Origin of the sequence: Acinetobacter sp. A1, from assembly GCF_012371315.1 — a bacterium.
Taxonomy (GTDB): Bacteria; Pseudomonadota; Gammaproteobacteria; order Pseudomonadales; family Moraxellaceae; genus Acinetobacter.
In genome coordinates, this window is record NZ_JAAZQY010000022.1 from 1 (window position 1) to 44,161 (window position 44,161).

37 protein-coding genes, 4 tRNA genes and 2 pseudogenes are annotated in these 44,161 nt (G+C 40.9%); 22 read left to right on the top strand and 21 right to left on the bottom strand.

Going from position 1 to position 44,161, the window contains the following annotated elements; all coding sequences use genetic code 11:
• Positions 1 to 105 precede the first annotated feature (105 nt).
• From greA to carA, 3 genes are all read right to left on the bottom strand, one after another.
• Entirely contained in the window at positions 106 to 582 is a 477-nt protein-coding gene (gene greA / locus HHA41_RS08890; protein ID WP_168461402.1) for a transcription elongation factor GreA, read from the bottom strand.
• 83 nt (positions 583 to 665) lie between these two features.
• The gene (carB, locus tag HHA41_RS08895; RefSeq protein WP_168418848.1) at positions 666 to 3,896 is read right to left on the bottom strand and encodes a carbamoyl-phosphate synthase large subunit; all 3,231 of its coding nucleotides are present in this window, start codon (positions 3,894 to 3,896) and stop codon (positions 666 to 668) included.
• Positions 3,897 to 3,911: 15 nt separating this feature from the next.
• A complete protein-coding gene (carA, locus tag HHA41_RS08900; RefSeq protein WP_168461404.1) occupies positions 3,912 to 5,051 on the bottom strand; it encodes a glutamine-hydrolyzing carbamoyl-phosphate synthase small subunit in 1,140 nt (379 codons plus the stop codon).
• 323 nt (positions 5,052 to 5,374) lie between these two features.
• On the opposite strand from carA, the gene HHA41_RS08905 reads away from it, so the two are divergent.
• Positions 5,375 to 5,854 carry a hypothetical protein gene (locus HHA41_RS08905; protein ID WP_168418846.1) on the top strand — a complete coding sequence of 160 codons (480 nt, stop codon included), beginning with the start codon at positions 5,375 to 5,377 and terminating at the stop codon, positions 5,852 to 5,854.
• 123 nt (positions 5,855 to 5,977) lie between these two features.
• On the opposite strand, the gene HHA41_RS08910 is transcribed toward HHA41_RS08905, so the two are convergent.
• Together HHA41_RS08910 and yhbY are read right to left on the bottom strand one after the other, a co-directional pair.
• On the bottom strand, positions 5,978 to 6,517 hold the full coding sequence (locus HHA41_RS08910; RefSeq protein ID WP_070153929.1) for a DOMON-like domain-containing protein: 540 nt from the start codon (positions 6,515 to 6,517) through the stop codon (positions 5,978 to 5,980).
• Between the two features lie 9 nt (positions 6,518 to 6,526).
• A complete protein-coding gene (gene yhbY, locus HHA41_RS08915; RefSeq protein WP_168418845.1) occupies positions 6,527 to 6,850 on the bottom strand; it encodes a ribosome assembly RNA-binding protein YhbY in 324 nt (107 codons plus the stop codon).
• Between the two features lie 297 nt (positions 6,851 to 7,147).
• Here yhbY and rlmE point away from each other — a divergent pair, with 297 nt between their 5' ends.
• From rlmE to HHA41_RS08935, 4 genes are all read left to right on the top strand, one after another.
• Positions 7,148 to 7,798: a 23S rRNA (uridine(2552)-2'-O)-methyltransferase RlmE gene (rlmE, locus tag HHA41_RS08920; protein ID WP_168418844.1), complete on the top strand. Its 651-nt coding sequence runs from the start codon at positions 7,148 to 7,150 to the stop codon at positions 7,796 to 7,798.
• Positions 7,799 to 7,934: 136 nt separating this feature from the next.
• Complete coding sequence (ftsH, locus tag HHA41_RS08925) at positions 7,935 to 9,824, top strand: ATP-dependent zinc metalloprotease FtsH (RefSeq protein ID WP_168461406.1); 1,890 nt, start codon at positions 7,935 to 7,937, stop codon at positions 9,822 to 9,824.
• A gap of 173 nt (positions 9,825 to 9,997) precedes the next feature.
• Entirely contained in the window at positions 9,998 to 10,849 is an 852-nt protein-coding gene (gene folP, locus HHA41_RS08930) for a dihydropteroate synthase (protein WP_216075691.1), read from the top strand.
• A 115-nt stretch (positions 10,850 to 10,964) separates the two neighbouring features.
• Entirely contained in the window at positions 10,965 to 11,279 is a 315-nt protein-coding gene (locus tag HHA41_RS08935; RefSeq protein WP_168461407.1) for a DUF5713 family protein, read from the top strand.
• 40 nt (positions 11,280 to 11,319) lie between these two features.
• On the opposite strand, the gene HHA41_RS08940 is transcribed toward HHA41_RS08935, so the two are convergent.
• Positions 11,320 to 11,688 carry a hypothetical protein gene (locus HHA41_RS08940; RefSeq protein WP_228284177.1) on the bottom strand — a complete coding sequence of 123 codons (369 nt, stop codon included), beginning with the start codon at positions 11,686 to 11,688 and terminating at the stop codon, positions 11,320 to 11,322.
• Positions 11,689 to 11,850: 162 nt separating this feature from the next.
• Positions 11,851 to 11,936 (bottom strand) — tRNA-Leu (locus HHA41_RS08945).
• A 210-nt stretch (positions 11,937 to 12,146) separates the two neighbouring features.
• On the opposite strand from HHA41_RS08945, the gene HHA41_RS08950 reads away from it, so the two are divergent.
• On the top strand, positions 12,147 to 13,931 hold the full coding sequence (locus HHA41_RS08950) for an alkaline phosphatase D family protein (RefSeq protein ID WP_168461410.1): 1,785 nt from the start codon (positions 12,147 to 12,149) through the stop codon (positions 13,929 to 13,931).
• A 75-nt stretch (positions 13,932 to 14,006) separates the two neighbouring features.
• Here HHA41_RS08950 and HHA41_RS08955 read toward each other — a convergent pair whose 3' ends face one another.
• From HHA41_RS08955 to HHA41_RS08965, 3 genes are all read right to left on the bottom strand, one after another.
• On the bottom strand, positions 14,007 to 14,738 hold the full coding sequence (locus HHA41_RS08955; protein WP_168461411.1) for a hypothetical protein: 732 nt from the start codon (positions 14,736 to 14,738) through the stop codon (positions 14,007 to 14,009).
• A gap of 112 nt (positions 14,739 to 14,850) precedes the next feature.
• Positions 14,851 to 14,936: transfer RNA gene (locus tag HHA41_RS08960), tRNA-Leu, on the bottom strand.
• A 15-nt stretch (positions 14,937 to 14,951) separates the two neighbouring features.
• Positions 14,952 to 15,025: transfer RNA gene (locus tag HHA41_RS08965), tRNA-Cys, on the bottom strand.
• A 153-nt stretch (positions 15,026 to 15,178) separates the two neighbouring features.
• On the opposite strand from HHA41_RS08965, the gene folD reads away from it, so the two are divergent.
• Positions 15,179 to 16,027 (top strand): bifunctional methylenetetrahydrofolate dehydrogenase/methenyltetrahydrofolate cyclohydrolase FolD, encoded by an 849-nt coding sequence (gene folD / locus HHA41_RS08970; protein ID WP_104488415.1) that lies wholly within the window; start codon positions 15,179 to 15,181, stop codon positions 16,025 to 16,027.
• A 65-nt stretch (positions 16,028 to 16,092) separates the two neighbouring features.
• Positions 16,093 to 16,761 carry a 50S ribosomal protein L11 methyltransferase gene (locus tag HHA41_RS08975; RefSeq protein ID WP_168418838.1) on the top strand — a complete coding sequence of 223 codons (669 nt, stop codon included), beginning with the start codon at positions 16,093 to 16,095 and terminating at the stop codon, positions 16,759 to 16,761.
• 41 nt (positions 16,762 to 16,802) lie between these two features.
• On the opposite strand, the gene HHA41_RS08980 is transcribed toward HHA41_RS08975, so the two are convergent.
• Both HHA41_RS08980 and HHA41_RS08985 read right to left on the bottom strand, forming a co-directional pair.
• On the bottom strand, positions 16,803 to 17,237 hold the full coding sequence (locus HHA41_RS08980; protein WP_168461429.1) for a hypothetical protein: 435 nt from the start codon (positions 17,235 to 17,237) through the stop codon (positions 16,803 to 16,805).
• Positions 17,238 to 17,420: 183 nt separating this feature from the next.
• Complete coding sequence (locus HHA41_RS08985; RefSeq protein ID WP_168418836.1) at positions 17,421 to 19,250, bottom strand: phosphoenolpyruvate carboxykinase (GTP); 1,830 nt, start codon at positions 19,248 to 19,250, stop codon at positions 17,421 to 17,423.
• Between the two features lie 420 nt (positions 19,251 to 19,670).
• Here HHA41_RS08985 and HHA41_RS08990 point away from each other — a divergent pair, with 420 nt between their 5' ends.
• The 5 genes from HHA41_RS08990 (at position 19,671) to HHA41_RS09010 (ending at position 24,938) form a co-directional block, all read left to right on the top strand.
• Positions 19,671 to 20,603 (top strand): diacylglycerol kinase family protein, encoded by a 933-nt coding sequence (locus HHA41_RS08990; RefSeq protein WP_252726727.1) that lies wholly within the window; start codon positions 19,671 to 19,673, stop codon positions 20,601 to 20,603.
• The gene (locus HHA41_RS08995) at positions 20,584 to 21,357 is read left to right on the top strand and encodes a metallophosphoesterase (protein WP_168461414.1); all 774 of its coding nucleotides are present in this window, start codon (positions 20,584 to 20,586) and stop codon (positions 21,355 to 21,357) included. The genes HHA41_RS08990 and HHA41_RS08995 overlap by 20 nt, the downstream gene beginning before the upstream one ends.
• A 185-nt stretch (positions 21,358 to 21,542) precedes the next feature.
• Entirely contained in the window at positions 21,543 to 21,833 is a 291-nt protein-coding gene (locus HHA41_RS09000; protein WP_004972131.1) for a co-chaperone GroES, read from the top strand.
• Positions 21,834 to 21,893: 60 nt separating this feature from the next.
• Complete coding sequence (gene groL, locus HHA41_RS09005) at positions 21,894 to 23,528, top strand: chaperonin GroEL (protein WP_168418833.1); 1,635 nt, start codon at positions 21,894 to 21,896, stop codon at positions 23,526 to 23,528.
• A gap of 258 nt (positions 23,529 to 23,786) precedes the next feature.
• The gene (locus HHA41_RS09010) at positions 23,787 to 24,938 is read left to right on the top strand and encodes a LuxR C-terminal-related transcriptional regulator (protein WP_168461415.1); all 1,152 of its coding nucleotides are present in this window, start codon (positions 23,787 to 23,789) and stop codon (positions 24,936 to 24,938) included.
• Positions 24,939 to 24,973: 35 nt separating this feature from the next.
• Here HHA41_RS09010 and HHA41_RS09015 read toward each other — a convergent pair whose 3' ends face one another.
• Complete coding sequence (locus tag HHA41_RS09015; protein ID WP_168461430.1) at positions 24,974 to 26,164, bottom strand: hypothetical protein; 1,191 nt, start codon at positions 26,162 to 26,164, stop codon at positions 24,974 to 24,976.
• Positions 26,165 to 26,445: 281 nt separating this feature from the next.
• On the opposite strand from HHA41_RS09015, the gene HHA41_RS09020 reads away from it, so the two are divergent.
• The 3 genes from HHA41_RS09020 (at position 26,446) to HHA41_RS09030 (ending at position 31,821) form a co-directional block, all read left to right on the top strand.
• Positions 26,446 to 29,544, top strand: a complete 3,099-nt coding sequence (locus tag HHA41_RS09020) for a multidrug efflux RND transporter permease subunit (protein WP_168461416.1) — start codon at positions 26,446 to 26,448, stop codon at positions 29,542 to 29,544.
• A 189-nt stretch (positions 29,545 to 29,733) separates the two neighbouring features.
• Complete coding sequence (gene mgtE / locus HHA41_RS09025; protein ID WP_168461418.1) at positions 29,734 to 31,068, top strand: magnesium transporter; 1,335 nt, start codon at positions 29,734 to 29,736, stop codon at positions 31,066 to 31,068.
• Between the two features lie 144 nt (positions 31,069 to 31,212).
• Positions 31,213 to 31,821 carry a DUF4112 domain-containing protein gene (locus HHA41_RS09030; protein ID WP_168461419.1) on the top strand — a complete coding sequence of 203 codons (609 nt, stop codon included), beginning with the start codon at positions 31,213 to 31,215 and terminating at the stop codon, positions 31,819 to 31,821.
• 89 nt (positions 31,822 to 31,910) lie between these two features.
• On the opposite strand, the gene htpX is transcribed toward HHA41_RS09030, so the two are convergent.
• Entirely contained in the window at positions 31,911 to 32,816 is a 906-nt protein-coding gene (gene htpX, locus HHA41_RS09035) for a protease HtpX (RefSeq protein WP_168418829.1), read from the bottom strand.
• Between the two features lie 122 nt (positions 32,817 to 32,938).
• Entirely contained in the window at positions 32,939 to 33,763 is an 825-nt protein-coding gene (locus HHA41_RS09040) for a lytic transglycosylase domain-containing protein (RefSeq protein WP_171525291.1), read from the bottom strand.
• Positions 33,764 to 34,317: 554 nt separating this feature from the next.
• On the opposite strand from HHA41_RS09040, the gene ttcA reads away from it, so the two are divergent.
• Positions 34,318 to 35,238: a tRNA 2-thiocytidine(32) synthetase TtcA gene (gene ttcA, locus HHA41_RS09045; RefSeq protein ID WP_168418828.1), complete on the top strand. Its 921-nt coding sequence runs from the start codon at positions 34,318 to 34,320 to the stop codon at positions 35,236 to 35,238.
• Positions 35,239 to 35,474: 236 nt separating this feature from the next.
• The gene (locus HHA41_RS09050) at positions 35,475 to 35,858 is read left to right on the top strand and encodes an SCP2 sterol-binding domain-containing protein (RefSeq protein WP_004972111.1); all 384 of its coding nucleotides are present in this window, start codon (positions 35,475 to 35,477) and stop codon (positions 35,856 to 35,858) included.
• Positions 35,859 to 35,992: 134 nt separating this feature from the next.
• On the opposite strand, the gene HHA41_RS09055 is transcribed toward HHA41_RS09050, so the two are convergent.
• Positions 35,993 to 37,108: a transglycosylase SLT domain-containing protein gene (locus HHA41_RS09055; protein WP_168418827.1), complete on the bottom strand. Its 1,116-nt coding sequence runs from the start codon at positions 37,106 to 37,108 to the stop codon at positions 35,993 to 35,995.
• A gap of 364 nt (positions 37,109 to 37,472) precedes the next feature.
• On the opposite strand from HHA41_RS09055, the gene greB reads away from it, so the two are divergent.
• Positions 37,473 to 37,970, top strand: coding sequence for a transcription elongation factor GreB (greB, locus tag HHA41_RS09060; protein ID WP_168461420.1), 498 nt, complete (start codon positions 37,473 to 37,475; stop codon positions 37,968 to 37,970).
• Between the two features lie 86 nt (positions 37,971 to 38,056).
• A tRNA-Ser gene (locus tag HHA41_RS09065) sits at positions 38,057 to 38,146 on the top strand.
• 154 nt (positions 38,147 to 38,300) lie between these two features.
• On the opposite strand, the gene HHA41_RS09070 is transcribed toward HHA41_RS09065, so the two are convergent.
• The 5 genes and pseudogenes from HHA41_RS09070 to HHA41_RS09090 form a co-directional block, all read right to left on the bottom strand.
• On the bottom strand, positions 38,301 to 39,251 hold the full coding sequence (locus tag HHA41_RS09070; RefSeq protein WP_168461422.1) for a M15 family metallopeptidase: 951 nt from the start codon (positions 39,249 to 39,251) through the stop codon (positions 38,301 to 38,303).
• 3 nt (positions 39,252 to 39,254) lie between these two features.
• Entirely contained in the window at positions 39,255 to 39,866 is a 612-nt protein-coding gene (locus tag HHA41_RS09075; RefSeq protein ID WP_168461423.1) for a hypothetical protein, read from the bottom strand.
• A gap of 10 nt (positions 39,867 to 39,876) precedes the next feature.
• A complete protein-coding gene (icmH, locus tag HHA41_RS09080) occupies positions 39,877 to 40,683 on the bottom strand; it encodes a type IVB secretion system protein IcmH/DotU (protein WP_168461424.1) in 807 nt (268 codons plus the stop codon).
• Between the two features lie 10 nt (positions 40,684 to 40,693).
• On the bottom strand, positions 40,694 to 42,058 hold the full coding sequence (gene tssK, locus HHA41_RS09085; RefSeq protein ID WP_168461425.1) for a type VI secretion system baseplate subunit TssK: 1,365 nt from the start codon (positions 42,056 to 42,058) through the stop codon (positions 40,694 to 40,696).
• Positions 42,059 to 42,074: 16 nt separating this feature from the next.
• A pseudogene (locus tag HHA41_RS09090) lies at positions 42,075 to 42,317 on the bottom strand (type VI secretion system protein TssA); the annotation flags it as partial.
• Between the two features lie 31 nt (positions 42,318 to 42,348).
• Between HHA41_RS09090 and HHA41_RS09095 the strand changes: the two are divergent.
• Both HHA41_RS09095 and HHA41_RS09100 read left to right on the top strand, forming a co-directional pair.
• Positions 42,349 to 43,044 (top strand): annotated as a pseudogene (locus HHA41_RS09095) (type VI secretion system-associated protein TagF); the annotation flags it as partial.
• Positions 43,041 to 43,808 (top strand): OmpA family protein, encoded by a 768-nt coding sequence (locus HHA41_RS09100; protein WP_168461427.1) that lies wholly within the window; start codon positions 43,041 to 43,043, stop codon positions 43,806 to 43,808. The pseudogene HHA41_RS09095 and the gene HHA41_RS09100, both read left to right, overlap by 4 nt.
• The last annotated feature ends 353 nt before the right edge of the window (positions 43,809 to 44,161 follow it).

A 44,161-nucleotide genomic window follows, 5' to 3' on the forward strand; every position in this document is an offset into this window, starting at 1 on the left:
GTTACACGCTTGGCAACAAGACATTAACAGAGTGCGAATTAGTCCTTGAGTATGTTTGACTACATTTTAAGGAACAGGGGCATCGTGTGCAGTCATCTTTAATACTTAAAGATATTCTACATTCACAATTTCGTATTCCACTTCGCCTTGCGGGGTCACAATTCTGGCTTCATCGCCTTCATTTTTACCCAATAAGCCACGTGCGATTGGCGAGTTTACTGAAATTTTGTTGATTTTAAAGTCAGCTTCGTCATCACCTACAATTTTGTAAGTTTTTTGCTCTTCGGTGTCTAGGTTTTCAATGGTCACGGTTACACCAAAAACCACACGTCCGTTTTGTTCAAGCTCTTTTACATCAATCACTTGGCAAGCGCCCAATTTACCTTCGATGTCTTGAATACGGCCTTCGCAGAAACCTTGCTGTTCACGTGCAGCATGATATTCGGCATTTTCTTTTAAATCGCCATGTTCACGTGCTTCTGCAATCGCAGCAGTAATACGTGGACGTTCAACCGACTTAAGCTGTTGTAATTCTTGCTCTAAAGCGTGTTTGCCTTCAGGCGTCATAGGATAACGTTGCATGTTGTCCCTCTTTAAAAATATTGAAGTCTATAAATGAAAAAAAGCCCGCCACCCGAAAGGTGACGGGACTTTTCATAAATGTATTAACCTACAGTAAGGTCTTGCAGGCGATATACATCCATTGGTAATTTGATTGCTAAAGCTTGGCAAACGGCATCTGCACCATTCAAAGTTGTGGTGTAATACACTTTACCTTGTAATGCAGAACGACGGATTGAGAACGAATCCTGCTGTGCTTGCTTGCCTTCAGATGTATTGATGATGAGGTGAATCTCACCATTTTTCAAGCGGTCTACAATGTGTGGGCGACCTTCAGTCACTTTGTTCACACGTTCACACTCAATACCTGCATCAGTGATTACTTTGTGTGTACCACCTGTTGCAACAAGTTTGAAGCCAAAATCAGCCAGTTGTTTTGCAATACGTGCCACATGCGGTTTATCTGACTCACGTACAGACAAGAATGCATGTTTTACTTCGCCTTCAGTTGGGATACCTGGTAAGCGATCATTCGAGCCTAACACAGCTTTATAGAATGCTTCACCAAAAGTTTTACCCACACCCATCACTTCACCTGTAGATTTCATCTCAGGCCCAAGCACTGGGTCTACACCAGGGAACTTGTTGAATGGGAACACGGCTTCTTTTACAGAGAAGTGTTGCGGAATGATTTCTTTAGTAAAGCCTTGAGCTTCTAAAGACTGACCCGCCATACAACGTGCTGCAACTTTAGCCAATGATTCGCCAATACACTTAGAAACGAATGGCACAGTACGTGATGCACGTGGGTTCACTTCTAAGATATAAACGTCATTGCCTTTAACGGCAAACTGTACGTTCATCAAGCCAATAACGCCCAATTCTTTTGCCATTGCAACAGTTTGACGACGCATTTCGTCCTGTACTTCATCTGACAATGAATAAGGTGGAATTGAACATGCAGAGTCACCAGAGTGAATACCTGCTTGTTCGATGTGCTGCATAATACCGCCAATCACCACATCTTTACCGTCAGATACGCAGTCTACGTCAACTTCAATCGCATCATCCAAGAAGCGGTCTAACAATACAGGCGCATCGTTAGAGGCTTGAACTGCATCACGCAAGTAGCGTTTAAGTTCTTCTTCGTTATACACGATTTCCATTGCACGGCCACCCAATACATAAGATGGACGAACAACTAACGGATAACCTACTTTAGCTGCTTCTGCGATACCTTCTTCAGCAGATTTTACAATGCTGTTGTTCGGCTGACGCAATTGCAGACGTTGAATCATTTGTTGGAAACGTTCACGGTCTTCTGCACGGTCAATTGCATCTGGTGATGTACCAATAATTGGTGCACCTGCTTCTTCTAAAGCGCGCGCCAATTTCAGTGGAGTTTGACCACCGTACTGCACAATAATGCCTTTTGGCTTTTCTGTACGTACGATTTCAAGTACATCTTCCAAAGTAATTGGTTCAAAGTACAAACGGTCTGAAGTGTCGTAATCGGTAGATACGGTTTCAGGGTTACAGTTCACCATAATGGTTTCGTAACCATCTTCACGCATAGCAAGGGCTGCGTGTACACAGCAGTAATCGAATTCGATACCTTGACCAATACGGTTTGGACCGCCACCAATGACCATGATTTTGTCTTTGGTAGATGGATTTGATTCACACTCTTCATCGTAAGTTGAATACATGTAAGCAGTGTCAGATTCAAACTCTGCAGCACAGGTATCTACACGTTTGTAAACTGGATATACACCCATGTTCCAACGTTGTTTACGGAATTGCTTTTGTGAAATGCCCATCAAGTTGGCAATACGTAAGTCAGATAAACCTTTGCGTTTAAATGAACGTACATTTTCAGCAGTTAAGTCACCAAAACCTAAAGATTTGATTTGTTCTTCAGTTTTAACAATGTCTTCAATCTGAACGAGGAACCATTTGTCAATTTTGGTCGCTTGGAATACGTCTTCTACAGAGAAGCCATGACGGAAAGCGTCTGCCACGTACCAAATACGCTCTGGGCCAGGAACTTTGAGTTCAACCAAAATTTTGTCACGTGCGCCTTCAGCACCCACTTCAATTTGTTCGTCAAAACCGCAAGAACCAGTTTCCAAACCACGAAGCGCTTTGTTGATCGACTCTTGGAAGTTACGGCCAATTGCCATCACTTCACCTACAGATTTCATCTGTGTGGTTAAAGTCGCATCTGCTTGTGGGAATTTTTCAAAGTTGAAACGTGGAACTTTAGTTACAACGTAGTCAATTGATGGTTCAAATGACGCAGGGGTTGTACCGCCTGTGATGTCATTTTTAAGTTCATCTAGGGTGTAACCAATAGCAAGTTTTGCAGCAACTTTTGCAATTGGGAAACCTGTTGCTTTAGATGCAAGCGCAGATGAACGTGATACACGTGGGTTCATCTCAATTACAACCATACGGCCAGTATTTGGGCAAATACCGAACTGTACGTTAGAACCACCTGTTTCTACACCAATTTCACGAAGTACCGCTAAAGATGCATTACGCATCAATTGGTATTCTTTGTCGGTCAATGTCTGTGCAGGTGCAACGGTAATTGAGTCACCTGTGTGTACGCCCATTGGGTCAAAGTTTTCAATTGAACATACGATAATACAGTTGTCGTTTTTGTCACGAACAACTTCCATTTCGTATTCTTTCCAGCCAATCAATGATTCATCAATCAATAATTGTTTGGTTGGGGAAAGATCGAAACCTCGTTCACAGATTTCTAGGAATTCTTCTTTGTTGTATGCAATACCGCCACCAGAACCACCCATGGTGAATGATGGACGAATAATTACAGGGAAGCCGAAGCGAGATTGAATTTCCAGCGCTTCTTCCATAGATTCAGCAATTGCCGCTTTTGGACATTCAAGACCAATTTTGCGCATGGCTTGGTCAAATAATTTGCGGTCTTCAGCTTTTTCAATAGCGTCTTTGGTCGCACCAATCAATTCAACATTGTATTTTTCTAAAATACCGTTGGCATCTAGTGCAAGCGCACAGTTCAGTGCAGTTTGACCACCCATGGTCGGTAGTACTGCATCTGGACGTTCTTTTTCAATGATTGCTGCAACAGTTTGCCAAGTGATTGGTTCGATGTAAGTTGCATCTGCCATTGCAGGGTCAGTCATGATGGTCGCTGGGTTAGAGTTGACCAAAATAACACGGTAACCTTCTTCACGAAGCGCCTTACATGCTTGAGCACCAGAATAGTCAAACTCACAAGCCTGACCAATAACAATAGGACCAGCACCAATAATTAAGATGCTTTTAATATCCGTACGTTTAGGCATTATTTCGCTCCTTAATTACTTCTTAGCGGCTTCAATAAGTTCGATGAAATGATCGAACAAGAGTGCGCAGTCATGTGGACCTGAACTTGCTTCTGGGTGACCTTGGAAGCTAAATGCAGGCTTGTCTGTACGATGAATACCTTGGTTTGTGCCATCGAACAATGAACGGTGCGTTGCACGTACATTGCTAGGTAAGGTACTTTCATCTACCGCGAAGCCGTGGTTCTGAGAAGTAATCATCACTGTACCTGTTTCTAAGTTTTGTACAGGATGGTTTGCACCATGGTGACCATGCGGCATTTTCATCGTTTTTGCACCCGATGCAAGCGCAAGGATTTGGTGACCTAAACAGATACCAAATACAGGAGTATTTGTGGTTTCTACAATTGTTTTTACAGCTTCAATTGCGTAGTCACATGCAGCTGGGTCGCCAGGGCCATTTGATAAGAAAATGCCATCTGGGTTTAATGCAAGGACTTTTTCAGCAGGGGTTTGTGCAGGAACAACGGTCAGTTTACAACCGCGGTCTGCCAGCATACGCAGGATGTTGGTTTTGACACCGTAATCGTATGCAACCACATGATATTTAAGTTCAGGTTGAGTAAAGCCTTTGCCAAGTTTCCATGAACCTTCAGTCCATTCAAAACCTTCAGGATCACAACATACTTTTGCAAGATCTAAGCCGTTTAAGCCGCCAAATGCACGTGCTTTAGCAATTGCTTCTTCTTCAGTGATATTTTCACCAGCAAGAATACAGCCGTTTTGCGCACCTTTGGCACGTAAAATACGGGTCAATTTACGGGTATCAATATCTGCAATCGCAACCACGTTGTGTGCTTGCAAATATTCCGCTAAAGATTGATTAGAACGGAAGTTACTGTGTAGTAAAGGCAAATCACGGATAATTAAACCGTTTGCCCATACTTTATGAATACGACCAGACTCGACATCTTCATCATTACAACCTGTGTTCCCAATGTGCGGGTAAGTTAAAGTCACAAGTTGCTGTGCATAACTCGGGTCGGTCAAAATTTCTTGATAGCCAGTCATGGCAGTGTTAAAAACGACTTCACCAGTCGTACTTCCCGTTGCACCGATAGACGTACCTTTAAAGATTGTACCGTCGGCAAGGGCTAAAATGGCGGGGGTGCTCAAACCAAAGCTCCTGAACTAAAACCACAAAAATAGGGCTGTAAAAAAGCGAGTAGACGAAAAAAAAGGAAGGTCAATGTTTAAACCTACCCTCCTATGTCTGCTCGCTTGAACTTAACATTGCATTATACGCATGAGCTCGCCAAAAGTCCATTCAGTTTCTGATGAATATGTAAGATAAAGGGCTTGCTTTTTTTAGCCGATTTATGTTTTAGCAATGTAGTAAAATGTAAGTAATCTACGATTGTCTAACAATACAAAACCCATATTCGAGCAAATTCATTTATGCTGAAAATATAAACAACAACGACCTTGGGTGAAGCAAAATGACTGAACAAGAAAAATCAGTAGCTGACAATAAAGCAATCAAAGATGCGGTGCATGAGGGTGCTGAAAAGCTTGAAAAAGTCACTCATGATGCCAAAGAACAGGTGCTTGAAGTTGTCGCTGAAACGCAGGAAAAACTGCAAAACGAAGCGAAGCAATTAAATGCTAGTGTGCAAGAGCAATTGGGTCAATTAAAGCAAGATGTATTGCAAAAAATTGAAGCATTGAAAGCACAGTTTGGTGGTTCACCTAAAGACTTAGGTGAGTTAAAAGAGTTTGTGAAAACTGAATTTAGCGCAATTATTGATGATCTTTCTAAACTGGGTAAAGAGTTGAAAGAAGATGTCAGCAGCATTTCAGTGAAACATAAAGACCAATTGGTTGAAACGTTTCAGCGTTCTAAAGAACACACTTTGGAAGCGTGGAAAAAAGTTAATCCACAAAAAACAGAAACGAATGACGAGACTGATCAAGCTTAAACAAGTAAGACTTATAGCCTAATCAGCCATAAAAAAAGTGAGGTTCGGCCTCACTTTTTTTATTCAAATTTCTGCTCAAGTACAAAATGAAAATCCAATTATGCATTTTGAAACTAGTCAAGATTAGAATTGATGTAACCAATCTCGTTTATTATGAAAATCGGCTGCAGGACTGCTGTGTTGCATGGCATAAAACTGTTCGCCCTGACTGGTTTTTAGCACAGCCGTTAGACCTATAAACAAATCTGTCCATTTCAGTTTATGTTTCAGCATAAATTCGGTTAAATCCAGACTCACATTCAAACCATAATGGGTGCGTTTCAGCTGATTCAGTTCAATATCGTACGCAGCCACGGGCGGCATTTGCTCAGGATAACGATATTCTTCAAAGGCGTAGGCTTGCCAAGCTTGAGAAGGGGATAAATTGATTTCACGATAAAAATCTTCGCCCTGAACCCCAATGAAAATTTCAAAGCAGGTGTGTTCCCACAAAAAATCCTGACGTGGATGTGACGCCACCAAAGCAGGCCATTCGACCCACTGATTTGGATCGCGCAGCCAAAAGCCAACATTTAACGTAAATGGGCTTTGTTGTTCAATTGCACCGACCAAAGAAATGGCCTGAAATTGACGATTAAAAGCACTGAGTTCGTAACTTGCCATTGAGGGAGATTAGTTAGACAAGTGAGCGTGGCGAACTAAATTAGATAATTTAGCATTTTGTTTGGCTGCTTTTTTGTAGAGTAAGACAATTTTACCAATGCTTTGTACCACTTCAGAACCTGTTGCTGCTGCAATTTCAGTAATCACAGCTGCACGTACCTCACGGTCTTCACCGCCAATTTTGACTTTAATCAATTCGTGATCGTTTAAAGCACGGTTGGTTTCTTCAATCACATTTTCAGTCAAACCTTGCCCGCCAATCATCACTACAGGGTTGAGTGCATGACCAATTTGACGTAAACGCTTGCGTTCCTGAATAGATAGAGCCGCCATAAAGATAACCTAATTTTAAAAACGGCTTAGTATAACAAAAGCCAGTTTGAAACGCTGTAAATTCTATGCAAATAATCTGTGATCTTACTGCCATGTAGAAATATTGAAACTGAATACTTGGTGATATTTCTCTGTAACAGTCAAAGTGACTTTTTTAAGCCTCAGTACAGAAATAAGCGATGGATTTAATAGAAAAAATAGGTCAGTTCTTGGTATTTAGATACAGATGTCTACTGCAAGCGGGTGAATTTTCACGTACAATCGCAATTTAGATGTCTATTCATTATTAAGAGAGTTATGGCAACACGCATTACCAACCAAAAGTTATCCAAAAGTAGTCGTGCGTGGATGAGAGAGCACTTAGATGATCCCTTTGTGAAACGAGCACAAAAAGAAGGGTATCGTGCACGTGCTGCATACAAACTACTTGAGATTCAAGAAAAATATAAACTGATCAAACCCGGTATGACTGTGGTGGACTTAGGTGCTGCTCCAGGCAGTTGGTCACAAATTGCAGGGCAACTTGTGGGCGACAAAGGCTTGGTGATTGCTTCCGATATTTTGGAAATGGACGCACTACCAGATGTGACCTTTTTACAAGGTGACTTCCGTGAAGAGGAAGTGTTCGAAAAATTGTTAAATATTTTAAACGGACGCACGGTAGACGTTGTAATTTCTGATATGGCCCCCAATACATCAGGTAATAAAGCTGTAGATCAACCGCGTCAAATTTACTTATGCGAGTTGGCGCTCGATTTTGCCAACCGTGTATTGGGACCCAATGGCCAGTTTGTGGTCAAAGTGTTCCAAGGTTCGGGGTTTGACGAATTTCGTAAACAGGTCGTGGACAGTTTTGATGTTCTAAAGACAGCAAAACCCGCTGCTTCACGGGCGCGTTCCAAAGAAGTATTCCTTATTGGACAAGGACGTAAAAAGGCGTCTAAATAAAGTTTACTTGCCAAGCCGTTAAAAATTGTGCATTTTGTACGTTTTTAACGAATTGTCTAGCTGATCTTCAGCTTTTTGAATGAAAGGTCACCCAGTAACGGGCATGATCAAATTAGATTGATATGGGAATAAAGCTTTGAGCGATCTCTTCAAGAATGCCGTATTGTGGCTGATTATACTTGGTGTGCTGATTCTAATTTTCAGCAACATCAATAACAGTGAAAAGCCAACTGCAATGAACTACTCAGAGTTTGTTACAGCGGTGAATGCTGGTCAAATTAAGCAAGTCACAATTGATGGCGAAAGAATTAGTGGCGAAAAAGTCAACGGCTCGTCCTTTGAAAGCATTCGTCCAGCAGTTCAAGACCCTGAACTGATGCCGAATCTGATTAAAAACAACGTTGTTGTTGAAGGTACTGCACCTCAACGTCAAGGTTTGTTAATGCAACTATTGATCGCAAGTTTCCCTGTACTTTTAATCATTTTGTTATTCATGTTCTTTATGCGCAACATGGGTGGCGGTGCAGGTGGTAAAAACGGCCCGATGAGCTTTGGTAAATCTAAAGCTAAAATGTTGTCTGAAGACCAAATTAAAGTCACATTTGCAGATGTTGCGGGTTGTGATGAAGCAAAACAAGAAGTAGTTGAAATTGTAGATTTCTTAAAAGACCCTGCAAAATTCAAACGTCTAGGTGCAACAATTCCTAAAGGCGTGTTGATGGTTGGCCCACCAGGTACAGGTAAAACCTTACTTGCTAAAGCCATTGCAGGCGAAGCGAAAGTTCCATTCTTTAGCATTTCAGGTTCTGACTTTGTTGAAATGTTTGTAGGTGTGGGTGCATCTCGTGTTCGTGATATGTTCGAGCAAGCCAAACGCCATGCGCCATGTATTATCTTTATTGATGAGATTGATGCAGTTGGTCGTCACCGTGGTTCTGGTACAGGTGGTGGTCACGATGAGCGTGAGCAAACGTTGAACCAGATGCTGGTAGAAATGGACGGTTTTGAAGGCAATGAAGGCATTATTGTCATCGCTGCGACGAACCGTGCCGATGTACTGGATAAAGCCTTGTTACGTCCTGGCCGTTTTGACCGTCAAGTGATGGTTGGCTTGCCTGACATTAAAGGTCGTGAGCAAATTCTGAATGTACACTTGAAAAAGTTACCTTCAGTTACGGGTGTAGATGTCAAAGTATTGGCACGTGGTACACCAGGCTTCTCAGGTGCACAATTGGCAAACCTTGTGAATGAGGCTGCATTGTTTGCTGCACGTCGTAATAAAAACACGGTAGATATGCACGACTTTGAAGACGCCAAAGACAAGTTGTATATGGGTCCTGAACGTAAGTCGATGGTACTGCGTGAAGAAGAGCGCCGTGCGACCGCTTACCACGAAGCAGGCCATGCGATTGTCGCTGAAATGCTACCAGGTACAGACCCTGTGCATAAAGTTACGATTATGCCGCGTGGTTGGGCATTGGGTGTGACTTGGCAGTTGCCTGAGCATGACCAAACTAGCCATTACAAAGACAAAATGCTGAATGATCTGTCAATTTTGTTTGGTGGTCGTATTGCTGAAGAAGTCTTTATTAATCAAATGTCGACAGGTGCATCTAACGACTTTGAGCGTGCAACTAAACTTGCCCGTGCAATGGTGACGAAATACGGTATGTCAGACAAACTGGGCGTCATGGTGTATGAAGATGATACACAACAGTCGTTCATGGGCAGTCTAGGCAGTCGTACAATTTCTGAAGCGACTCAGCAGCAAGTAGATGCTGAAGTGCGCCGTATCATTGATGAGCAATACAGAGTTGCGCGTGATATTTTGGAAAATAACCAAGACATCGCACATGCAATGGTGAAAGCATTGTTGGAATGGGAAACGATTGATCGTGACCAAATCCGTGACATTATGGAAGGTCGTGAGCCACAGCCACCGAAGGTTTATATTGCAGATAATCCTGTAATTGATGTAACCCCAACCGATGGCCCAAGCACACCGCCACCATTGCCAGCGAGCTAATTAGCTCACATGATGTTAAAAAAGAGCCTTTAAATAAGGCTCTTTTTTTTCGCTATAGCATGTGCGCAATCTTGTACTTATAGGCTATAAAATGGTTTGAGGGTGAAAAGAATTCAACATCTTAAAAACTAGCCTTGTTAAAATATGACTTTCAAATGAACAGGAAGATCAGCATGCAGCTCATGCCATTACCTAAATGTGTATTGCAATGCGGACGTTTGAGTTTGGATTTATCTCAACCGCATGTCATGGGAATTTTGAACGTGACACCAGACTCGTTTAGTGATGGTGGTCGTCATAATGAAAAAGAGGATGCTGTAGCACGTGCTTTGGAAATGATTGCGGAAGGTGCGACCGTGATTGACATCGGGGGAGAGTCAACTCGCCCAGGTGCGAGTCCAGTCAGTGTTGAAGAAGAAATTCGTCGTGTCGTACCTGTGGTTGAGGCCTTATCACAACATAATGTGGTGCTATCCATTGATACCTCTCAGCCTGAGGTAATTCGTGCTGCTGTGAATGCGGGTGCGCATATTTGGAATGATGTGCGTGCCTTGACACGTCCTTATGCACTGCAAACGGCTGCTGAATTAAATATCCCTGTGATCATTATGCACATGCGTGGCGAACCGACCACCATGAACAATTTAGATCAATATGATGATGTGACGGAAGACGTGATTGCTGAGTTGCAACAACGTGTTCAAGATGCGTTGGCTGCAGGTGTGAAGCCTGAAAATATTGTGATTGATCCAGGTTTTGGTTTTGCAAAAAATGCGCAGCAAAACCTGAAATTGCTTAATGAGCTGTATCAACTCAACCGCATGGGTTATCCAATTTTATCGGCATTGTCGCGTAAGCGTTTTATTGGTGAAGCTACGGGTGCGGTAGAAGCTACAGAGCGTGCCGTGGGGTCAGTGGCTGCGCATTTACTTAGTATTCAGCAAGGTGCATGTATGGTACGTGCGCATGATGTAAAAGCCACCTCAGATGCCATTAAAATATGGCAAGCCATGCAAAGTGCTTAAATAAACGTACTTGAATAAATCATTCAGGCCTGTGAAATTTTGCCTAAGCTAGTATAAAGGCTAGGCTTATGGTATATAGGCACGCTTAAATCTCTGTATTTTTTTGAGTGCCTGTATGTTTGCAGATTTACTTCTCCCGATGTTTGATGACGAATACTACCCAGATATTTTGGTTGCTGAACTTAAGCAACTCATTTTGCGCTTTGCAAAACAGGTATCGCAAGCGGGTGTTTCGGAAACTGATATTTACTACTTTGCAGATCAGACAGTGCAGGCGATTAACCAAATGAAGCCACAATTTCAAGACTTAGATTCAGATTTAGATGATGCTGCAACTGACTATATTGCAGAAGCGATGATGATGGTACTGCAAGATCAGGGTCATTTTGACATTGAAATGGAAGCTTTGGTCGCTAATCGGGCCTGGTAAATATTTTTACATTTTTTAAATATCTTGTGGTTTTAGTTAATTATTCGCTGAATAGCTCATCTAAAACCTCATTTAAATGACAGCTTTCTTGTTCATGTAGTTCTGCAATTTCCCGAACATGGAGTGAGTATTGCCCATCTTGCTCACTCACTTGTGCAACCACATTTACCCAAAACTTTGTGTTCTGTTGTAGCAGGTTGCGTAGCTGTTTTTCATCTTCAGGGTTTTGAAAGTTTAGGTTGTAAATATCACTTCCTAAGCTACAACGGCGCAAATGCAATTTTTGTTGTTGATTGTGCACAGTCCCTGCAAATAAATCATAAAATGCTGATTCAGTTTGAATTGGGCCTTCCGCTTGGGTTGCTGTTTGAGTGGTAGGGGATTGAGCATAGCTTATAAAACTCAGCATGCCGCATAAACAGGTAAGACTTAAATAATGAACACAACGTTGTAGATGCATTTTTGACGATCACTATAAATTATTATTTTAAGATTGTATTTTCATTAGACATAAAAAAAACCAGCTTTCGCTGGGTTCTTTATTTGCACCATCGATTTTATAGCAAAAAGATGGTGCCCGAGGCCAGACTCGAACTGGCACGCTTTGTGGGCGGGGGATTTTAAATCCCCTGTGTCTACCGATTTCACCACTCGGGCATGTGCGCAATAATAGAGGACGAAATAAATCTTGGCAAGTAAATTTATTTACAATTGCTTTCTTTTCAATCAATTCAACCGATTAGTGCGCTGAAATGGCACTAAAACATTGGTTTTTTAAGGCCCGTCATGAATATTTCATAAATTTGAGATCAAAGCGAAATCATTAATTTCTATGGTGAGCGCTCTAGAAAAATAAAAGGCAAATTTATGAAAATTAAACTTACACGCCGTGAACTGCTACAAAAAAGTTTGGCGAGTTTAGGGGCATTGTCGTTGCCTGTGGCACTCACCGCATGTGGAGATGACAATGAAAATAATATTGAAAATGGCAAGGAAAACTCACTCAAAGTAGAGTTTTTACATGGTGTTGCTAGTGGTGATCCATTACATGACCGTGTCATTTTGTGGACACGAGTAACACCAAATGACACTACAGCACACCTTGAAATTGTATGGGAAATTTCAGCAGATCAAGAATTTAAACAACTTATTGGTACTGGAAAAGTTCAGACCACTGCAGCGCAAGATTTTACCGTAAAGGTTGATGCAGACCGTTTGCAGGCTGGGGCAAATTATTATTACCGTTTCCGTTTTGGCAAGACAATTTCACCTGTGGGGCAAACCAAAACATTGGCTTTACGCAGCGATCAGGTGAAATTTGCGATTTGTTCATGCTCGAATTACCCTGCAGGCTATTTTCATGTTTACAAAGAAATGGCACAGGAAAATAATCTGGATGCGATTATTCACTTGGGGGATTATATCTATGAATATGGGGAAGGTGAGTATGCAACTGAAGATGCTGAAGCGTTAGGTCGCGGTTTTGCTGCTGACAATAATAAAGAAATCATTCAACTAGATGACTATCGTAAGCGCTATGCCTTGTATCGCACTGATTTAGATTTACAGGCTGCACATCAACGCCATCCGTTTATTGTGATTTGGGATGACCATGAGCTTAGTAATGATGCATGGCAAGAAGGTGCGGCAAACCATCAAGAGAGTGAAGGGAGCTTCATAGAGCGCCAGATTGCAGCCTTGAAAGCCTATTTTGAATGGATGCCGATTCGTCCAGTTGCAGAAAATGATCACTTAAATATTTATCGTCAATTTGATTTTGGTGGTTTGGTCAATTTGATGATGCTGGATACTCGTATTTTGGCACGCCATAAGCAATTAGATTATGCAGATTATATGACGGCAACAGGTATGGATGCTGCCCGATTTATGGCAGATTTAAGCAGCAATAGCCGTAGTTTATTGGGCGTAAAACAACTGCAATGGTTACAAGCACAATTGATGCAGTCCACTGCCAAATGGAATGTGTTGGGCCAACAAGTATTGATGTCTAAGATGTTTATTCCACAAGAGCTGTTATTGCTTTTAGAACAAGTGACCAGTGGCAATGCTACTGTAGAAACGCTTGCACAGATTAAACAAAAAATTGCTGATTTACTCACACTGAAAATGCGTTTAAAAGCTGGTGATCCTACGCTATCAGCAATGGATAAAGCACGTTTGAGTACAGTTGCACCCTATAACTTAGATGCCTGGGATGGTTATGCCTACGAGCGCGAAGTTGTGTATGGTACCTTGCAACAGTTAGGCAAAAAAGCGGTAGTGTTGGCTGGTGATACGCATAATGCTTGGGCATCCAGTTTACATCCACAAAATAGCAATCATGTGGTTGGGGTAGAGCTTGCGACCAGTTCCGTATCATCGCCAGGAATTGAGTATTACTTAAATGTGACTGCAGCAGAAATGGCAGAGTTGGAATATGCATTTAAAGAACTGATTGATGAGCTGAATTATTGCAATTTAAATCAGCGTGGTTATTTAACTGTGGCTTTTGATCATACTCAGGTGGTGGCTGACTGGAAGTTTGTGAATACCGTGAAAGCAAGCGAATATAAACTTGATGAAATACGTGCTCATCAAATGACTTATGATGTTCAATTGAATCCAATCATCGATGTTGCAAAATCGGCCTAAATTTATATGTTCTAAAAAAACCGAGCGCAAGTTGCTCGGTTTTTTTATAGATAAGTTGGATGAAAGAGGTGATTTTTAATCCAGTTTATCTTGAATATAACTGTCTAAATCAATGTATTTAATACTTTTACATAAGGCTTGCTCGGCCTGCATAATCTGTTGATGTAACTCAAGTGCTTGCTGATATTGCTGAGTGAATTGTGTAAAGCGGGGGCTATTTTTATTGGTGAAATATAAACGGAATTGAATTTTAGCAGCCTGACGATACGACCAGTAAGCAGCACGACGAATCTGAGTTAAACAATATTTTTGTTCCAGACTGGCGTGGTCACGAAACATATTTTCTTTATACAAGCGCACAAAGCCAAAACTGATGCAAAAAAAGAAAAGAGCTCCTTGCAGAATTGTACTTTGAAAATAGGCAAAATTTAGCGCTTGTAAAATAATCAAGACTGCAATTTTGAGTGGGGCGTGTTGCTGAAACTGATACCACGATGCAGAGCTATGTTTGATCTGATACAACACATAAGGCAATAGCAGCATAAAGCCGAGCATAATAGCTAAAATAGACAAGGCTTTGGCTTGAAAAGCATCATACTGTGCTGTGGTGTTTTGAATCCCCAAAGCTAAACTGATCGAAATAGGAATAAAAATCATACAGGCCAAGAGCCATGGAATAAACTCTTTCCATTCATCCAGCATGCCTTTGCTTTGTATAAAACCGTAAAACAAAATATTTTGTTTAAAGGCAGCAGGGTATTGTTGCTGTAATTGCTGCACATAAAGCAGTGCTTGTTGGGGCTTCATAGGCAGGTCATACAGAGAAATGAATATGGATAGGAGAGGGCTAAATCGCAGGCATAAAAAAACCAGCTAAATGCTGGGTTCTTTACTTGCACCATTTTAATGTGTTTTAAAATGGTGCCCGAGGCCAGACTCGAACTGGCACGCTTTGTGGGCGGGGGATTTTAAATCCCCTGTGTCTACCGATTTCACCACTCGGGCATAGTTTTACAAGATTGGAGGCGGAGGTCGGAATCGAACCGGCGTCCACGGAGTTGCAGTCCGCTGCATGACCACTCTGCCACCCCGCCACGTCTTGTTGATGCGTATATTAGCAAGCTCTGAAAAAAAAACAATACTATTAAATGAGCAGATGCACATTAATTCGGCATATAGAATAAAATAGTCTAAATAATCATGTATTATTTGCAAAATTGATTCATATCAACATTTGGAGATGTGCCGTGGCATTAATTTTAGACGGTCGTGCATTGGCAAAACAAATTGAAGCTGATCTGTTAACACGTGTAGAAGCGTTAAAAGCAAAATCAGGTCGTACCCCAATTCTAGCGACTATTTTGGTCGGTGATGACGGTGCATCTGCAACTTATGTGCGCATGAAAGGCAATGCTTGCCGCCGTGTGGGCATGGATTCTTTAAAGGTGGAATTGCCTACAGAAACCACCACAGAACAACTTTTGGCAGAAATTGAAAAATTGAATGCGAATCCGGATGTGCACGGTATTTTGTTGCAACATCCAGTTCCTGCGCAAATTGATGAGCGTGCTTGCTTTGATGCAATTTCGCTTGAAAAAGATGTAGATGGTGTAACTTGCCTTGGTTATGGACGTATGGCGATGGGCGAAGCTGCTTATGGTTCTGCAACACCAGCAGGCATTATGACCATCTTAAAAGAAAACAACATTGAAATTGCAGGCAAACATGCTGTTGTTGTTGGTCGTTCAGCAATTTTAGGTAAACCAATGGCTGCGATGCTGCTTGAAGCCAATGCAACGGTAACAACTTGCCATTCACGTACACAAAACTTGGCAGACTTTGTAAAACAGGCCGACATTATTGTGGGTGCTGTTGGTAAAGCAGAATTGATTCAAAAAGACTGGATTAAGCCGGGTGCGGTAGTGGTTGATGCCGGTTTCCATCCACGTGATGGTGGCGGTGTGGGTGATATTCAACTACAAGGGATTGAAGAAATCGCTTCTGCATATACGCCTGTACCGGGTGGTGTTGGCCCAATGACAATTACGACATTAATTCGTCAAACGGTTGAAGCTGCTGAGAAAGCTTTAGGTTAAGTCTATTCTCCCTCTCCTTTAAGAAGGAGAGGGGACTTTTTTTAAATTAAAACGAATAAAAACCAATGAGCTGTACCTTTCAATTTCTTCAAGCGCCTGAGCATCTTATACACGCTTTGCATGATGTGATACCAAATTGTGAATTGCAGGCTCAGCAGTTGCCAGAAACCGCTATTTCACTGTGGCTTATTCCGCCTGTATTTCCTACCGATAAGCTTGATGATGAAGTGATTCGTCGTATTTGGAATGATACGCCGTACTGGATTTTCTGTTGGGCTTCTGGACTCGCTATGGCGCAATGGTTGCTGGCAGAGCCGCAGCATGTCAAAGATAAGGTGGTTTTGGACTTTGGCTCAGGTTCTGGTGTGGTGGCTATTGCGGCTAAAATGGCAGGTGCAAAACGAGTGATTTGCTGTGATATTGACCCAGTGAGTCTGGCGGCTTGTCGTGCCAACGCAGAATTAAATGATGTCGCGCTTGAGTATTTAGATGACCTGTATCAAGCCGAGCAAGTGGATGTATTGTTGGCAGCAGATGTGTTGTATGACCAATGCAATCGTTTCTTTTTAGATGAATTTTTAAAGTTTGCACCCGAAGTGTGGGTGGCAGACAGTCGTGTGAAAAATTTTAGCCATCCACAATATATAAAAATAGATGAACGCAGTGCGACCACATGGCCTGATTTAGATGAAGCCAAAGAGTTTCGTAATGTGAGTTTTTATAAGACGCGATAAATCATCACGTCTTATATTTTAGATATTGTCGTTATATAAAATTAAGAACAGCTATAACGCACAATACGCAATGTGCTCGGGCGTGCATCTAGGGCTTGACGGGTGGCATAGTTTTCGCTGCTGTGTAATTCAGGTGTGTTCGACAAGCCAATAGAGGTGCGGCTTTGACCAAGTTGACGGCCATACGGGTCTTGTTGATGCGCAGCAGGATTGGCAATTTCATTAATACTTAATACACGCAATTGATAGGTTTTATGTGCACCTAGCTCTTTCTGGCAAGCACGTTGTAATTTGTTTTCATCACGTTGTTGATTCTGACGGCCTGCAAGGGTGTAAGCTAAAATAGCAGTATTTGCTGTTTTACTTTCAACTTTATATCCAACAAAGCTATTTTCACTTTGTTCAGGCAGGCTTTGACAAGCAGATAAACCTAAGCCAAATACCGTCATACCCAAAATAATCATTGTTGTGTTCATGGCTTTATTCATGATCATGTCCCATGTTTTGATTGTCATTTCATTCTTGTTTTAAGTATGCCATAGCTACCACCACAAAGCATGCTAAAGACTGTTTTTAAGATTTCTGCGAGTTAGGTTTTTAAATTTATGCGCAATAAAAAAGGTCACCGAAGTGACCTTTTTTTAGCAGTTAGCGTTGAATTACGCAGATTTAACTGCTTCAAGTAACGCTTCTTGACGTGCTTTCAATGCAGCAGGTAAGCGCTCACCAAGTTTGTTGAATAACTCAGTGTGGCTTTCCAACTCTTTGATCCACTGTTCTTTGTCTTGCGCTGTAACAGTTTCAAATTGTTCTTTAGTGAAATCTAAACCAGTCCAGTTTAATTGTTCATAAGTCGGAACGCGACCAATTGGTGTTTCAACTGCGTCTGCACGACCTTCGCAACGATCAATGATCCACTCAAGAACACGCATGTTTTGACCAAAACCAGGCCATACGAAGTTGCCTTCTGCGTCACGACGGAACCAGTTTACGTTGTAGATACCTGGTAATTTGTTGCCAGCAGCTTTTGCTTTCTCGCCAACTTTCTCACCCATTTCTAACCAGTGAGAGAAGTAGTCTGCCATGTTGTAACCAGCAAACGGAAGCATAGCAAATGGGTCACGGCGTACAATACCTTGTTGACCAACTGCAGCAGCAGTCGTTTCAGAACCCATTGTTGCTGCTTTATAAACGCCATCTACCCAGTCAAATGCTTCTGAAATTAGAGGCACTGTGTCTGCACGACGACCACCGAAGATGAACGCTGAAATTGGAACACCTGCTGGATTTTCCCAGTCAGCATCAATAGAAGGACATTGACCAGCTGCAACCGTGAAGCGTGCATTTGGATGAGCTGCTTTTTCTTCACCAGTGTGTGGTTGGTTTTTCCAGTTTGTTAAGTTTGCAGGAACTTCTTTAGTTAGACCTTCCCACCATACTTCACCGTTATCAGTTACAGCAACGTTGGTATAAATTACGTCTTTGTGTAAGGTTGCCATACAGTTCGGGTTAGTCTTGGTATTTGTACCAGGTGCAACACCGAAGAAACCAGCTTCTGGGTTAATTGCATATAAGCGACCATCTTCACCTGGTTTGATCCAAGCAATATCGTCACCTACAGTTTCAATTTTCCAGCCTTCGTAACCTGCTGGTGGAATCAACATAGCGAAGTTGGTTTTACCACATGCAGAAGGGAATGCTGCTGCGATATAGTGTTTTTCACCTTTAGGGTTTGTCACGCCTAAAATCAGCATGTGCTCTGCTAACCAGCCTTGTTCACGGCCCATTGCAGATGCGATACGAAGCGCTAAGCATTTTTTACCCAATAATGCATTACCGCCGTAACCAGAACCATACGACCAGATTTCACGAGTTTCTGGATAATGTACAATGTATTTTTCTTTGTTACATGGCCAAGCAACGTCTTTTTCGCCTTCAGCCAATGGAGCAGCAACAGTGTGTACGCAAGGTACAAATTCACCGTCTGTGCCAAGTACGTCATAAACAGCTTTACCCATACGAGCCATTTTAGACATGCTAACTGCAACATAAGGAGAGTCAGTTAATTCAATGCCGATGTGCGCAATGTGGCTACCCAATGGGCCCATAGAGAATGGAACCACGTACATGGTACGACCAGCCATTGAGCCGTCGAATAAACCGTTTAATTTAGCGCGCATTTCAGCTGGCGCTTCCCAGTTGTTGGTCGCACCAGCATCTTCTTTGTTTTCAGAGCAGATGAAAGTACGGTCTTCAACACGAGCAACGTCAGAAGGATCAGAGTTTGCAAGGTACGAACCAGGGTGTTTTTCTTGGTTTAATGCTTGCATGGTGCCGTTAGCGATCATCAAGTCAATGAGACGTTGATATTCTTCAGCGCTACCGTCACACCATTCAATTTTTGCTGGTTTCGTTAACTTTGCAATTTCTTCAACCCATGCAATAAGCTTAGGGTGACGAACGAATTCTGGTGCGTTCACTTGGGTCATGGTGAGGCCTATCTTAAATGTGTACAAATGATGTACAAAGTACAATCTGAACAATGGGATACATCGTTCAGATGAAATATGAAAAAAAGTGGCTGTATTAAAGCACAAAATCATAAAAAAAATAAGACTTAGGCATGATTTGGCTTTCTGATTAAAATGTTTGGATAAATTAATAATACTGTATATGAAACATATACTTACATGTTTTTGTTGCTATATTTTCCATTATTTAAATATTTGATGGGCATTATTTATTTAAATTATTTTTATATAATTCAATGTGTTGAATCTATAATTTTTGATCGGTTTGTCATTGATTTAATGAATGGTCATCATTTGAATTTTACATAAAGCTGCTTTTCATTCCGTATCAATTGACTGAAATTAGAACAAAAGCTTTAAAAAATGGCACAGAGGTTTATGCAGCTACAGCCCTTATCGATTGTTTATAATCAAAAATCTGGATTTCATGCTAATCATAAAGACGATATTTATGAAGAGTTGTTGCACGTTTTATCGCAGCATGGCTTCGAAATTCAATCTTTTGATATTGGGGCGAGTACGGGCTTTGATGCGTTAATGCAACAGGTGTTGGCACGTCATCAACATCCTGATTTAGCGGGTGTGGTGGTGGCAGCGGGTGGAGATGGTACTTTAAATGCGGTTGCTGCAAAGTTAAAAGGGACATCTATCCCCATGGGTATTTTGCCTTTGGGCACGTTTAATTATGTGGCACGCCTACTGAATATTCCGCTAGATTTAATTGAAGCAGCGCATGTCATCGCAACGGGCAGTACGCGTGCTGTGCATGTGGCACAAATCAATCAACACATCTATTTAAATAATGCCAGTTTGGGTTTATATCCTTTATTTATTCAAAAACGTGAGCGTTATAACCGTTATTTAGGACGCTTTCCTTTACATGCCTACACCTCGGCTTTAGATGTACTGCTGCGTGACCGTAAAGAATTAAAATTAGATATTGAGGTCGATACAAAGCGCTATCCGCTGAAAACGCCGCTCATTTTCTTTGGGAATAATCAATTGCAACTGTCTGAAATGAATTTACGTATTGCCAAAGCTGCTGCAGCAGGCAAAGTCGCAGGTGTTGCCGTGGCAAAGTCTGATAAATTGACTTTGTTTAAAATTCTGCGGCAATTAATTCAGGGGAAAGCTGAGCAAGCCAATGATATGTACAGTTTTGCAGCAGAGCAGGTGGTCATTCATAGTAAACGCCCACAACTGACCGTGGCGCTTGATGGAGAAATTGTCAAAATGCGTCCGCCGCTACGTATATCTGTATTGAAAAATGCATTAAAGATTAAGGTGCCGCATGCTGCTGCATCTGTCTGATTTGCACTTTGGCACTGAAAATGTGGTTTGTATGCAGGCAGTGCAACAACTGTGTGTAAATATGCGACCTGAAGCGGTCGTGGTCAGTGGAGATTTAACCCAACGTGCACGCTACGCACAGTTTTATGCCTGTAAGCATTTTTTAGACAGTTTGAATTTACCGTATTTGGTTGTGCCAGGAAATCACGATATTCCGCTATACCATCTTTGGAATCGTTTTTTTAGTCCGTTTGCACGGTATCAGTTGTTTTTTGGGCGTATGGAAACAATTTTGGAAACCGCCCATTTTTATGTGATAGGGGTGAACAGTATTCGGCGACGTTTTCATACCCGTGGGCATATTTCTTTGAATCAAATTCAGGAGATCGACGCCTTATTGCAAGCTGCGCCCAGCAATAAGTTAAAAATTTTGGTGGCGCATCAGCCGTTCTATACACCGCCCGATAATGTGCACGGTATTAAAGATTGTCCTGTGTTGGGACGTATTGCGTTGGAGCAATGGAGTAAAAACGGCTTGCATGCCTTGCTACATGGTCATTTACACCAGCCTGCTGTATATGACCTCAATCAAATCTATGCACTTGGTGCAGCACATCCTGTGCTCGATATTCATGCCGGAACTGCAATTTCACAGCGTTTGCATCAAGGTATGCCGAATAGCTTAAATCTAGTCTGCAATAATGGTGATGTGCAGCATTACATCTTTGATGTAGGACAAAAACAATTCGTGTTGTGGCAGCAAAACGCAGAATAAAAGGTTGAACCCCTCAACTTGTCTAAAAAAACAACAAAAACTGAAATATTTTTAGCGTTTCCCCTTGAAGCGAATTTTTCCATCCCCACAACTGTGTCATCTAAAATTTATTTTGATGATGACACATGGAATAAATAAGTCGTCATCAGGAATCTATACATAGACTTAGTCTGATGGAGTTATTTATGAGCAACATTCGTCCATTACATGACCGCGTAGTTATTCGTCGTGTTGAAGAAGAAACAAAAACAGCTGGCGGTATTTTGCTTCCAGGTTCTGCTGCAGAAAAACCAGCGCAAGGTGAAGTGATTGCAGTAGGTAATGGTCAAATCACAGACAATGGCGTGCGCGCTTTAGACGTTAAAGTGGGCGATAAAGTCTTGTTTGGTACGTATGCAGGCACCACAGTTAAAGTAGACGGTGAAGAACTTCTTATTATGAAAGAGTCTGACATTTTAGCGGTACTTGAAGGCTAATTTCAGCACTCGTTATTCAAAGTCAATTTGAACATTATTTAAAGATATTTGGAGTCAAACATGTCAGCAAAAGACGTAAAATTTGGTGATTCAGCCCGCACAAAAATGATTGCAGGCGTAAACATCCTTGCAGATGCAGTAAAAGTAACTTTAGGCCCTAAAGGTCGTAACGTAGTGATTGACCGTTCTTTTGGCGCACCGCACATCACTAAAGATGGTGTATCTGTTGCTAAAGAAATCACCCTAAAAGATAAATTTGAAAACATGGGTGCACAGTTGGTTCGTGAAGTGTCAAGTAAAACCAACGACATCGCAGGTGACGGTACAACAACTGCAACTGTACTTGCACAAGCCATTTTAAATGAAGGCATCAAATCTGTAACTGCGGGCATGAACCCAATGGATTTGAAACGTGGTATCGACATTGCTGTAAAAGCAGTGGTTGAAAACATTAAAGCGACGGCTAAACCTGCATCAGATACTAAAGCGATTGAACAAGTTGGTTCGATTTCTGCTAACTCTGATACGACTGTAGGTAAGTTAATTGCAGAAGCAATGGAGCGTGTGGGCAAAGAAGGCGTGATTACCGTTGAAGAAGGTTCAGGCTTTGAAGACTCACTAGACGTTGTAGAAGGTATGCAGTTTGATCGTGGTTATATCTCACCATACTTTGCAAACAAACAAGATACTTTAACTGCTGAACTTGAAAACCCATTCATTTTGTTGGTAGACAAAAAAGTGGGCAACATTCGTGAATTAATCACAGTTTTAGAAGCAGTTGCGAAAACAGGTAAGCCATTATTGATTATCGCTGAAGATGTAGAAGGCGAAGCGTTGGCAACACTTGTTGTAAACAACATGCGCGGCATTATTAAAGTATGTGCGGTGAAAGCACCTGGTTTTGGTGATCGTCGTAAAGCAATGCTTCAAGATATCGCGATCTTGACAGGTGCAACTGTGATTTCTGAAGAAATTGGTATGTCTTTGGAGCAAACTTCACTTGAGCACTTAGGTACTGCACACAAAGTAACAGTATCTAAAGAAAACACTGTGATTGTGGATGGTGCAGGCAATGCAGGTCAAATTGCTGAGCGTGTACAACAAATCCGTGCGCAAATTGAAGAATCAACTTCAGAATACGACAAAGAAAAACTTCAGGAACGTGTTGCTAAGTTAGCGGGCGGTGTTGCAGTGATCAAGATTGGTGCGGCAACTGAAGTTGAAATGAAAGAGAAAAAAGACCGTGTCGATGACGCACTTCACGCAACTCGTGCTGCGGTTGAAGAAGGTGTTGTTGCAGGTGGTGGTGTTGCGTTAGTACGTGCAGCGAAAGCACTTGACGGTGTAACTGGTGCAAATGACGATCAAAATGTCGGAATTAACATTTTACGCCGTGCTATTGAAGCGCCACTTCGTCAAATTGTTGCAAACGCAGGCGATGAGCCATCTGTAGTGATCAATGCGGTGAAGAGCGGTGAAGGTAACTACGGTTATAACGCTGCAACTTCTGAATATGGCGATATGCTGGAAATGGGTATTCTTGACCCTGCAAAAGTAACACGTTCTGCGCTTGAGCATGCTGCATCTGTTGCGGGCTTAATGTTGACGACTGAATGTATGATCACTGAAATCCCAGAAGAAAAACCAGCAATGCCTGACATGGGCGGCATGGGTGGTATGGGTGGCATGATGTAATTATCAGCGTACCCAAACTTCAAAAACCTCGTATCGTCAGATACGGGGTTTTTTTATGGCGTGGTTTTTATAATTCAGAGTTTGCACGCATGAAAAAGCAAAACTGCCTAGCCATTTTCCATTTATTTATTAAATGCGTGATATGTATTTAAACTGCTTTTTTTGTGAATAAAACCCACTATGCTACTTGGAATAATAAGAAAAACAAATGATTAAATAAGTGTAATGCAGGCTGGAGTAGGCATAAAGGGGATAAAAATGGATAACCGAGAACACGAAATTATAGGCAGTATTTATGATGCCGCTGTAGATGTGAATTTATGGCCGCAAGTAATTGAAAAAATTGTTCAATATACAGACAGTAAAACCGCCATTTTTACTGCCTTAGATCAATTTAGCCCAAGTTACGATTTTTTATTTAGTCACAATATTCCAGATGAAGCTTTGCATGCCTATCGTGATGAGCGGATTCGCGTGATTGACATGCAGTTACACCGAGTATTGTGGGAAAATTTAGGTGTGGGGCAAGTAGCGAGCTCGGATTTATCGCATTATGGGGAAAACCCTGAAAGTGATGAATATATCTTTTATGAACGGTGTTTGAATCCGACGGGAATTAGTTATATCTCGGCTGTTTTGCTCGATCAGGGTTCACATCGTTGGGCAGTTTTAGGATTACATCGTGCGCCAGATGTAGCGCCGTATCAACAAAAAGAGTTGGATTTTTTAAAGCATTTGGGTGTGCATTTGCGCCGTGCCTTACAAATCCATCGTCAATTTAGTTTGGTTAAACAAGAAAATTTAAGTTTGTATAGTGTGCTCGATCATTTAAAAACGGGTGTAATTTTGCTTGATCATCAGCTGAGTTTGACTTATTCAAACCCTTTAGCTCAAAGCATGATTGAACACGATTCATGTTTAGATTTGGATTTGTATAATCGCTTAAAAACCCATGCTTATGATCAAAGTCGTTTAGATCAATTATTAAATTCAGCCTTATTAGGACAGTCTGCATTGAATGCAGATGTAGGCGGTGTATTGGCTTTGTCAGATGCGAAAGGACGACAATTAATGCTGACTATCGTGCCTTTTTCTAAATTAAAAAATATGCAGCATCAAGATGCAGGACAACATCAAATTGCGGTATTTCTGACCGATAAGCATCAGCACTATGCTTTGTCAAAAGCCTATTTGCAGCAAGCTTATCAATTGTCTAAACGTGAGTTTGAGCTGTGTGAGTTGTTGTTGAATGGTTGTAAGTTAGAAGAAATTGCGGAACATTGTGGAGTTACGCTCAGTTCGGTGCGCACTTATTTTAAAAATATTTATGAAAAAACCCAATGCAACTCGCAAATTGAACTCATGCATTTGTTGATGGGCTGTACTATTCATTTTGAGCATATCGGTTAAAGCTGCCTAAATTTGATTAGGCAGCTTTATCGTGTTTAATTGCTACGTTGTAGAGTGACAGGGTCTTCACCTTGAGGATGTAAGGTCAAGCTTGTACCTGAAATACTATAAGTTGCATTAACTTTGCTGTTATCCCAAGGGTCATGCAATCCACCACAGTCATTGGTGTCATATAAAATTTCTGTTGCAGAGAGTGTATTGGCGGTCGTGGTATATTTACCATATTCAATACCTGGGTTAGCGCAATCATCATCGCCTTCAGTGTCTAACAAGAAATAGAATCCTGTGTCAAAGAAAGCAAACAAGTGAGTTTGATTAAATTGCCAAGTGCCGACTAAACCTGATGATTGTTTGACTTTAGTTAAAATATAGGTGCTATTACTTCCAACATCAGTCAGCACTAAATCTGTACCGTTATAACTTAGGCGGTAATGACCATCATTGTCTGGATGTGAAAGCCCGTAGTCTTCATTAGTATCTACTGAGATCACAGGGCTCAGCGCTGAGGTTAAAGCATTCCAATTTAGTCGTCCTGTTTCAATACCAGGTTGCCCCGTTACATCAGCTTCATCTGCTTCACCTAGCGCATAACGTCCATCGGGTAAAATATGTAATAAAACAGCAGATGTATTGGTGCGTCCAATTTCCCAAGTTCCGGCAATATCTTTATAAAAGGTGGTTTGGAAGTTTTCTGCAGCTTTTTCTGGTGTCACGAGTTGATCTTCTGTGAGGGGTGTTTTGCTAAGCACTTCAGTTGCGAAGTCTGTGCTGCTTTGTTCAAAATCTAGATTTACAGCTTTGAAGGCTGCTTGAGTCTCCGCACTAATCTGAATTCCATCGCTATGCTCGCCATTGGCATCTAAAGATTGTAGCAATACCATTAAGTTGGTACGGGCATTGTCTAATTCAGCTAAATCTAATGGTGTAATACGTGCTTTGGCTTCAATCGCTTCACCCAGTTGTACATCACCAATAAAGAAGCGGACAGTATCTCCCTCATTGTATTCAAATTCGCCATCTAGATTGGTTGTACCCTCAATACTTTCACCTGTGCTGCTGGTTCTGACATATTTAACACCGCCCACTGGTCCATCAGTCAGTACCCCAATTTGTGAAGCAGTGGATGGTGGTGGAGATGGCGGACTGTTATTGCTTGAGTCATTGTCGGAACCACCACAAGCAGTCAGTAAGGCTGCTAAGGTTATGCTAAGTAATGTTTTTTTCATCATGAATTCCTTGTTATTCAAATTGTCATGTCTGCAGTATAGAAATCAGATGAGTTTAGGTGCTATCCCAAAATTGGGAGGGTATACACAAAAATCTGTGAGAAAAAATGAAGACCAATCAACATTTTTGTGTCAAAAGCACATTTTTTAATATGTAGTCACAGAAGTTGTATTGAGCTGTGTTAATTTGAACTACGGTTTAAAAAGTTTTGTTGCATGCAAAAACTTGATGATTCCGCGATTTGAAATTCAACACTGCCACCTAAAAGTGACCCTGTTTTATGCTGTCTAAATTTTTTATTGAACGTCCGATTTTCGCTGGTGTGCTCGCAATTATTGTGATGGCACTGGGGATTTTTTCAGTATTAAATTTACCTGTAGAACGCTATCCAGATATAGCACCACCACGTATTACCGTCAGTGCGACCTATACGGGCGCTTCTGCTGAAACAGTTGAAGAAAGTGTAACGCAAATCTTAGAGCAGCAAATTAAAGGGCTAGATCATTTGCTGTATTTCAGTTCTAGCAGTGATTCTTCGGGTCGTAGCCGAATTAGTATCAGCTTTGAAAATGGAACCAATCCAGATACCGCACAAGTACAAGTGCAAAATGCCATTAATGGTGCAATCAACCGTTTACCAGAAGATGTACAACGTCAGGGTGTAAATGTATTCAAATCACTAGGTGATATGCACATGGTGATTGGCTTGTACGATGCTACAGGCAAAAGCAGTAATATTGCCTTATCAGATTATATGATGAGCCATTTGGAACAAGACCTTGCCCGTATTGAGGGTGTAGGAGAGGTCGATGTTTTTGGTTCGCAATATGCCATGCGAATTTGGCTAAACCCTTTAAAGCTTAAGCAATATGCATTAATGCCCAGTGATATTCGGGCAGCAGTACAAGCGCAAAATACACAGGTTGCAGCAGGGGCAATTGGAGAATTACCGACTGCTCAAGATCAATACCTCAATGCCAAAGTTACCTCAGGTTCACGCTTAAAAACTGTAGAAGAATTTGAAAATATTATTTTAAAGGCCAATCAAACAGGCGGCTTTGTTTATTTAAAGGATGTTGCACGTATTGAGTTGGGCGCAGAGAATTATCAAAGTTTTAATACCATTAATGGTTTTCCGTCGGCAGGCATGGGGATTTCCTTATCTTCAGGGGCGAATGCGCTGCAAACCTCGGCTTTAATTCAAAAAGAAATACAGCACTTAAAACAACAGTTACCTGATGGCTATCAAATCGTATTTCCAAGAGACAACACGCCATTTGTGCAGGAATCAATTAAAGAAGTGGTGAAAACTTTAATTGAAGCGGTCATTTTAGTCGTGATAGTCATGTTCCTATTTTTACAGAATTGGCGCGCGACGCTCATTCCTACCGTGACTGTGCCTGTGGTGATTTTGGGGACAATGGCCATTCTGCAAGTATTTGGCATGAGCATCAATACCCTGACTTTATTTGCGTTGGTTTTGGCGATTGGTTTGTTGGTGGATGATGCGATTGTGGTGGTGGAGAACGTAGAGCGCTTAATGCATGAACAGCAGCTTAACGCTAAACAGGCCGCCATTGCATCCATGCAGGAAATTAGTGGTGCTTTGGTGGGTATTACCTTAGTACTGACAGCAGTATTTATTCCTATGGCGTTTTTTGGTGGGTCAACAGGCGTGATCTATCGTCAGTTTTCCATTACGTTGGTTACTGCAATGTCTTTATCCTTACTGGTTGCGCTCATTTTAACGCCTGCATTATGTGCTTTGATTTTAAAGCCGAATCCACAGCCTGCAAAATGGGCGTTGTGGTTTAATCAAAAACTGGAACAATTCAAACAACGCTATCTCCAGCTTTCTGCATGGACTATGCAGCATAAGAGCATCTGTCTGGTTGTTTTTGCCAGTTTACTCACGGTCTTTGCCTTATTTTACCGTGCCTTGCCAACCAGTTTTATTCCCAATGAAGATCAAGGCATGTTATCTGTCCAGATTAAATTGCAAGAAGGTGCGCCATTATCGAAAAGCCGAGAAGTGGGAGAAAGTGTCCGTGCATATTTCATGCAGCAAGAGGCAGACAATGTTGACTTGGTGATGCTGCGTTATGGACGTAATTTTTCGGGAACGGGACAGAATTTAGGACAAGGCTTTATAGCACTTAAACATTGGGATGAACGAACGGGTAAAGCGAATACTGCAGAAGCCATTCGTGAACGGGCGATGCAACATTTTCGTCAGCATCCTGATGCCCAGATTATGATTGGATTGCCTGCTTCAGTACGTGGCTTGGGGCAAACCGACAGTCTAGAGTTTTGGATTCGGGATGTGAATGGTGCAGGGCGGGACTTTTTAACGCAACAGTTTGAGAACTTAGCGAAGCAAGCGAGCCAATACTCAAGTTTTGAAAATTTGGATCAGCGTGCTAACCCAGAAAAAGCTGAATTAAATGTCACGATGGATCAGAAACAAGCCATGGCAGCGGGTCTAACCCAAACTGCAATCAACAGCACTTTGTCGGCTGCATGGGGTGGCAATTATATTAATGATTTTATTGATCGCGGCCGAATTAAACGTGTGATTATGCAAGGCGATGCAGAGTTTCGTACTCAACCTGAAGATTTATATCAGTGGTCGGTACGTAATCAACAAAACCAGATGGTGCCATTTAGCCAGTTTGCCCAGCTAAGCTGGGGTGGTGGGCCTGAAGTGGTCAATCGTTTCATGGGATATAGCGCCTTGCAAATGGAAGCCGATACGACAGAAGGCAAAAGTTCTGGTCAGGCTATGCGTGATTTGGAACAATTAGTTGCACAGCAACAAGGAATAGATTTGGCATGGAGTGGATTGTCTTATGAAGAAAATCAGTCCAGCGCTCAAGCCTTAATTTTATATTTGGTTTCAATTGGTTTTATTTTTCTGTGTTTGGCTGCCTTGTATGAAAGCTGGAGCATTCCAACCGCAGTAATGACTGCAATTCCATTGGGTATAGGTGGCAATATTCTATTTAGTTATTTTGCCGGCTTTCCTAACGACATTTATTTTCAAATTGCCTTACTGACCACCATTGGTTTGTCTTGTAAAAATGCAATATTAATTGTGGAATTTGCCTCTGTGGCGCAGCAGCAGGGAAAACAAGTGGTGCAAGCTGCTTTAGAAGGTGCGAGTTTACGGCTTAGACCAATTTTAATGACTTCATTGGCATTTGGCGCAGGTATATTACCATTGGTCTTCGCTTTTGGTGCAGGCGCAGCAAGCCGTCAGGAAATTGGCGTAAGTGTGTTGGGTGGGGTAGTGTTTGGCACAATTTTAGTCTTAATTTTTATTCCGTTTATGTATGTGTTGATTCGTTCGGTGTTTAAACCTAAAGTACAAAAAATCTAAGCTTGTTATCGCTTAAAAAATGATTTTAATGAAATGCTTAGCTGAGTTTTAGGCTATGATGTTGCTCCAAGCTCAAGCCTGTAAAATTAGCAAGCTTAATCTTAGATTTACTAAATACTGTGAAAATCTTTAGCTCATATTTCATTCGTATTTGGCTACGCCCGTGGGCTGATGGTATTGGTGATTGGCATGAAACTTTTACACACTGAACAGTTAGAACATGCACTGCAATCACATCAATACAGTGCCGTGCAGGAGATGATTCAAAATATTAACCCTGCCGATTTAGCCGATTTAATACAGTATTTAAGTCTGCAAGCTCAGGTCAGTTTAATTGAACAATTAGACAGTGCTGCCTTGGTGATGGAGTTTTTGCCCTTACATTCACAGCTAAAAATTGCTGAAACCATTGCTCCTCTGAAATTGGTTGCTTTGATTTCAGAGATGCATTCGGATGATCGCACAGACTTATATAAATTACTGTCCCCCAATTTACAGCGCTATATCAGCTTAAATATTGCAGAAGAAAAGCGCGCTCAAATTCAGTCCTTGGCGCATTATCCCGAAGAGTCGGCTGGCGCCATTATGAGCTCCGACTTTGTGGTGCTTTCGCCTGAATTAAATATGCAGCAAGCCATAGATGAACTGCGCACAATGACAGCAGATCGGGAAACTTTATACCTGATTTATATTGTAGATGCGGCCATGAAACTGCTGGGCGTCATTTCTTTAAGAGAGATTATTCAAAATCCGCCTGAGCAAAAAATTAAACAGGTGATGTGTACCGACTTGGTGACGGGTTTGGTCACTGAAGATCAGGAAAGTATTGCCCTAAAGCTCAGTCATTATGATTTCCTAGCCTTGCCGATTGTAGATGATGAACAGCATTTGTTGGGGATTGTCACTTATGACGATGCAATGGATGTGGTACAGGCTGAAACTACGGAGGACTTTTTAAAGTCGAGTGCCGTTGGTTCATCGCCTGGACTGAGTATGAAAACTGCACCTATTTTATTTTTATACCGTAAACGTGTGTTTTGGCTGGTGATTCTGGTCTTTGGCAGTTTGCTGTCTGGTATGGGAATCGCACATTATGAAGAAATTATTGCTGCACATATTGTGTTGGTGTTCTTTTTACCGTTGTTGGTGGGCAGTGGTGGAAATGCAGGTTCTCAGTCTGCAACATTGATGGTGCGAGCACTGGCCACAGGCGATGTGCAGTTTAAAGATTGGTTGTATCTGCTTGGGCGTGAAAGTTTAGTCGCGCTATGTTTAGGTGGCACCATGGCGTTTGCAGTCTCTATTTTAGGTTATTACCGTGGCGATCTTATGGTTTCACTGGTGTTGGCTTTGAGTATGATGGGCATTGTGCTGATGGGCTGTTTAATTGGAATGAGCCTACCTTTCATCCTGAATCGTTTGAAGCTAGACCCTGCAAGTGCATCTGCACCGTTAGTAACTTCCATTTGTGATGCAACAGGCGTGGTGGTGTATTTATTTATTGCTTCACAGCTTCTACTTTAAATTATCGGGCTTCTGTTGCCTTAAATAAATCCTTTAAGCACTTTAAATTCATCTTAGATTAGCATTTATAAAAACATAACAGACCTGAGTCAAAATCTGCTTTATTCTCAAATAGATTGCTTTAAAAAAGACATAAATATTGCTATGCCTCAATCTCCACTTTCAAATGCCAATCCTCGTGCTAAAAAACTCAGTCAAGATGAGGTGATTCGTTTAGAGCGAGATTTAGCCAAATTTGCCAATATGATGGATTCAGTGGTACGTATTCCATTTACCAAGCAGGGTGTCGGGGCAGATGCTGCTCTGGGGACACTTCCCGTGGCAGGAGATGTCGCTGGTTTTGCCTTGACCTGCTATGCCATTTATAAAGCCAAACAAATTGGTGTGCCGCAAAGTAAACTTACGCCAGTCATTAAACTGGCTGTGGTAGATGCAGTGGTCGGTTTTGTGCCAATTGTCGGAACAGTCTTTGATGTATTTATTCGTCCGAGTCGTAAAGCTTTAGATGTGGTGCATAGCCATATACGTGAAGAATATCAAATTCAGAGTGAACACCATGTCACGCATCCTTTTTTACATGAGCAATTAGAACGTAAACAGCAGCAGTCAGCATTTTGGCGTAATCCTATAGTGGCATGGCTCTGGATTCATTTACCCGATTTATTGGGAGTACTGTTTTTAATCTTGCTTGTTTGGGCCATGTGGTTGGGTGCAAGTTGGTTGTGGCAGTGGTCACAAACTTTTGCAGTATAAAATAAGTAAAGTTTGGCTTGTATGCAGTCATAAAAAAAGCTTCCCGAAGGAAGCTTTTTTGTTGTGAAATCACAATGTGTTGAACAGTCTTAAGGCAAGTTTAATTGTTGTAATGCTGCAACACGTTGTTCAATGCTCGGGTGAGTTTGGAACAATGCAGCCAAACTAAAACCTTGTTCTTTACCTGCAGAAATTGCAAAAGCTTTCATTTCTTTTGGCATTGCATCTGGCATCTCAGACTCTGCTTGTAAACGCAATAACGCAGAAATCATGGCTTGTTTACCTGCTAAACGTGCACCTGCTTCATCTGCACGGTATTCACGTTGACGCGAGAACCACATCACAATTGAAGACGCCAAAATACCAAAGACAATATCTAATACAATGGTAATTGCAAAGTAAGCCAAGCCTGGGGCTTCGCCATCTTCACGACCAAAGACATTACGGTCAATAAAGTCACCTGCAACACGAGCAAAGAACATAACAAATGCGTTTACAACACCTTGAATCAGTGCCAGTGTAACCATGTCACCATTGGCAACGTGGCCAATTTCATGTGCCAGTACCGCGCGTAATTCATCTTTATTCATGCGCTCAAGCAAGCCAGTAGATACAGCCACTAAAGCATCATTTTTGTTCCAACCCGTTGCAAAAGCATTAGATTGATAAGAAGGGAAAATACCCACTTCTGGCATTTTAATACCAGCACGTTGCGACAATTGTGCAACTTCATTTAATAACCACGCTTCAGCTTGGTTACGAGGGGCATTCGGGTCAATTAATTCAGTCCCAGTTGTTTTTTTCGCCATCCATTTAGACATGAATAGAGAAATTAAAGAGCCAACCATACCAAAGACAAAACAGATGACCAACAGGTTGCCTAGGTTTAAGCCACCCGCGCCATGGTAACTACCGACACCGAAGAGTGACAAAATTATGCCAGCTACAACCAGTACCGCGAGGTTGGTTAGCAAGAACAAACCAATCCGCATCATTGAGTAAATCCTCTTATATTGAAAATGTAATCTGATTTGTTAATAAATCATGTCGTTAAATATGCGGTGTATGTCTTAAAAATTCAAGAAAAAATAATAAAACTGTACCAAAAATATCGACTTTATTCTGAAATGAAAATACGTGCCGAAGCAGTGGCATTGCTAGTGGCATAAGAGCCCGTTGGGGCATCGGTAAAGCTACCATCTGCAGCTATAATAATTTGTCGTTGCGGACGTTTGTTCATGCTGACTTGATGGTTGCTGGCGCTATAATTATCTGACTGCGCAATAATTTGTGCATTTTGGCCAGTACTGCTACTAGAAGTATTATTATTTTGAGGGCTACCAGCGCTCACTCCATTGGCATATAGGTTGCTATAGCGGCTGGTAACACGACGGACATAGTCCTGTGTTTCACGAAAAGGTGGTACACCGCCGTATTTTGCGACGTTGCCTTCACCTGCGTTATAACCTGCCAAGGCCAAAGTGGTATTGCCATTAAAGCGTTTTAATAACCATGCTAAATATTTTGCACCCGCCATAATGTTTTGATGCGGATCATAAGCATTGCTGACATTAAAACGACGTGCTGTAGCAGGCATAAGCTGCATTAAGCCTTGTGCACCGACAGGGGAGCGTGCATTTACATTAAAGCCCGATTCGGTATGCATGACCGCTTTAATTAAACCTTCAGAGATGCCATGTTGTTGTGCAGCTTGCTGAATTATATGGTCAAAGGCATTTTTATTGCGGCTATAACTTGGCAATACTGAAGCTTCAGATGAACCCCAGTTGCGATAGCTGTGAATATTGCTGTCTGCGTAATAGGTGACTTTAACTTTTTTTAGGGAACGGTCGTTACTTTTACGGTTGGTCAGTAGGGTGCTGCCGTTATTGTCTTTATACATATAAATCTGACCTGCATGTGCAGCCGTAAGCAATGGCATGCTGCTAACAGATCCAAAAAAACACAGTAAAAAAACCTTCATTTTATTTTTCATGGTGTGATTACACTAAAAGCTGTCCCCAAACAGTTGTTACGAGTTTAACAAAAATCTCACAGATGAAAAGACTTTGTACAAATTCATTTACAGGAGTAGCGAAAAAAATCAAGCGAAATTGCTGACAGAGTAATCAAAAAAAATATTTATTTTTTTTTAATTGGCTTAGCTTGACACACTTAAATCATTGATTTTTATTTAAAATAAAAATGATCACAAAATGATCAATTTAAAGAGAAGCCTTAGAATATCGGCAAGAGGCCTTGTCAAGTTGTTTTAAATCCACAAAGTTATCCACAGGATTTGTGGAAAACTGTGGAAAAGTCCAAAAGATAAGCATCTTGCCGAAAAACTGAACGCGAAGGTTCAAAATAACATGCGGTTCAATACAGCCCGATGACAAAAATTTTGATTCCGATGAATTTGCATTCTTTTGATGCGATGTTGGTCTGAATCGGCTAAAATTGCGCGGTAATTTTTTTCATGGGTTAATCTCGTCTATGTTCTCACCCGTTGAGTCCGATCAAGGATTTAATTTCAAGCCAGAACTCCCAACCAGCTCTGCGTATTATCGTTTGTTGAAAAAGCTGCGTCGCCAAGTCGGGCATGCGATTCGTGACTTCAATATGATTGAAGATGGCGATAAAGTCATGGTGTGTATTTCTGGCGGGAAAGACAGTTATACCTTGCTGGACATTATGTTGCAGTTTAAACGTATTGCGCCAATCAATTTTGATGTGGTGGCAGTCAACCTAGACCAAAAGCAACCTGGTTTCCCTGAAGATGTATTACCGCGTTATTTAGAAGAAAATAACATTCCGTATTATATTTTGGAAAAAGACACCTATAGCATCACCAAGCGTTTAACCCCTGAAGGAAAAACCTATTGTGCGGTATGTTCACGTTTGCGCCGTGGTTCGCTCTATGGCTTCGCACAGGAAATTGGTGCGACCAAAGTGGCGCTTGGACATCACCGTGATGATATTTTGGCGACTTTTTTCTTGAACTTGTTCCATGGGGGCAGTTTAAAGGCGATGCCGCCAAAGCTACTTTCTTCAGACAAGAAAAATATGTTGATTCGTCCATTGGCTTATGTGGAAGAAAAAGACATCATCAAATATGCAGAAATGCGCAAATTCCCAATTATTCCGTGTAACTTGTGTGGTTCACAGGAAAACTTACAACGTGCGATTATTAACGACATGCTGCGTGAGTGGGATAAAGCCCATCCTAAGCGTTTACACAGTATTTTTGGTGCTTTGCAGAATGTATCGCCATCCCAATTGGCAGATCGCGAATTATTTGACTTTGAAGCTTTAGATAGCCAGCGTGTATTTGATTTTGCAGATCAGGTTGAACAAAATGCTGCTGAGCAGAACAAGCGCATCAATATGGTCAATTTAGGCTACGCTGCAGACTAAGTTTAAAGAGTGCGTTAATCTTAGATTCAATATAAACACCAAGCTTCGGCTTGGTGTTTTTTTATGCTATTGATTTATTTGATAAAGTATTAAATATACAAAAACTGAACGTCCCGTACAAAATTTCTTAGCCTTTATTCAGGTTATCATGCTATAACAATCATCAAGCAAAATAGCTTAATAATGATGGTGTCTGGATAGACAACACACATGCACAAATATATTGAGGAAGAATCATGCCTGCTTTTTTAACTGATGATTGGTTTGCGACTGTAGAAAACTTAACGGCTCAAGCTGGTGATTTAAATTTACCTCCTGCATTGGCAAATCTAGCAATTAACTTAGTGGTGACTGATGCTGCAGGCAACACCGAGTTGTCTTTAGATGGCGGTAAAATCCAAAAAGGTTTGGCGGATAACGCGAAAACAACATTAAATATGGATGCGGAAACCTTACGCAAAGTATTCTTAGAATTTGATATGGCTGCTGCAATGCAGGCTTTCATGACAGGTAAAATCAAAGTACAGGGTGATATGTCACAATTAATGGCATTGCAAACTGCAAAACCAAGCCAAGAACAAAAAGATTTGTTTAAGAAGATTCTTGAGCAATCTGCTTAATTAAAGTTATTTCTGCTGTAGTGGGTATTCATTGCCGCTACAGCATTAAAAAAGCCTAGTTGACGTATCAACTAGGCTTTTTTATTTGGGCTATAAATAAGAAGCAACAAAATCAAATTTGCGATTTAAGCGACTTAGATGTTAACCAATTGTGGTGTGGTCTTAATATGCTCTAAATAAGCACGAATACGGGTCACGTATTGCACCGCTTGACGATAACGACCATTGCTGGCTTTGTTACGGTCTAAATAAGCATATAAGTTCACCCAGTTATTTGGGTTTTTACCTTGCGCACGAATTCGCTTCTGAATCTGACTGACTGCGCCTGGGCCCATGTTATAAGCCACTAGTGCGTACCAGTTACGATCAGGGAACGGAATATGATCATAGCGGTTTAGCATTTGGTCATAATACTTGGCACCACCCTGAATACTTTGAGCAGGATCGGTACGGTTACTGACACCCATTGCTTTTGCTGTATTGTTGGTCAGCATCATAATGCCACGCACACCCGTTGGCGACACAGAATTAGGTTTTAGGTAAGATTCCTGATAGCCAATGGCTGCCAAAAGATGCCAGTCCAAATCATACTGTGTTGCTGTCTTTTTAAAGTTTGCCTTATATAGAGGTAGACGATTACGCAAATCACGTTGGATCAGATCCCACGATTCTTGCTTAACAACATTACGGTTATAAAATGAAGCCAATTGGCTAATAGAACCGTTTTGTTTGCCACGGCAAACAAAGTTACTTGCGGTTTGGCTCAGTGGATCATCTGCGTGTTTAAACACCCAGTTCAGCTCGCTATTCAAGCCATTACGCTTTAGGGTATTTAAATCGCCACAACTGGCAGAAAATGCAGTGAGTTGCTGATTTTCGATACTTTGGATACTCGATGTGGTCATCGCAAAGTTGGCTTTACCAGAAGAAACCCATTTTAAAGCTGTGGCATTGTCGCTCACAGTTTTAAATTCGAGTTTCACATTCATGCTTTCGGCATAGTTACGCACTAGGTCATAACCAAAGCCATGTAAATGCTGTCCATCTTTAAAGACAGTCGTTGAATTGGCTACTGAAACGACGGTCAATTTATTTTGATTGACGACGTTGTCAAACTGATGGGCCGTTTTGCCTGCGTTAATACTGTGAAATGGGAGAAATGCAGTACTTAAAGCAAGGACTTTTAAAGGAAGACGATTAAAAAATGAGTGAAGGCTAAGCCTAGACCCAGACGTTGAACTACTGTGCATGTTGGCTCCGCTACAAGTAATTTATGCCCTAAAAAGCAAAGGCAACATGCCTTGAACTTTTTCAAGTTTGATAAATTCAATAAGGGTTGGGCAGTCATGACGTCATTCAAAATGACTTGGGATTAAAGGGAAACATGTGTAGAATTTCTACACGGGTTAAAAATTGAACAATATAAAAAGATGTGCGAATAATAAAGACGAAATTTTTGGATGTCAAATTTTGTACACCAATTTTTTGAAAAATGTAACATAAGATATTAATTTTATTAAGGAATAAAATTTATAAACTTTAGTTGTGTAGAAAAATGCAATAAAATAGACGATTGATGTTAACCAAATGTAAAAAAATGGCAGCAAAAACACCGTGAAATCTAACTTAATTACACGTTCTGGACACGATAAACTGGTCGCTGAACTACAACATTTATGGCATGAAGAACGACCTGAAATCACGAAAAAAGTGAACTGGGCAGCAAGCCTTGGCGATCGGTCGGAAAATGCGGATTACCACTATAATAAAAAAAGGTTGCGTGAAATAGACCGTCGGGTGCGGTACTTAGGTAAGCGTTTAGAAGAGTTACGTATAGTCGATTTTTCTCCTGAACAAGAGGGGAAAGTGTATTTTGGTGCGTGGGTCGAAATTGAAAATGAACAAGGCGAGCAAAAGACGCTAAGAATTGTGGGAGTAGATGAAATTTATGATCATCACCCGCAGCATATTTCAATTGAATCTCCTATGGCGCGGGCTTTGCTGTCTAAACAGGTAGATGATGAAGTAGACGTACACACACCTTTAGGTAAAAAGAGCTGGTTTATTAATTCGATACGTTATGAAAAGCCTGAAATCACACAAGAAGGCTGATTTTTGATTTTATTTTGTACATTTGAAGCATAATTTTTAGAAAATATTTGCCAAGCTGAATTTTTCTTTATATGATAGCCGCCATTGGAAGCGTGGCAGAGCGGTTTAATGCACCGGTCTTGAAAACCGACGAGGGTGTGAGTCCTCCGTGAGTTCGAATCTCACCGCTTCCGCCAAATCTTATCTTTTGATTGATAAAATCAGAAGTTATAAATATGAAAAATGAGATACAAGCTATCACTTCTAAGTCATATTTAAAAAAGCAGTAAGATCATTTCTTACTGCTTTTTTTTATGGTGGATATGTTGAGTCCAATAAGCTGCTGAGTATTCAATGTAAATGAGCCTCAGCAATCAATTGTTCTGCCATTTGTTTAGTCTTTTTTAAACCAGGCATACGGTATTCTGTATGACCATAATCCTTAATTGATTTCCAACGACCACCCCAAGTCAAACCTACAGACTCAGCAACTTCACCATAGAGTTCATAGCCACGCATCGCCCACGGATCCCGTTCTGAAATGACCACTTTACCGTTGCGTTTGAAGGCAACATCGGCAGCTAAACCAAATTGATGATAACTTTGATAGCCTTGAGCGCGCGTTGTATTACGATTGCCTGCTAACATATTTTGGCGACTTGGGCTACGATAGCCTTCGAGTAACACCAATTCATAGCCATGTTGTTCTTTCATAATTTTGAATACCATAAGTAAACGTTGCTTATAGCGTGGATTGATTTTATCCCATTTACGATTCACCAAAGACGTATCTAAACTCGCATGAGAATGCGGCAGTGCATCCTCAATTCGTGTTGTATAAATACTTGTATCGCTTGAATGTTGCGTTAAATAAGCTTGTTCAAGTCGAGTCGCTTCTACAATTGCATCTTGAATCAGGTGCACATCTATATCTGGCGGTGGACTGAGTATTTCACCATTCAATAAAGCATAAACCTGTGGGTCAGTTTCTTTTAAATATTTGGCTTCAATACGTGTAGAGTTGATGGGGCGTGTAAATGCAAACACAAGAATACTGGCAAATAAAAAGAAACCTGCAATTAAAATCCACCATTGTTGTAAGTGCCAATGCGTTTGCAATTTTTCAGGTGAGGCAGCCTGATGCATATTCTCTGCAAATCGCATGGCATGGACAATTCTCTTTTTTCCGCTTGGGAGCAAGGATTGCAACAGTTGTTGGCACTGATCACGTATCTCATAAGACATGAGTAGCGTTAATCCCAACGCTACTGACACAAAGCAGAAAAAAATCAGAAAGACCATGGCTTATTGAGCTTCATTTGCAGCGATAGTTTTTTGCGTCACTGTGATTTTTAAGCTTGCGGCAGGTGTTTCAGGGTCAGATTCTGTTATGTTTTCAGGCATAGTTTTAGGCGTGACAATTTTTTCAAGTGCATCTACTGCTTTAGGTACTGTTTTATTATGACGTTTTGATAAATTTTCAGGTGCTGCGGTAGATACAGACTTGGCTTTTGGTTCATTTGCAAATGGTGAACTCTGCTGCCCAGTTGGAGATGGCGCTGCTACAGGGGCATGTTGGAAAAATTTATTTAAATCATGGCTTGCTGGCTGTATAAAATTATTATCTTCCTCGGACTCTATCGCTTCAGACTGAATTTCTATGGTTTGATGAGCAGTAATATGCGCATCGCTATTTGCTAGTGTTTCTTTTGAATCGGGCTGAATAAATTCATGTTCTTTATTGATCTGCAGCATATTGGCTTTTGGTGTGCTGGAGTCGATTATAAACACCCAAAAAATCAACGCAGCAAACAGAAGCCCCAATATAAATCCGATTAGTAAATACATGACTGGTGATAAGATCTTTTTCTTATTGTTCGGTAATATTCGTAACGATGTGATTCTTTCCTGAGTCATACGTCATCTACTAGGGCAAATGGATGGTGATATGGGCTTCTTCTGCAGGAGAGGAAATCACATGTTGATACGGTGTGAAAGTATTCACATTTTGTTGAGATAACATGAACCTTAAGCCCACAAACGTGAGGAGGGTAAATAGGAATAAAAAAATTAGAATCCAGACGAAAGGGAGTTCGTGGTGAATAATATGTTTAATATGATCAGGAATGGCAGAAAAAGGTGAAAATGCAGCTTTTTTCCCTTTTAAATAATCAATTTCATCACCCAGACGTGCAACCAAATGATTTAAACTTTCTATCGACTCTAGCCGATATTTGCCCTGAAAACCGAGCAGCAAGCAGTAATGAAATACTTCAAGTGAAGCTAAACGTTCTCTACCACGACCACGTAGTTGTTCCAAGATTTCAAAAAAACGATAACCCGCTAACTGCGAACCAAATAAACTCAACTGCAATGGGCTAATCAGCCATGTGTTTTGTAAGTTGAAGTATGCTGCATCTTGCTGGGTGGCAATTGTTTCATCCATTAACGCACAAAAAGCATATTTGGCATCTTGTATGTCATCAGCAGAAAATTGTAAACGCTTGGCTTGTTGTTCAAAATGGTGCAATAAATCTAAAATTTTTTCCCGAAAATCACTTGGGTTTTCGGGAATATAACGATAGCGCAATAGAAAAACCAAGTAAAAACCATCATGCAATAGGTCAATTAAATTGTTTGTTTGTGTGTTATTTTTTGGTAGATCAGGCGTAGTTATACCTGAGCCAATTTGTCCATCTTCAAATAAAGAAGGAATACTCGTGGGCTGAGTCATTGTGATTCTCTTAACTGTTCATTACGGCAATGAGTTCAATACTCATATCTTGGAAACCTGCTGGTACATAGACACAGATAGATTCAGATTCAAGCATACGTGGATAGAGTTCGTGATGTGCTTCGATTTCAAAATAGCTGACACCTGAACGTACAGGAATTGCGGTGGGGACTTGCATTAAATGACGCAATGGCACAGCAGGAAGTGCTGCAATCACCCTTTGTTCTACATCTATGGTACTACCCACTTTAAAGCGCAAAGGTACAATTTGAATTAATTCGTGTGCTTGCATCATGCTGCTTGAAACAGCGATGTAAAGACGTGTATCACGGGTAATTTTGTCCGATTCAAGTCGACCAACCCAATAAGAAGGCCTTGTTTCTTTTAAGGCAATACTAAAACAACGACTCGAAATAATAGTGTCTAATAAATCTCTTAAAATCAGATCAAGCTGCTGAAAACTTTCTTGTAATTGATGATGCTTATAGTGAGGTAAATGGTCTACGTCATAATTCGTTGAAAAAGTGAGTAATGACCCAGTTAGGCGTAATAATTCAGAAAATAAGCGTTCGGGATGAATTTTTGGATAATATAATACATGATTCAATCCTGCATAGGCTGTATTTAATGCATTGATAAGCCAAAAGGAAACAATATCGCCTGAACGAAATTCGATTAGGTTTTGTTCATTTTCTCGATTATTACTTTGAATGGTTTTAATTTTGGCTTTGATGATATTGAGTGTACGTTTTAAGTTGCTAAGGAGCGATTCAGACGCCGCAATATGTAAAATAGGAGGAATAAATTGCGTATCAAGTTCAAAATGACCTGAGCTTTGGCGCTTTAACTTTGCAGCGGCTATGTAGAGAAAGCCATCTAGGCTTTGACTAGGTTGATGATGCAACTCCAATAATTTGAACTCAGCACGGCGACGCAATAAATTCAGTTCGGCAGGGGATGCATCGGTGAATATGTCATGGGTTTCAGTCAAATAATAATGATAACGACTTGTTGCTGAATGTGTTTCATCAGCTATATTCTTTTTATTGGCTTGTAAAATAGGTAGCGCCAAATACACCATCATTTCGGTTTGCAGATTAAGGTCGTCTAGCAATAAAGGTTCTAGTAACAAATCTTGTGCAGGAGCATGATAGATTTCACCGTCTTGCCAAATCATTTCTACGTCTTGTAACGCCAGAATATGCGTAGACAGTTGTAATTCATCAAACTTTAATTTTTGTATGCCATAGGCGTGGGGAATCATTGCACGAATGGTATGATTCAAACGTTGCTCGTGATAGGTATCTTGAATCTGGAAATGCTGAGGACGTAAAAATAAGCCTTCGCCCCAAAGAACTTTTTCTGCTTTAAACATAAGTATTTACCCACAATTATTCATTTTCATTCTTTGGTTGAACACCCAATGTGTCCTGTAGCATTTGCAAAGGATGTTCATCCTTAATCACTTGAGTTAACCATTCATGTAATGGCATTTGGCTCCATTTAATGGTTTTTTGCAGCATATAACTGACAGGGCTATGTGGCTCATTTTTTTGAAAATAAGTCGCAATGTCTTGCAGTACCCGCATCGCCTGTTCACGATTCTGGGCGTGTGATTGGACTTGTGGCTGGAAATACAGTTGAGTATGTGGTTCAGAAGATTGCGTTGTCACAGGTTGTACCGAAGTAGAACAGCCCTATCAAAATTTGTTATGTGCTCCTTTTAGTTATAAAGCAGTTTTACTCGATATATTTCAGCGGAATCGGGTTTTACATAGCATTTGTGATACAGCAATCATGCTCGAAAAATTGAATGAACTCCCTAATGCAATTCAGGTGTTTAGTGCTGAAGAATGCAATGATTTTTACGAGAATCATACGATGAATTCCTTTGCACAATTAATGAAAATTAATGTGCATGAATTGGCGCAGAGCATGATTGGGCTGGGACTTTTGTTGCAGCCTATATTAAGAAATGGAACCAAGCATTTAAATAAAGTACTGATTTTACCTATTCATAACCCAATGTATTGCTATGAAATTGCGGCATTTTGGGTTGGCATGATAGGGCATTTCTTGGCAAGCCATCATTCTGAAATTTTGATTGGTATTTTACACCGTGAAGATCCAATTTTAGTGATTGATTTTCAGGGGGCAGATATTCTTACACTAAGTGATATTTTTACTCAAAATATGCAGGGTGAGCATTGGGTTTCATTAATTCGGGCACAGTGGATAAATGCCTACCTAGAACAAAATGCAGGTCTAGCCACATTAGAACAATCTCTTTGTCACCATCAAATGAGTCTACAGCAAGGCTTAAAACTATTTAGACAAACTTTTTTAGATAAATCATTATGAAAAAAAATCCGAAATCTCTTTGGGCGAGTTTAATGTTTGGCTGCTGTGTTTTAGCACAAAGTCATTTTGCCAATGCAGCCCCTATTGTCGTCGAAGGTGTGGTGCCTAATGAAGAAAGTAAACAAGCAATTTTGATGAAAATCCAGTCTGTTTATGGTGCAAATCAAATTGTTGATAAAATTAAAGTAGGTCCAGTATCTGCACTCAATGGATGGAGTGATTCTGTCACACGCGTAATTACACCTGATCTCCAGAAAATCTCACAAGGTCAGTTGCGGGTGAAAGGAACTCAGGTCGATTTAACAGGAAAAATGACTGATTCAAATCAGATTCAACCCACCACTCATCGTTTCCAGGCCTTGGTTCAACAACCGTATCGCTTTCATGCGCAGCTTTCGCTCAATCAGGCTGAACAAAAAATTATTGATGATGCACTCAAAAATAGAATTGTTGAATTTGAATCAGGTAGTTCAATTTTGACAGAGGCAGGTAAAAAAATTCTGGATGAAATGGCCGTGGCTTTAAACTCGGTAGGTGCCAAGAAAGTCAAAATTATTGGACATACAGATAGTTCAGGGGATGCTCAAAAAAATACGGTATTAAGCCAAGCGCGTGCAGTTGCTGTGCAAGACTACTTGGTGGCTAAAAACATCGCAGCGGATCGTTTAAGTACGGAAGGCAAGGGTTCAAGTCAGCCTGTTGCAAACAATGCAACAGCAGATGGTCGTAAGAAAAACCGTCGTATTGGATTTGAAGTACTTTAAAAGTCTTGATATTAAAAAATATAGGATAAAACAGTGGCAAGCTCCTATATTATTGTAGCTTGTCCAAGTTAAGGGTATAAGGTTAGCATCGTTTGTTTCCTTGCTAAAATTTATGACCTCACCAAGGTGCTGTAATTGGAGGCTTAGGTCATTTATAGTTTGACTTCTTATTCTATGTGACCATGCGAATAGTATTTATCTGTCTTGCATTCAGATTTAAAAGTAAAAACTTAATTCGGGTTGAGATAGATTCAAAACAAAAAACCACCCCGAAGGATTAATGCCAGTCAGTTAAGCAAAAAAAGTTAAAATACTGTAAAAAGAGCGTATGTAAATACGCTCTTTTTTTATGA

What these genes read in the sequence shown, in the direction of transcription:
- HHA41_RS09075 (WP_168461423.1), bottom strand. Translation starts at nt 39,866, where the DNA reads ATGACTCAGGAAAGAATCACATCGTTACGAATATTACCGAACAATAAG.
- tssK (WP_168461425.1), bottom strand. Translation starts at nt 42,058, where the DNA reads ATGTTTAAAGCAGAAAAAGTTCTTTGGGGCGAAGGCTTATTTTTACGT.
- HHA41_RS09100 (WP_168461427.1), top strand. Translation starts at nt 43,041, where the DNA reads ATGAAAAAAAATCCGAAATCTCTTTGGGCGAGTTTAATGTTTGGCTGC.
- HHA41_RS08940 (WP_228284177.1), bottom strand. Translation starts at nt 11,688, where the DNA reads ATGCTGAGTTTTATAAGCTATGCTCAATCCCCTACCACTCAAACAGCA.
- HHA41_RS08990 (WP_252726727.1), top strand. Translation starts at nt 19,671, where the DNA reads ATGCAGCTACAGCCCTTATCGATTGTTTATAATCAAAAATCTGGATTT.
- HHA41_RS09050 (WP_004972111.1), top strand. Translation starts at nt 35,475, where the DNA reads ATGCCTGCTTTTTTAACTGATGATTGGTTTGCGACTGTAGAAAACTTA.
- HHA41_RS08985 (WP_168418836.1), bottom strand. Translation starts at nt 19,250, where the DNA reads ATGACCCAAGTGAACGCACCAGAATTCGTTCGTCACCCTAAGCTTATT.
- HHA41_RS08950 (WP_168461410.1), top strand. Translation starts at nt 12,147, where the DNA reads ATGAAAATTAAACTTACACGCCGTGAACTGCTACAAAAAAGTTTGGCG.
- HHA41_RS09015 (WP_168461430.1), bottom strand. Translation starts at nt 26,164, where the DNA reads ATGAAAAAAACATTACTTAGCATAACCTTAGCAGCCTTACTGACTGCT.
- HHA41_RS09000 (WP_004972131.1), top strand. Translation starts at nt 21,543, where the DNA reads ATGAGCAACATTCGTCCATTACATGACCGCGTAGTTATTCGTCGTGTT.
- rlmE (WP_168418844.1), top strand. Translation starts at nt 7,148, where the DNA reads ATGGCAACACGCATTACCAACCAAAAGTTATCCAAAAGTAGTCGTGCG.
- HHA41_RS08935 (WP_168461407.1), top strand. Translation starts at nt 10,965, where the DNA reads ATGTTTGCAGATTTACTTCTCCCGATGTTTGATGACGAATACTACCCA.
- HHA41_RS09010 (WP_168461415.1), top strand. Translation starts at nt 23,787, where the DNA reads ATGGATAACCGAGAACACGAAATTATAGGCAGTATTTATGATGCCGCT.
- HHA41_RS08955 (WP_168461411.1), bottom strand. Translation starts at nt 14,738, where the DNA reads ATGAAGCCCCAACAAGCACTGCTTTATGTGCAGCAATTACAGCAACAA.
- HHA41_RS08910 (WP_070153929.1), bottom strand. Translation starts at nt 6,517, where the DNA reads ATGGCAAGTTACGAACTCAGTGCTTTTAATCGTCAATTTCAGGCCATT.
- greA (WP_168461402.1), bottom strand. Translation starts at nt 582, where the DNA reads ATGCAACGTTATCCTATGACGCCTGAAGGCAAACACGCTTTAGAGCAA.
- HHA41_RS08905 (WP_168418846.1), top strand. Translation starts at nt 5,375, where the DNA reads ATGACTGAACAAGAAAAATCAGTAGCTGACAATAAAGCAATCAAAGAT.
- HHA41_RS09020 (WP_168461416.1), top strand. Translation starts at nt 26,446, where the DNA reads ATGCTGTCTAAATTTTTTATTGAACGTCCGATTTTCGCTGGTGTGCTC.
- HHA41_RS09055 (WP_168418827.1), bottom strand. Translation starts at nt 37,108, where the DNA reads ATGCACAGTAGTTCAACGTCTGGGTCTAGGCTTAGCCTTCACTCATTT.
- HHA41_RS08975 (WP_168418838.1), top strand. Translation starts at nt 16,093, where the DNA reads ATGAGCTGTACCTTTCAATTTCTTCAAGCGCCTGAGCATCTTATACAC.
- carB (WP_168418848.1), bottom strand. Translation starts at nt 3,896, where the DNA reads ATGCCTAAACGTACGGATATTAAAAGCATCTTAATTATTGGTGCTGGT.
- HHA41_RS09070 (WP_168461422.1), bottom strand. Translation starts at nt 39,251, where the DNA reads ATGGTCTTTCTGATTTTTTTCTGCTTTGTGTCAGTAGCGTTGGGATTA.
- HHA41_RS09040 (WP_171525291.1), bottom strand. Translation starts at nt 33,763, where the DNA reads ATGCCATTGCTTACGGCTGCACATGCAGGTCAGATTTATATGTATAAA.
- icmH (WP_168461424.1), bottom strand. Translation starts at nt 40,683, where the DNA reads ATGACTCAGCCCACGAGTATTCCTTCTTTATTTGAAGATGGACAAATT.
- folP (WP_216075691.1), top strand. Translation starts at nt 9,998, where the DNA reads ATGCAGCTCATGCCATTACCTAAATGTGTATTGCAATGCGGACGTTTG.
- yhbY (WP_168418845.1), bottom strand. Translation starts at nt 6,850, where the DNA reads ATGGCGGCTCTATCTATTCAGGAACGCAAGCGTTTACGTCAAATTGGT.
- mgtE (WP_168461418.1), top strand. Translation starts at nt 29,734, where the DNA reads ATGAAACTTTTACACACTGAACAGTTAGAACATGCACTGCAATCACAT.
- HHA41_RS08980 (WP_168461429.1), bottom strand. Translation starts at nt 17,237, where the DNA reads ATGAACACAACAATGATTATTTTGGGTATGACGGTATTTGGCTTAGGT.
- htpX (WP_168418829.1), bottom strand. Translation starts at nt 32,816, where the DNA reads ATGATGCGGATTGGTTTGTTCTTGCTAACCAACCTCGCGGTACTGGTT.
- HHA41_RS08995 (WP_168461414.1), top strand. Translation starts at nt 20,584, where the DNA reads ATGCTGCTGCATCTGTCTGATTTGCACTTTGGCACTGAAAATGTGGTT.
- groL (WP_168418833.1), top strand. Translation starts at nt 21,894, where the DNA reads ATGTCAGCAAAAGACGTAAAATTTGGTGATTCAGCCCGCACAAAAATG.
- ttcA (WP_168418828.1), top strand. Translation starts at nt 34,318, where the DNA reads ATGTTCTCACCCGTTGAGTCCGATCAAGGATTTAATTTCAAGCCAGAA.
- HHA41_RS09030 (WP_168461419.1), top strand. Translation starts at nt 31,213, where the DNA reads ATGCCTCAATCTCCACTTTCAAATGCCAATCCTCGTGCTAAAAAACTC.